Raw genomic sequence first — 56,059 nt, 5'->3', positions numbered from 1 at the left:
CCCGGGCCGGCCCGCCGGCCGGATCGGCTCCCGGGTCCACCAGGTCGACCCGCAGCCCGGTCGGCAGCGGCCCCCGCCCGGCGACCCGGACCTCGACACCGTCGCTGGAGCCGACCCAGAGCGGGGCGGTGGCGCCGCGTGGGTGCCGGCCGTTGGCCGGCTGGGCACCGCCCGGGTCGGCTCTGTCCTCGGGCTCGACGGCCAGCGGACGCCAGCCACTCCACCCACCGCGCCCGCCGTCCCCGTCCTCCGCCCGGTGGGTACGGACCTGGACCGTGCCGTCCCAGACCGCCGCCGGATCGTCCCAGCTCACCCCGAGCAGCGAGTACCGGGGCGTGCCGCGCGCCCGGAGCCCGAACGGCGCGAGCGCCGCGCCGCGCGCGGTCGGACCGAGCGGCGTCAGCGGCAGCGCGGTGGTCCGGGCGGCGGCCGCCCGCGGTATCCGCGGACCGGTCCCGACGGGCACCGCGGCGGCGGCGGTGGGCAGCAGGGCGACGCCGAGCAGGGAGGCGATGGAGGTGAAAGAGGCGAGAGAAATCCGCATAAATGGGAGCATGGATGTATATCACCTCGCTCGCCACCCGCCCTCGACGCCATTTCTGACGGACCATCGACAAGATCACCCGCGCCGCGGGGTACCTCCCCTCCGCTCGCCGGGAGGCCTTAGGCTGGGGTGCACCATGACTGCGCCTTTCGCTGCCGACGCCCGCACCCCTGCCGACCTGCTGCGAGCCGCCCTCGACGAGGACCCCGCACGCCCTCTGGTCACCTTCTACGACGACGCCTCCGGGGAGAGAGTCGAGCTCTCCGTCCGGACCTTCGACAACTGGGTCGCCAAGACCGCCAACCTGCTGCAGGACGAACTCAACGCCGGCCCCGAGGACCGCGCCGCGCTGCTGCTGCCGGCCCACTGGCAGACCGCCGTCTGGCTGCTGGCCTGCTGGTCGGTCGGCGTCACCGCGGTGCCGGGCGGCGTGCCGGCCGAGGCCGACCTGGTGGTCAGCGGCCCGGACGGACTGCAGGCCGCACAGGACTGCGAGGGCGAGCGGGTGGCGCTGGCGCTGCGCCCGCTCGGCGGCCGGTTCCCGCAGCGCCCGGACGGGTTCCTGGACTACGCCGCCGAGGTGCCCGGCCAGGGCGACCGCTTCGCGCCGTACTCCCCGGTGGTCCCGCAGACCGTGGCGCTGGAGACCTCGGTGGACGGGCTGCCGCTGAAGCTCTCCGGCGAGCAGACCGTGCAGCTGGCGCGCGAGGGGGCGGCCCGACTCGGGCTCTCGCGCGGCTCGCGGGTGCTCAGCACCCTCCCGTACGAGGACTGGTCCGGCCTGGAGGCCGGGCTGCTCGCGCCGCTGGCCGCGGGCGCCTCGGTGGTGCTGTGCCGCAACTCGGCCGACCTGACGGAGGATCAGTGGCAGAGCCGGATCGAGTCGGAGCGGGTGACCGTCCGGCTCGGCTGAGCCCCCGTCCCACGGGCGGCGTCCCCTCGGGGCGCCGCCCGTCGGCGTTTCCGCCCGGCGGGCCGTCAGGCGGCCGGCTCGACCGCGGAGGCCGCCGGCGCGGAGCTGCCGATCACCCGACGGGCCAGCGAGCGCGGTGAGGTGAGGAAGCCGAAGCCCCAGCTGAGGTGCATGGTGCCGAGCGCCACCGGCAGCTGCAACCGGGCCCGGACGGACAGGCCGCGCCCCTCCAGCAGCGAGCCGCCGAGGATCGCCGCCAGGTAGCCACCGGGCAGCACGAGGAACGCCGGGTGCACCGCGGCGCCCAGCACCAGCCCGAGCACGACGCCGAGCAGCGCGGCCGGCGGGGCCAGGTAGCGCAGGTTCACCGAGCCGCGGTGGTACCGGGTCACCACCCGGCGCCAGCGGCCGTAGTCCTTGTACTGCTTGGCCAGTGCCCGCACGCTCGGCCGGGGCCGGTAGGTGACCTTCAGCTGCGGGGTGAACCAGATCAGCCCGCCGTCCTGCCGGATCCGGTAGTTGAGCTCCCAGTCCTGGGCGCGGATGAACTCCTCGTTGTAGCCGCCCAGCCGGTCCAGCACCTCGCGCCGGAACACGCCGAGGTAGACGGTCTCGGCCGGCCCGGCCAGGCCGCCGGTGTGGAAGGCCGCGTTGCCGACCCCGATCTTGGAGGTCATCGCGGCGGCGACCGCCTTCTCCCACTCGGTCTCGCCCTCGGCGTGCATGATGCCGCCGACGTTGGCCGCGTCCATCTCGCCGAGCAGTCGGACCGCGGTGGCGATGTAGCCCGGGGTGAGCAGCCCGTGGCCGTCGACCCGGACCACTATCGGGTGATGGGAGGCACGGATCGCGGCGTTCAGCCCGGCAGGGGTGCGTCCGGTGGGGTTGGGCACCGTCCGGACCCGGGGGTCCTCAGCCGCCAGCTCGGCCGCGATCGCGTCGGTCCGGTCGGTGGACGGGCCGAGGGCGATCACCACCTCCATGGCCCCGGCGTAGTCCTGTTCCAGGATGCGCCGGACGGCGGTGCGCAGGTGTCGTTCCTCGTTGAGCACCGGCATGATCACGGAGACCGCCGGCAGCTCCTCAGCAGCCATGGTGTTCATCGGTGCCAACCGTACCGGTGCCCGATGGCCCGCGTCGCTGCCAGGTCCCGTCCCCGGCCGGACCTACCATCCGAAAAGTGCCCGCCCACCGCGCCGCCCCACCCGCCGCCGGCCCGACACCGCGCCGCCGCCGCTGGGCCGGCCGGCTGTCGGCAGTCCTGGCGGCCGCGGTGCTGGCCGTCTCGGGCGGTGGCTGGGGAGCACTGCACGGGGTGGGCCGGGCGCTCGGGCGGGTGGACGCGCTGGTCCCGGGACACCGGCCGGCCAGGCCGGGTCCGGTCACCTTCCTGCTGGTCGGCACCGACGACCGGGCCGGGGTTCCGGAGGAGCTGCTCAAGGAGACCCTGCACGCGGGCGGCGAGCCGTGCCACTGCACGGATGCCATGCTGCTGGTCCAGCTGCCCGCGCCGGGCGGGCGGCTGAGCGTGGTCAGCCTGCCCCGGGACTCCTACGTCGAGATCCCGGCCCACCAGGACCGGACCACCGGCCGGGCGCTCCCGGCCGGCCCGGGAAAGATCAACGCGGCGTTCGGGATGGGCGGCGCCGCGCTCACCGTGCGCACCGTCGAGCAGGCCACCGGCGTGCACGTCGACCACTACCTGCAGATGGACTTCCTCGGCTTCGTCGCCGCGGTGGACGCGGTCGGCGGGGTCACGGTGTGCAGCGACAAGCCGCTCCGGGACGAGTACAGCGGGCTCGACCTGCCGGCCGGGACCAGCCGGCTGGACGGGGTTGGCGCGCTGAAGTACGCCCGGGCCCGGCACCTGGACACCGACTCCGACCTGAGCCGGATGCGCCGTCAGCAGCGCCTGCTGGCCGAGCTGCTGCACCGGGCACTCGGCGACCGGTCGCTGGCCGACCCGGCCCGGCTGGTCGCCCTCGGGGAGTCCGTGCTGGCCTCGGTCACCGTGGACCGGCAGCTCTCCGACCCGGAGCTGCTGGCGCTGGCCACCCGGCTGCGCGGGCTCTCGGCGGGCGACGCCGACTTCGCGACCGTCCCGCTGGCCGAACTGGACCACCAGGTGCCGGGCTGGGGCTCCACCGTGCGGTGGGACCGGGCCGGGGCCGCCGCGCTCTTCGACGCGCTGCGCGCGGGACGGCCGATCGGCTCGGCGGCGGGCAGCCCGGCGCCGCCGACCGCCGGCCCCTCGAGCGGGGGCGTGTCGCCGGCGCTGGTCCGGGTGCAGGTGCTGAACGCCTCCGGGGTGGCCGGGCTGGGTGGCCGAGTGGACGCCAGGCTGCGCGGGGCGGGGTTCGCCACCAGCGGGCTGGCCGCCAACGCGGTGACGGCCCAGGAGCACACCGAGATCCACTACGACCCGCACTGGGACGAGTCGGCGAGGACACTGGCCGCCACGCTGCCGCAGGCCAGGCTGGTCAAGGTGCCGGGGCAGGGCCCGACCCTGCAGGTGCTGATCGGCACGGACTACCGCGGACCGGGGGCCGAGCCGTCCACGGCCCGGCCCGGCCACCCCGGACGACCGGGCCCGTCGCCGGCCCCGAGTCCCACCGCCTCGGCGCAGCCGACCGCCGGCGCCGCTTCCCCGGCCGGCAAGCCGGCGACGGTGAGCACCGGCGCGGAGCTCGACTGCCCGTGAGTACGGCAGCGGGCCGCCACCGCCGTGGGATTCGGCGGTGGCGGCCCGGGTGATCGGCCGTACGGTGGCTCAGCCGGTCGCGATGGCGGCCAGCACGTTCATCCGGCCGGCCCGGAAGGCCGGCAGCAGCGCGGCCAGCAGGCCGACCAGCGCCGCGCCGATCAGCACCGCCACGATCGTGCCGTACGGGATGGCCAGCACGTCCAGCCCCTGGGTCCGCAGCACCCGCTGCGAGGTGACGCCCCAGGCCAGCCCCAGCCCGGTGCCGAGGACCGCGCCGAAGACCGCGATCACCACCGACTCCAGCCGAACCATCCGGCGCAGCTGACGACGCGACAGGCCGATCGCCCGCAGCAGCCCGATCTCCCGGGTGCGCTCCACCACCGACAGCGCCAGGGTGTTCACCACACCGAGGATCGCCACCACGATGGCCAGTCCGAGCAGGCCGTAGACGATGTTGAGCAGGCCGTCCACGCTGCTCTCGATCAGCTTCTTGTAGCCGGCCTGGTCCTTGACCATCAGTTGCGGGTAGGCGGCCAGCGACTGCTGCAGCGAGTCCAGGCTCTTGGCGACGTCCGCGCCGGGCGCCGCCTTGCCGAGCAGGAGCTGCGGCAGCGGCTGGTCGGCGGCCGGGACGGCCTGGTTCACCGTGGCGAGGCTGGTGAAGAAGGAGTGGTCGGAGTACTGGTTGCCCTCGGTGGTGATCAGCTCCACCGGCAGGCTCTGGGTGTGGCCCTTGCCGTAGTCGATGGTCAGCTTGTCGCCGATCGCGATGTGGTGCTTCTCGGCGTAGGTCTGGTCCACCGAGATGCCGCCGGAGAAGGCGGCCGCGGGCGAGCCGGCGGTGACCGGGAGGTGGATGTCGTCCGCGAAGGTCGGGTCGGCCGCGGCCACCGAGGCCTCGGTGGTCTGGCCGTCCGGCGCGGTGATGTCCGCCGGGAGCGACTTCTGCTCGGTGATGTGGGCCAGGCCCGGGGCGCTGCGGGCGGCCTGGACCATGGCCGGCGAGAGCCCGCCCTGCTGCGAGCTGACCACGTAGTCCGCGCCGACCGAGGTGTCGAGCTGCGAGGTGAAGGAGCTGACCATCGAGGAGGTGACCACCGAGGCGCCGGTCACCAGAGCCAGTCCGATCATCAGCGCGGCGGCGGTGGCACCGGTGCGGCGCGGGTTGCGCATCGCGTTGCGCTGGGCGAGCTTGCCGGACGGGCCGAACAGCGCCGGCAGCCCCGCGCCGAGCACCCGGATCACGCCGGTGGCCAGCAGCGGGCCGAGCACCACGAAGCCGACCAGGGTGAGCACCACGCCGAGGCCCAGGTACTCGCCGCCGGTGGCGGCCCGCTTGGCGCTGGCGGCCAGCCCCAGCGTGCCACCGCCGAGCGCGGTCAGCCCCAGGCCGATCCCGGCCCGGACCAGGTTGGCCCGGGCCTCGCTCGGGGTGCCGTGGTCGCGCAGCGCGGCCATCGGCGAGATCTTCCCGGCCCGGCGGGCCGGGATCCAGGCGGCCAGCAGCGTCACGACGATGCCGATCGCATAGGCCGCCACCGGAACGTTCCAGCCGATCACCAGGGCGCCCTGGAGGTTCATCCCGACGGCCTTCATCAACGTGATCATCAGCTCGGCCAGGCCGAGGCCGGCCAGCAGGCCGAAGGTCGAGCCGAGCACGCCCAGGATCAGTGCCTCGGCCAGCACCGACTGGTTGACCTGCCGGCGGCTGCCGCCGATCGCCCGCAGCAGCCCGATCTCCCGGGTCCGCTGGGCGACCAGCATGGAGAAGGTGTTGATGATCAGGAAGCCGCCGACCAGCAGCGAGATCCCGGCGAAGCCGAGCATCGCGTACTTCATGAAGTCGAGGAAGCCGACGTTCTTGTCGCCGGCGGCCTGCTGCTCCGCGGCGGTCTGGACGTCGTAACCGCCACCGACCGCCGCGCCGATCTCGCTCTTGAGCTGGTCGTCGCTGCGGCTACCGTCACCGTAGGCGTTCACCGAGGTGAAGGCGGTGGCGCCGAGCAGGTCCTGCTGGGCGGTCGGGACGTCCATGAAGGCCATCGCGGCACCGGGGTTGGTGGTGGTGAAGGTGGCGATGCCGGTGACGGTGAAGGTGTAGTCGCCGGTGGTGGTGATCACGCGCAGCGGGCTGCCCAGGCCGAGCTTGGCCTTCTTGGCGGTGTCCGCGTCGAGCAGGATCTGGCCGGGACCGTGCGGCGCCTGACCCGAGGTGATCTTCAGCGGGCTGCGCGGGTCGTCGTCCCAGGCGCCGGTCATCGTGGGCGCGCCGGAGGTCGGGCCGACCGCCTTGTTGGTGGCCGGGTTGACCAGGGTGGCGTTCTGCACCAGCACCGAGCCCAGCGCGGTCCTCACCCCGGGCTGGGCGGCGACCGTGGCGACCACGGACGGGGCGAGCGTGGGCACCTTGCCGCCCTGGTCCACCGAGGCGTCGAGCTTGCCGGTCTTCGGTTGGACCGAGACGTCCGAGGCGGTCGAGGCGAAGAGCTTGTTGAAGGTGCTGGTGGCGGTGTTGGAGAAGACCAGGGTGCCGGAGACGAAGGCGACCGACAGCACGACGGCGATCAGCGAGAGCGCCATCCGGCCCTTGTGGGCGAAGAAGCTCCGCAGTGAGGTTTTGAGCAGCATGGTGTCCGGGCCCCGTCTCAGCTGGTGCGCTTGCCGTCGAAACGGCGCATGCGTTCGAGGACGGAGTCGGCGGTCGGGGCGTGCATCTCGTCCACGATCACGCCGTCGGCCAGGAAGAGCACGCGGTCCGCGTAGCTCGCCGCGACCGGGTCGTGGGTGACCATCACGATGGTCTGGGCCAGCTCGTCCACCGAGCGGCGCAGGAAGGTCAGCACCTCCGCGCCGGAGCGGGAGTCGAGGTTGCCGGTCGGCTCGTCCCCGAAGATGATCTCCGGTCGGGCGGCCAGCGCCCGGGCCACCGCGACGCGCTGCTGCTGACCGCCGGAGAGCTGGGTCGGCCGGTGCTTCAGCCGCTCGCCGAGGCCGACCGTCTCCACCACCTGGTCCAGCCAGGCCTGGTCCGGCTTGCGGCCGGCTATGTCCATCGGGAGGGTGATGTTCTCCAGCGCGTTCAGCGTGGGGAGCAGGTTGAAGGCCTGGAAGATGAAGCCGATCTTGTCCCGGCGCAGCCGGGTGAGCTGCTTGTCCTTGAGGCCGGTGATCTCGGTGTCGCCGATCCAGATCCGGCCCGCGCTGACCGTGTCCAGCCCGGCCAGGCAGTGCATCAGGGTCGACTTGCCGGAGCCCGACGGGCCCATGATCGCGGTGAACCGGCCACGGTGGATGTCGACGTCGACCGCGTCCAGCGCCGTGACCCGGGTCTCCCCGGTGCCGTATGCCTTGGTCAACTGGCGCGCGGAGGCGGCGGTGGCGGACGGACCGCCGGGGTTCTCGGATGTCTGCACGGCTGCAGCTGCCGTCGTCACTGGTCTCTCCTACTGGCTCTGAGGTCCCCCGCCCCAGACCTGCGGTGAGACAAGGCCGAGCGGATACCCCAACGCTAGGCGCGCCCTCCCGGCCGATCGTCATCCGCCGGGAGGAACCGGCATGACGACAGTTGTACGGGTCGGCGGAGCCCTCCCCCTAGGGGTCTCCTCCCGGGGTATCAGGGTCGACCGGTCCCCGGGTGTCGGCGGCGGCCGGCACGGGGCGGGGGCGCCGGTTCCCGAGGTCAGGGGCGGCCCGCCGGAACCGGCGCGGCGCGCTGTTCGAGCGCCCCCGCGAAGGCGTCCACCACCGGCCCGAGCAGCAGCTCGGTGGCCGGCTCGACCACCGGGCGGCCGTCCTCGCGCGGCGAGATGTCCCGGTCCAGCACGAACCAGCCCTGGGTGACGTGGGCCGCGCCCATCGAGGTGAGCACCGGGCGCAGCGCGTAGTCCACCGCCAGCACGTGTGCGGGCGAGCCGCCGGTGGCCAGCGGCAGCACGGCCTTGCCGGCCAGCGCATGCTGCGGCAGCACGTCCAGCAGGGCCTTCAGCAGGCCGGAGTAGGCCGCCTTGTAGACGGGGGTACCGATCACCACCCCGTCGGCCGCGGCGACCAGCTCCAGCGCGTGGGCTATCCCGGGGTGGCCGGTGTCGCCCGCCAGCAGCGGGCCGGCCGGCAGGGTGCGGGCCTCCAGGGCGAGCACCTGGTGGCCGTGCGCGGTGAGCCGGGCGCCGACGTGGCGCAGCAGCCGGGTGGTGCGGGAGGTAGGGGCCGGGGAGCCGGAGACGGCGAGCACGACGGGCATGGGGTCACCTCGGGGCAGGGCAGGACAGGGCGGCACGGGGCGCGCGGTGGCGCGGGTGGGAAGGGGTGTGCGGCGTGCGCGGCGGGTAGTCAGCCGAGACAGAGCGCGCCACAGACCCGCCGCAGGTCGACGTGGAGCCGACGGGTGAGGGTCTGCCACTGGTCCATGGCGCTCATGCAAGCACGCTTGCTTTCCGAGCCTGGCAAGGAATCGTGCCGGTCGGTGAAGATACGCCGGAACCTTCACGTCGCCGCACCAACTCTGCTACAAGGCGCCGGGCGGCCCGCCGGGGAGGCGTCCGGATTGCGCCGTTCGGGCATCCTCGACGACATGAACGCATGGCAGCAGGGAAGTAACGGCGGTCCGGACGGCGGCGGTGCCGAGCCGGCGCTCCCCCCGTCACTCGACCCGCGCGGCTCCCGGGCGCGGGGGCGGACCGGGTCGCGCCGGCCACGGCGGCGGAAGGTCGTGGTGGGCGTGCTGGTCCTGGTCGGCGCGGTGCTGGCCACCGCCGGCGGCACCTACGCCTGGGCGGACAGCAAGCTGAACCAGCAGAACGTGCTGGTCGACTACCCGGGCCGACCGGCCGCGGGCAAGGGCACCAACTGGCTGATCGTCGGCTCGGACAGCCGGGACGGCCTGACCGACGCCCAGAAGCAGGAGATGCACACCGGCACGGACAGCGGCAAGCGCAGCGACTCGATGATGATCCTGCACATCGGCGACCACGGAAACACGCTGATGAGCATCCCGCGCGACTCCTGGGTGCCGATCCCGACCCACCTGGACACCGCGGGCAGCGGCCGGACCATCCCGGCCACCACCTCCAAGATCAATGCGGCCTTCGACAACGGCGGCGGCCAGCTGCTGGTGCGGACCGTGGAGACCAACACCGGCATCCACATCGACCACTACGCCGAGGTCGGCTTCGCCGGGTTCGTGGGTATCGTCAACGCGGTCGGCGGGGTCCACATGTGCATCCCGCAGAACATCCAGGACCAGGACTCCGGGCTGAACCTCAAGGCCGGCTGCCAGACCCTGAACGGCACCCAGTCGCTCGCCTTCGTCCGGCAGCGCCACCAGATGGCCGACCAGGACCTCGGCCGGATGCGCAACCAGCAGAGGTTCCTCTCCGCGCTGGCCCACCAGGCCGCCACCCCGGCCACCCTGCTCAACCCGTTCACCCTCTACCCGCTGATCGGCTCCGGCCTGGACACCCTGATCGTGGACAGGAACACGGGCCTGACCGACCTCGCCTCGCTCTTCGAGGCGATGCGCACGGTCAGCGGTGACGGGGGAGGCAAGAGCATCACCATCCCGATCGGCAACGCCGACTACCGCACCCCGACCGGCGAGTCGGCGGTGAAGTGGGACCCGGTGAAGTCCAAGCAGGTCTTCCAGGAGATCGAGAACGACCAGCCGGTGACCGTGGGTTGAGCCACCGGCTGGACCGCGGTGGGCCGGTGGCACTGGTGACCTGGCGGTCGGCCGCGGACGGTACGGAGTCCGTCCGCGGCTGACCGGGCGTGGCCGAGGCCGGGCTTACTGGAAGACCACGCCCTCGTTGCTCGGCTGGAGGGAGCCGACCGTCAGGCCCGCGCTGGAGACGTCGAACTGGGTCACCGGCTGGCCGTCGGTGCCGAGGACGTTCGCGGTCAGCTGGGTGGTCTCGTTCGGCGGGGTGACCACGGCGCCGGCCAGGACGTGGCAGGTGGCGTCGGACTTGTCGCAGCCGGACCACTTCAGGCCGGAGAACGCGGTGGTGTTCGGCTTCAGGGTGATCAGGCTCGGCGCACCCGGGTAGGCGACCCGGTTGGTCGGCAGGTTGACCTGGCTGTTGTCGGCGAGCAGGCCGCCGTAGCCGAGGTAGCCGTCCACGGTGCAGGTGCGGGTGGAGGTGTTGGTGAGCATGACCATCGCCGAGCCCGCGCTCTGGATCTGGACGTCGGCCTTCAGGTCGCCGGTGTGGCAGCGGTTGGAGGCGGCGGCCGCGGTCGAGCCGGCGGCGGGGGTGCTCTTGCCGGCCGGAACGGTCTTGGTGGAGCCGGTGCCCGTGCTGCCCGCGCTGCCGGTGCCGGTCGCCGCGCCACCGGCCGTGCCGCTGCCGCCCGCCGCCGCGCTGGCGGCCGCGGTCGGCGCCGCCGACACGGCCGCGCCGGAGCCCGAGCCGTCGTCGTTGCAGGCGGCCACGCCGAGGGCGAGGGCCAGCGTGGTCAGGGTGACGGCGGCACCGCGGGTCAGCGTGGTCGGGTTCATGGCGTCTTCTCTCCGGTGGTGTTTACGGGGTCCTTACGGACTGACACCCCTCATCACGCCACCGCCGTCCCACCGAGTTGCGCTGTGCCCGTACCGACCCGGTAACCACTGTCACAACCGGGTCACCGGCCGGGGCCGGCCGACAGCGAACGGCCGCCCGCCCCCGAGGGGGACGGACGGCCGTGCCGCCGAAGTACCGCGACGGACGCGCCCTACGGCAGGTTGCGCGCCATCACGATGCGCTGCACCTGGTTGGTGCCCTCGTAGATCTGGGTGATCTTCGCGTCGCGCATCATGCGCTCCAGCGGGTAGTCCCGGGTGTAGCCGTAGCCGCCGAGCAGCTGCACCGCGTCGGTGGTGATCTCCATCGCCGCGTCCGAGGCGAAGCACTTGGCGGCGGCGCCGAAGAAGGTCAGGTCGCTGTCGGTGCGCTCGGACTTGGCGGCGGCGGCGTAGGTGAGCTGGCGGGCGGCCTCCAGCTTCATCGCCATGTCGGCGAGCATGAACTGGATGCCCTGGAAGTCACCGATCGGCTTGCCGAACTGCTTGCGCTCCCGGACGTAGCCCTTGGCGTAGTCCAGCGCGCCCTGGGCGATGCCGAGCGCCTGGGCGGCGATGGTGACCCGGGTGTGGTCCAGGGTCTTCATCGCGGTGGCGAAGCCGGTGCCCTCGGCGCCGATCATGCGGTCGGCCGGGATCCGGACGTTGTCCAGGTAGACCTCGCGGGTCGGCGAGCCCTTGATGCCGAGCTTCTTCTCCGGCGCGCCGAAGGAGACGCCCTCGTCGCCCTTCTCGACCACGAAGGCCGAGATGCCCTTGGAGCGCTGCTCGGGGTCGGTCACCGCCATCACGGTGTAGAACTCGGAGACGCCGGCGTTGGTGATCCACCGCTTGACGCCGTTGAGCACGTAGAAGTCACCGTCGCGCACCGCGCGGGTCTTCATCCCCGCGGCGTCCGAACCGGCGTCCGGCTCGGAGAGGCAGTACGAGAACATGCCCTCGCCGCGGGCCAGCGCACCCAGGTACTTCTGCTTCAGCTCCTCCGAACCGGAGAGCTGCACCGGCAGCGAGCCGAGCTTGTTGACCGCGGGGATCAGCGAGGAGGAGGCGCAGACCCGGGCGACCTCCTCGATCACCAGCACGGTGGCCAGCGCGTCGGCACCGGCGCCGCCGTACTCCTCGGGGATGTGCACGGCGTGCAGCTCGTTGGCCTCGAGGGCGTCCCGGGCCTCCTGCGGGAACCGGCCCTGCTCGTCGACCTCGGCCGCGAAGGGGGCGATCTTGGCCTCGGCGAGGTCCCGCACGGTCTGCCGGAGGAACTCGTGCTCCTCCGAGAGACGGAAGAGATCGAAGTCGGCACTGCTCGCCATGGTCTGCCCCTCTGGGTGACGTTAACTACCGTTAAGTAGATCCTAATTCTAGGCCCGTACCCTGCCTACCCCCCACGTGACCTCCGCGACATGGGTGAAACACCCGGTGAACAGCGGGGACGCCGACGACGTACTCCCTCGTTCGGACCAGCGGATACCATCGGTGGCTGCGAGCCCGACCCGCCGCCAACCGCAAAGCCAACCCGCAAAGGGGAGACCCGTGGCCCTCCGCATCTCGGTGATCGGTACCGGCTACCTCGGTGCCACGCACGCCGCCTGCCTGGCGGAGCTGGGCTTCGAGGTGCTGGGCCTGGACATCGACCGCGAGAAGCTGGCCGCGCTGGCCGCCGGCCGGGTTCCGATGTACGAGCCCGGCCTGTCCGAGCTGCTGCTCAAGCACGTCGCGGGGCACCCCGGCTCGACCGGCCGGCTGCGCTTCACGGACTCCCCGCGGGAGGTCGCGGACTTCGCCGACGTCCACTTCGTCTGCACCAACACGCCGCAGAAGAAGGGCGAGTTCGCCGCCGACATGTCCTATGTCGAGGCGGCCATGGACGCGCTGGCACCGCACCTGACCCGTCCGGTCCTGGTGGTCGGCAAGTCCACCGTCCCGGTCGGCAGCGCGGGCCGGCTGGCCGAGCGGCTGACCGCACTGGCCCCGGCCGGCGAGGGCGTCGAGCTGGCCTGGAACCCGGAGTTCCTGCGCGAGGGCTTCGCGGTCGGCGACACCCTGCACCCCGACCGGATCGTGGTCGGCGTGCGCGAGGGCGGCCGGGCCGAGGAACTGCTGCGCGAGGTCTACGCCACGCCGATCGCCGAGGGCGTGCCGTTCGTGGTCACCGACTACCCGACCGCCGAGCTGGTGAAGGCCGCCGCCAACTCCTTCCTGGCCACCAAGATCTCCTTCATCAACGCGATGGCCGAGGTCTGCGAGAGCGCCGGCGCGGACGTCGTGCAGCTCAGCGAGGCGCTCTCGTACGACGACCGGATCGGCGGCCGGTTCCTCAACGCCGGGCTCGGCTTCGGCGGCGGCTGCCTGCCCAAGGACATCCGGGCGTTCATGGCCCGGGCCGGCGAGCTGGGCGCCGACCAGGCGCTGACCTTCCTGCGCGAGGTGGACTCGATCAACATGCGGCGCCGCTCCCGGATGGTCGAGCTGGCCCGTGAGCAGTGCGGCGGCTTCCTCGGCCGCCAGGTCGCGGTGCTCGGCGCCGCCTTCAAGCCGGACTCGGACGACATCCGGGACTCGCCCGCGCTCAACGTGGCCGCGCAGATCCAGCTGCAGGGCGCCCAGGTCACCGTCTACGACCCCAAGGCCATGGACAACGCCCGGAAGATGTTCCCGAGCCTCTCCTACGCGGACTCCGCCGCCGAGGCCGCCCGGGGCGCGCACGTCGTGCTGCACCTGACCGAGTGGCAGGAGTTCCGCGAGCTGGACCCGGCGGCGCTGGGCTCGGTGGTGGCCGAGCGCCGGCTGCTGGACGGGCGCAACGTGCTGGACGGCGCCCGCTGGCGGGCGGCCGGCTGGACCTACCGGGCGATGGGCCGGCCCAGCTGAGCCGTCCGGAATGGGCGCCCGGCCGCGACCGTTGCACCAGCCATGACGACGCCTGAGGAGAACGGCCACCGGGACCGCGCCGCCGCCCGGGAGATCTTGACCGCGACCGGCGACACCTGGGCCGTGGTGGGCCTGTCCGGCAACACCCGCCGGGCCGCCTACGGGGTGGCCGAGGTGCTGCAGCGCTTCGGCAAACGGATCGTGCCGGTGCACCCGAAGGCGGAGACCGTGCTCGGCGAGCCGGGGTACGCCACCCTGGCCGACATCCCGTTCGACGTCGACGTGGTCGACGTCTTCGTCAACAGCACGCTGGCCGGGGCGGTGGCCGACCAGGCGGTGGCGGTGGGCGCCAAGGCGGTCTGGTTCCAGCTCGGCGTGCTCGACGAGGCGGCCTACCGGCGGACCACGGCCGCCGGACTGCGGATGGTGATGGACCGCTGCCCGGCGATCGAGATCCCGCTGCTCTGAACGTCAGCCGTCCAGCTGCTCCAGGGTGGCGATGGACGGCCGGCGGGTTCGCCGCAGCCGCGCCGCGACCTGCTCGGCGTCGTGCAGCACCCGGACGGCGTTGCCCCAGGTCAGCTTGGACAGGTCGGCCTCCGACCAGCCACGGCGCAACAGCTCGGCGATCAGGTTGGGGTAGCCGGAGACATCGGCCAGGTCCGCCGGGACGAACGCGGTGCCGTCGTAGTCCCCGCCGATGCCCAGGTGGTCGATGCCGGCCACCTCGCGCATGTGGTCCAGGTGGTCGGCGACGGTGGCCGCAGTGGCGATCGGCCGCGGGTGCTCCTCCTCGAAGGCGCGGTGCACCTTCATCGCCTCGGGCGTGTGCTCCAGCTCGTGCATCCCGTGCGCCCGCATGTTGGCGTCGGCCAGCGCCGTCCACTCCACCGCCGCGGGCAGGATGAACTTGGGCACGAAGGTGGCCATCGCGATCCCGCCGTTGTCCGGCAGCTGGGCCAGCACGTCGTCCGGGATGTTGCGCGGGTGGTCGCAGACGGCGCGGGCGGAGGAGTGCGAGAAGATCACCGGCGCCTCGCTCACCCGCAGCGCGTCCCGCATCGTGCTGGCGGCGACGTGCGAGAGGTCGACCAGCATGCCGAGCCGGTTCATCTCCCGGACGACCTCCTCGCCGAACCGGGTCAGCCCGCCGGCGGCCGGCTGGTCGGTGGCGGAGTCGGCCCAGGGCACGTTGTCGTTGTGGGTGAGCGTCATGTACCGCACGCCCAGCTGGTGGAGGGCGCGCAGGGTGGCCAGCGAGCAGTCGATGCTGTGCCCGCCCTCGGCACCCATCAGCGAGGCGATCCGGCCGGCTGCCCGGGCCTCGGCCATGTCCTCGGCGGTGAAAGCGAGTTGGAGCCGGTCGGGGAAGCGGTCGACCAACGCCCGGACGAAGTCGATCTGTTCGAGCGTGGCACTGACCGCGTGGTCGCCGGCGAGGCTGGAGCGGACGTAGACGGACCAGAACTGCGCACCGACCCCGCCGGCGGTCAGCCGGTCGAGGTCGGTGTGCAGCCGCTCGCGCTGGTCGGTGGCCAGGTCGACGGCGTCCAGGTCGTAGCCGACCTGCGAACGCATGGCCCAGGGCAGGTCGTTGTGGCCGTCCACGACGGGAGCGTCGGCGAGCACGGCACGGGCGCGGGAGAGCAGATCCTCGGTCATGCCCCCATCCTGCGCCACGGACCTACTGGTTGAAGCCGAACGCCGCCGAACCGGCCACCTTCGCCCGCAGCTTGCGGCCCTTCTCGGTGGCCTGGGTGTTCAGCTCGGCCTGGAACTCGGTCATCCGCTCGGTGAGCTCGGGGTCGAAGGCGGCCAGCATCCGGACCGCCAGCAGGCCCGCGTTGCGCGCGCCGGCCACCGAGACGGTGGCCACCGGCACCCCGGCCGGCATCTGCACGATCGACAGCAGGCTGTCCATGCCGTCCAGGTAGCGCAGCGGCACCGGGACGCCGATCACCGGCAGCGGCGTCACCGAGGCCAGCATGCCGGGCAGGTGGGCCGCACCGCCCGCGCCCGCGATGATCGCCCTGAGCCCGCGCCGGTGCGCGTTCTCGCCGTACGCGACCATCTCGCGCGGCATCCGGTGCGCGGAGACCACGTCGACCTCGTACGGCACCTCGAACTCGTCCAGAGCCTGGGCGGCGGCCTCCATCACCGGCCAGTCGGAGTCCGAGCCCATGACGATGCCGACGACGGGGGACGTCCCCAGGGTGCTGGTCATTCGGTGATGGTTCCTCTCAGGTAGGCCGCCGCGTGACGGGCCCGCTCGCGCACGTCGTCGAGGTCGTCCCCGAAGACGGTGACGTGGCCGACCTTGCGGCCGGGCTTCACGTCCTTGCCGTACATGTGGATCCGCAGGCCCGGGTCGCGGGCCATGCAGTGCAGGAAGGCGTGGTACATGTCCGGGTACTCGCCGCCGAGCACGTTGACCATCACGGTCCACGGCGCGCGCGGGCGCGGGTCGCCCAACGGCAGGTCGAGGACCGCCCGCAGGTGGTTCTCGAACTGCGAGGTGACCGCACCGTCGATCGACCAGTGGCCGGAGTTGTGCGGGCGCATGGCCAGCTCGTTGACCAGGATCCGGCCGTCCCGGGTCTGGAACAGCTCGACCGCCAGGTGGCCGGTGATGTCCAGCTCGCCGGCGATCCGCAGCGCGAGCGCCTGGGCCTCGCCGGCCAGCGCCGGGTCGAGGCCGGGAGCCGGGGCGATCACCTCGGCGCAGACGCCGTCCTCCTGGACGCTCTCCACCACCGGGTAGGCGACCGCCTGACCGCTGGGCGAGCGCACCACGTTCGCGGCCAGCTCGCGGACGAAGTCGACCTTCTCCTCGGCCAGCACGGGGACGCCCGCCAGGAACGGCGCGGCGGCCTCCTGCTCGTCGCGGACCACCCAGACGCCCTTGCCGTCGTAGCCGCCCCGGACGGTCTTCAGGACGACCGGGTACCCGGTGCCCTCCTCGGCGAAGGCGGTGACGTCGGCCGGGTCGGCGACGATCCGGTGCCGTGGCAGGGGCGCCCCGATGCTGTCCAGCCCGGCCCGCATCACGCCCTTGTCCTGGGCGTTGACCAGCGCCTCCGGGTTGGGCCGGACGGCGACGCCGTCGGCCTGCAACGCGTGCAGGTGCTCGGTGGGGACGTGCTCGTGGTCGAAGGTGACCACGTCACACCCGGTCGCGAAGCGGCGCAGGGTGTCCAGGTCGCGGTAGTCGCCGAGCACGGTGTCGGCCACCACCTGCGCGGCGGAGTCCTGCGGGGTGTCCGCCAGGAGTCGGAACCGCACCCCGAGCGGGATGCCCGCCTGGTGCGTCATACGGGCCAGCTGCCCGCCGCCGATCATGCCCAGCACTGGAAATTTTGCGCTGCCCGGGAGAGTCACGCTGCCAGGATATCCGGGCCGGTCGGGGCGGGTGCACGGGCCGTCGCGCGCGGTCCGCGAGCGGCCGCGGAAGCCCGTGACCGCCGGAAGCGGTTTCCGGAGCCGGTAGCCTGGTTGGCCGGACCTGCTACTGCGCCATTCGGACCAACGGCGGGGACGAGGGGGTGACGCGGGATCTCGACCGCGTCCGAACAGCCACGTCCTCGGTGACCACAGGAGACCTCCGCCCATGTCGACGTCCAACACGCACCGTCGCCCTTCCCTGCTCCAGCGGCTGCGCGGCGTCTCCGGCGAGGTCGCCAAGTTCGGGATAGTCGGCCTGCTCGGCATCGTGGTGAACTTCGGCGTCTCCAACGTGGTGCTGCACCTCACCCACTGGGCGCCGGTGCGCTGCTCGGTGATCGGCACCGTGGTCGCCATCGCGGTCAACTACCTGGGCTACCGCTACTGGGTCTACCGGGACAGCGACGCGGCCTCGCGCCGCCGCGAGATCACCCTGTTCCTGATCTTCAGCGGCATCGGCATGCTGATCGAGAACGGCACGGTCTGGTTCACCACCTACCCGCTGCACCTGACCGGCGGGCTGGCCTACAACGTCTCCAAGGCCGTCGGCACCGGCCTGGGCACGATCTTCCGGTTCTTCTCGTACCGCACCTGGGTGTTCAAGGCGCTGCCCGAGCTGACCGACGAGCAGCCGGCCGACGCGGTGGTCGCGCAGGCCGAGCGGATCCTGGCCGACGAGCGGCAGCCCCGCAGCTACGCCAAGTAGCCGCCTAGCGGGGGGTCTGCTCCGACTCCGGCTCGGCCTCGGCCCGGGCCAGGAAGAGCGCGAAGACCGGCGGACGCAGCGAGAGCAGTTCCAGCCGCCCGCCGTCCGCCTCGGCCAGGTCACGGGCCACCGCGAGCCCGATGCCGGTGGAGTTACGGCCGCTGACCGTCCGCTCGAAGACCCGGTTGCCCAGTTCGGGCGGCACCCCCGCGCCCTCGTCCTGCACCTCGGTCACCACCGAGCTGCCGGACGGGCGCACCCGGATGGTCACCGTGCCCGCGCCGTGCATCAGCGAGTTCTCGATCAGGGTGGCCAGCACCTGGGAGACCGTGCCCGGGGTGCCCATCGCGATGACCCCGGTCAGCCCCTCGATCACCAGCCGGCGCCCGGCCCCGCGCAGCGGCGCGCTCCACTCCTCGCGCTGCTGCCGGAGCACCTCGTCCAGCGCGAAGCCGGCCGCGGTCGGCCCGTGCGCGTCGCGCTGGTTGGTGAGCAGCCGCTGCACCACGTCGGTGAGCCGCTCGACCTGCTGGAGCGCGATGGTGGCCTCCTCCCGCACGGTGTCCGGCTGGTGCGCCAGCGCGGTGATCTCCTCCAGCCGCATGGAGAGCGCGGTGAGCGGGGTGCGCAGCTGGTGCGAGGCGTCGGCGGCGAGCCGGCGCTCGGCGGTGAGCATCCGGGCGATCCGCTCGGCGCTGGCGTCCAGCACCTCGGCCACCCGGTCCAGCTCGATCACCCCGTAACGGCGGTCGCGCGGGCGCGGGTCGCCGGAGCCGAGCCGCTCGGCGGTCTCGGCCAGGTCGGTGAGCGGGCGGACCAGCCGGCGGGCCTGCCAGACCGCCAGCGCCACCGCCGCCTGCACCGCGAGCAGCGCCACCAGTCCGAGCACCAGCAGCATCCGGCCGATCTCGCGGTCCACGTCCGCGCGGGACTGCTCGACCGTCACCGTCTCACCGCTGGCGCCGGTCTCACTGGCGGTCAGCGGCGAGCTGCCGGTCGGACGGTCACCAACCGTGATCAGCGGCTGGCCGGGGATCCGGATCACGGCGAAGGAGCCGTCGGTGACCTGGCTGCTCATCCGGTCGCCGGTGACCGGCTCGCCCGCCGCCAGCCGGTTCTCCACCAACCCGAGGATCCGCACCGCCGAGGCGTCCACCCGGTCCTGCGCGGAGTTGACGATGGTCTGCTTCTCGACCAGCGCCAACGGCACGCAGAACACCACCACGACCACCAGGACCACGCCGAGCAGCGAGTTGATCATCCGGCGCTTCACGGAACGTGCTCCAACGGGTCGGATCTTCGAGAGCGGTGATCGGGACTCAGTTCTTCTCGAACCGGAATCCGACACCGCGGACGGTGGCGATGTAGCGCGGGTTGGTCGCGTCGTCGCCGAGCTTCTTGCGCAGCCAGGAGATGTGCATGTCGAGGGTCTTGGTCGAGGTCCACCAGGTGGTGTCCCAGACCTGGCGCATGATGTCCTCCCGGGTGACCACCCGGCCGGCGTCCCGCACCAGCACCCGCAGCAGCTCGAACTCCTTGGCGGAGAGGGTGAGCTCCTCCTCGCCGACCCAGGCGCGGTGGGACTCGATGTCGATCCGCACGCCGTGCGCCCCGGTGGAGAGCGAGTCCACGTTGCCGCGCCGCAGCAGGGCCCGGACCCGGGCCAGCAGCTCGGCCAGCCGGAACGGCTTGGTCACGTAGTCGTCGGCGCCGGCGTCCAGGCCGACCACGGTGTCCACCTCGTCCGCCCGGGCGGTGAGCACCAGCACCGGGCAGCTCTTGCCGTCGGCGCGCAGCCGGCGGCACACCTCCAGGCCGTCCATCTGGGGCAGGCCGAGGTCGAGGACGACCAGGTCGACCTCCTCCTCCAGCCCGGCTTCCAGGGCGGACGGGCCGTCCTCGCGGACGAGCACCTCGTAGCCCTCGCGTCGCAGGGCGCGGGCCAGCGGTTCCGAGATTGCCGGGTCGTCCTCGGCGAGCAGCACACAGGTCATAGGGGCGATGGTAGTCGGCCCGGGGCCTGTCGATCAGTCCTCCACCACCACCCGACGGCGACGGCCCCGGAGCGGCCGCACTGCATCGGACGGCCCAATCGGACGGTCGGTCGGTTCTGTGAGGTAGTTCACAACGAGTAATCGCCGGTGAAGATCAGGTAACTCCCGATCATCCGGTCGGCTCCCCCACCGCGGCGAAGATTCTCCAGTTGGACCTTGACTTCGAAGGAGTTAACGCTGACTTACCATGGATTTACGATCGTTAGCCAGCCTACCTTTACGGTTCTGTTACTACTTTGGCGTTCTTTGTCCTCCGATGTCCCGGAAAACCCGGACGTACAGTAGTCACGTCCCCATGTCATGTACCTCGGGTCGTCTCTGCCCGAGCAGCGTGCAGGGCCAACCTCGGTTGTCCGGGCACCGTCGTCCCCCACCTCGTTGGCGGCGGTGTCCCGGCGCATTCAGGCAAGGAACCACTACAGATGGCGTCAACCACCACCCTGGATTCCGGCGTGCAGCCGGCTCCGCCTGGCGGCAAGACCTTCTTCGGGCACCCCCGAGGACTCGCCACACTCTTCATGACCGAGACGTGGGAGCGCTTCAGCTTCTACGGCATGCGGGCCCTGCTGGTGCTCTACCTGGTCGCCCCGGCGGCCAAGGGCGGACTGGCCTTCAACACGGCCACCGGTCTGGCCATCTACAGCGTGTACAACGCCATGGTCTACCTGCTGGCACTGCCCGGCGGCTGGATCAGCGACCGCCTCTGGGGCGCTCGCAAGACCGTCGGCGTCGGTGGCGGCATCATCATGGTCGGCCACTTCCTGCTGGCGGTGCCGAACAAGGGCGCCTTCTTCGCCGGCCTCGGCTGCATCGCCATCGGTTCCGGCCTGCTGAAGGCCAACATCTCGACGATGGTCGGCCACCTCTACCCGGACCGGAACGACCCCCGCCGCGACGGTGGCTTCACCATCTTCTACATGGGGATCAACCTCGGTGCCTTCCTCGCGCCGCTGGTGATCGGCACCGTCGGGCAGAGCGTCAACTGGCACCTGGGCTTCGCGCTGGCCGGCATCGGCATGGCGATCGGCCTGACCCAGTACCTGCTCGGCTCGCGCCACCTCAGCAAGGAGAGCGACGTCGTCCGCGCTCCGCTGACCACCGCCGACCGCACCTCGCTGCTGCGCAAGGTCGCGCTCTGGCTGGGCATCGCCGTGGTCTGCTACGGCGGCGTCGGCCTGGCCGGAGTCTTCACCATCAACTGGGTGCTCACCCCGCTGTCACTGGCCGGCATCGCGCTGCCGATCCTGGTCTTCGCCCGGATCAAGCGCGACCCCGAGCTGACCAAGGACGAGAACAACAAGGTCTCCGGCTACGTCTGGTTCTTCGTCGCGGCCGCCGCGTTCTGGATGATCTACGACCAGTCCGGCTCCACGCTGACCGTCTTCGCCAGCAACAACACCGCGAGCAAGTTGTTCGGCTTCAACTTCCCGTCCAGCTGGTTCCAGTCACTGAACCCGCTGTTCATCATGGCGCTGGCCCCGGTCGTGGCCTGGCTCTGGGTCCGACTGGCCAAGATCGGCAAGAACCCGCCCACCACCAGCAAGTTCGTCTACGGCCTGTACGGCATCGGCCTCTCCTTCGCCGTGATGATGCTGGCGATGCTGGCCGCCTCCGGTGGCGTCAAGGTCTCCCCGCTCTGGCTGACCATGGTCTACCTGGTCCAGACCATCGCCGAGCTGAGCCTGTCGCCGGTCGGCCTGTCCGTCACCACCAAGCTGGCGCCGAAGAAGTACGCCAGCCAGATGATGGGCATCTGGTTCCTCGCCGTCACCGCCGGTGACTGCGTGGCGAGCCTGCTCCAGCAGTTCCTGGGCAACGCGTTCCTCAGCACCCCGTCCTTCGCCATCCAGGGCATCGCCGTCGCCCTGGCCGGCTTCGCGATCTGGATGGGTCGCAAGCGGATCGGTGAGCTGCTGGGCGACGTGCACTGACGCACGGCGCACCACGCGGCGAAGGGCCGGTACCCCCGCGGGGGTACCGGCCCTTCGCCGCGTCGCTACACCTCGCGGACGCCGGCCCGCCAGACGGCGGCGGTCAGCGGGACGCCCGGGCGGTAGGCCAGGTGGACCGGCGAGGGGGCGTCGAGGAGGAGCAGGTCGGCGCGGGCGCCGGGGGCGATGTGGCCGACGTCGGTGCGGCGCAGCGCCCGGGCGCCGCCGGCGGTGGCGGCGTGCACGGCCTCGTCCGGGGTCATCCCCATCTCGCGGACCGCCACCGCGATGCAGAAGGCCATCGAGCTGGTGAAGCTGGAGCCCGGGTTGCAGTCGGTGGAGAGTGCGAGGGTGGCGCCCGCGGCGAGCAGCCGGCGCGCGTCCGGGTAGGGGGCGCGGGTGGAGAACTCCGCGCCGGGCAGCAGGGTGGCGACCGTCTCGCCCTCCGCCAGCGCCGAGACGTCCGCGTCGGTCAGGTGGGTGCAGTGGTCGGCCGAGGCGGCGCCCAGCTCGACCGCGAGCTGCACGCCCGGGCCGTACGAGAGCTGGTTGGCGTGCACCCGGGGGATCAGGCCGCGCTTGACGCCCGCGGTGAGCACGGCCCGCGCCTGGTCGCCGTCGAAGGCGCCGGTCTCGCAGAAGACGTCGACCCAGCGGGCGTGCGGGGCGCAGGCGTCCAGCATCTCGCCGGTCACCAGGTCGACGTAGCCGGCCGGGTCGTCGGCGTACTCGGGGGCCACCACGTGGGCGCCCAGGTAGGTGGTCTCCGCGGTGTGCGCGGCGGCGATCCGCAGCGCCCGGGCCTCGTCGGCGACGGTCAGGCCGTAGCCGGACTTGCACTCGATGGTGGTGGTGCCCTGGCGCAGCGCCTCACCGACGAACCGGGCCAGATTGGCGTCCAGCTCGGCGTCGCTGGCGGCCCGGGTCGCGGCGACCGTGGTCCGGATCCCGCCTGCGGTGTAGGCCTGGCCGGACATCCGGGCGTTGAACTCGGCGGTGCGGTCGCCGGCGAAGACCAGGTGGGCGTGCGAGTCGACGAAGCCCGGGAGCAGCGCCCGGCCCTCGGCGTCGATCCGCTGGTCGGCGGCCGGCGCGTCGGCCGCGTCACCGGTCCAGGTCACCACCGAGCCGTCGATCACGACGGCGGCCCGCTCGACCGTCCCGAGCAGGCCGGGGCGCGACGGGTCGTTGGTGACCAGGGTGCCGATGTTGGTGATCAGGGTGCTGCTCATGGGGCCCTCTCGGCGGCGTGGCGGTCAGGGGAACGGCGGTCGGCGAAGGGCGTCAGCGAAGCAGCACGCCGATCGAGTCGCGCAGCGCGGCCGGGACGTCGGCGACCAGCTGGTGCCGCCCGTCCCGCACGATCGGCCGGCCGCCGACCACCACGTGCCGCACGTCGGCCGCGCTCGCCGCGAAGACCGCGGTCTCCGCGCCCAGTCGCGGAGCCGGCCCGGCGGTGCGCACCGAGTCCAGCGCGATCACCGTGAAGTCGGCCAGCGCGCCGGCCTCGATCCGACCGGCCTCCGGCCAGCCCAGCGAGGCGTGGCCGTCCTCGGTGCCGGCCCGCAGCAGCGCGTTGGCCGTCCAGTGGCCGCGGGTGCGGGTGCGCAGCCGCTCGTCCAGCTCCAGCGCGCGGGCCTCCTCGAACGGGTCGATCACCGCGTGGCTGTCGCTGCCCAGGGTGATCGGGCAGCCGGCGCTGGCCAACCGGCGGGCCGGGCCGATGCCGTCGGCCAGGTCGCGCTCGGTGGTCGGGCACATGCAGATGACAGTCGAGGAGTCGGTGAGGAGCTTGACGTCCTCGTCGCTCAGGTGGGTGGCGTGCACCGCGGAGGTGCGCGGTCCGAGCACGCCGTGGTCGGCGAGCAGCCGGGTCGGGGTGACCCCGTGCGCGGTCAGGCAGGCGTCGTTCTCCGCGGTCTGCTCGGAGAGGTGGACGTGCAGCGGGGCCTGCCGCATCGCCGCCCAGTGCGCGACGGTGGAGAGCTGCTCGGCCGGGACGGCGCGCACCGAGTGGATCGCCGCGCCGATCCGGGCGTGCGGGCGCGGACGCAGCGCGCTCGCCCGTTCGGCCCAGGCGTGCGCGTCGCCGTCGCCGAACCGGAGCTGGGGCTTGGTCAGCTCGGCACCGAAGCCGGACGAGAGGTAGCAGGTGTCCAGCAGGGTGATCCGGATCCCGGCCCGGGCGGCGGCCTCGATCAGCACCTCGCCCATCGCGTTGGGATCGTCGTACCGGCCGCCGCCGGGGGCGTGGTGCAGGTAGTGGAACTCCCCCACCGCGGTGATCCCGGCCAGCGCCATCTCGGCGTAGACCGCGGTGGCCAGCGCCAGGTAGCTGTCCGGGTCCAGCGCGCCGGCGAACCGGTACATGGTGTCCCGCCAGGTCCAGAAGGTGCCCGAGCCGACCTGGGCGGTGCCGCGCAGCGCCCGGTGGAAGGCGTGCGAGTGCGCGTTCGCCTGGCCGGGGACGAGCAGGCCGTCCAGCCGGACGGCCTGCGGCGGGCAGGGGCCGCTGTCCGGGGTGACCTTGGCGATCGTCCCGTCCGCGGCCACCTCGACCAGCACCTCGGCCTCCACCACCGGGCCGTTGACGTGCGGCAGCCAGGCGAGTTCCGCCCAGTACACCGGGGTCACTGACATGCCAGGTCCTCCAGGACGTCCGCGAGTGCCGCCACTCCCGCGAGGCAGTCGGCCTCCTCGGCGTGTTCGGCCGGGGAGTGCGAGACGCCGCTCGGGTTTCGTACGAACAGCATGGCGGTCGGGACCGCCGATGCCAGGATCCCGGCGTCGTGTCCGGCGCCGGTCGGCAGCACCGGGACGCCGCCCAGGGTGCGGGCCAGCCGGTCCCGCAGCGGCCCGTCGAAGTCCACCACCGGGGTGTAGGACTCGCGGGTCAGCTCGACCTTGACGCCGTCGCGCTCGCCGCGCTCGTCGGCCGCCTGCCGGATCTGCTCGACCACCGCGTCCAGGGTGGCCTCGTCGGCCGCCCGGGAGTCCAGCCAGCCGCGCACCAGCGAGGCGATCGCGTTGGTGCCGTTGGGCTCGACGGCGACCCTGCCGAAGGTGGCCAGCGCGCCGGCCAGCCGGGCCTTCTTGCGGGCCGCCAGCACGGTGGTGGCGAAGGTGAGCATCGGGTCGCGGCGGTCGTCGATCCGGGTGGTGCCCGCGTGGTTGGCCTCGCCGTGGAAGTCGAAGCGCCAGCGGCCGTGCGGCCAGATGGCGCTGGCCACGCCGACCGGCTGGTCCTCGGTCAGCCAGCGGCCCTGCTCGACGTGCAGCTCCACGAAGGCGCCGATCCGGGCCAGCCGCTCGGGGTCGGCGCCGATCGCCGCCGGGTCGTGGCCGGCCCGTTCCATGGCGTCCGGCAGCCGGACGCCGTCGGCGTCGCGCAGCTCGTGGGCCTGGTCCGGGGTCAGCAGGCCGGTGGCGAGCCGGGATCCGACGCAGGCGACGCCGAACCGGGCGCCCTCCTCGTCGCCGAAGTTGACCACGGCGAGCGGCCGGTCGAGCCGCGCACCCCTGCGACGCAGCTCGTCCACCGCCGCGAAGGAGGAGACCACGCCGAGCGGACCGTCGTACGCGCCGCCGTCCGGCACCGAGTCCAGGTGCGAGCCGGTGACGATCGCGCCGTCGCCGGCGGGATCACCGAGCCAGGCCCACTGGTTGCCGTTGCGGTCCAGCTCGTAGGCCAGCCCGCGGGCCCGGGCCTGCTCCTCGAACCAGGCCCGGCACTCGGCGTCGGCGGCGTTCCAGGCGTGCCGGCGGTAGCCGCCGGACGCGGCGGAGCGGCCCACCGGGAGCAGCTCCGCCCACATCCGGCGGTACGAGGTGGGGTCCAGGGTCACAGCTCACCCATCGGGACGCGGACCCCGCGCTCGTCCGCGACCTCGACCGCGCGGTCGTAGCCGGCGTCCACGTGCCGGATCACGCCCATGCCCGGGTCGTTGGTGAGCACCCGGCGGATCTTCTCGCCGGCCAGCGGGGTGCCGTCGGCCACCGTGACCTGGCCGGCGTGGATCGAGCGGCCGATCCCGACGCCGCCGCCGTGGTGGATGGAGACCCAGGAGGCGCCGGAGGCGACGTTGACCATGGCGTTGAGCAGCGGCCAGTCGGCGATCGCGTCCGAGCCGTCCAGCATCGCCTCGGTCTCCCGGTAGGGCGAGGCGACCGATCCGCAGTCCAGGTGGTCGCGGCCGATCACGATCGGCGCGGAGAGCTCGCCGCTGGCGACCATGTCGTTGAAGCGCTCGCCGGCCTTGTCGCGCTCGCCGTAGCCGAGCCAGCAGATCCGCGCCGGCAGGCCCTGGAAGTGCACCTTCTCCTGGGCCATCTTGATCCAGCGGTGCAGCGACTCGTTCTCCGGGAAGAGGTCGAGCACGGCCTGGTCGGTCTTCTGGATGTCCCGGGCGTCGCCGGAGAGCGCGGCCCAGCGGAACGGGCCCTTGCCCTCGCAGAACAGCGGGCGGATGTACGCCGGGACGAACCCGGGGAACTCGAACGCCCGCTTGTAGCCGGCGAGTTGGGCCTCGCCGCGGATCGAGTTGCCGTAGTCGAAGACCTCGGCGCCCTTGTCCTGGAAGCCGACCATGGCCTCCACGTGCTTGGCCATCGACTCGCGCGAGCGCTGGGTGAACTCGGCCGGCTTGCTCGCCGCGTAGTCCGCCATGTCGTCGAAGTCGACGCCGATCGGCAGGTAGCTCAGCGGGTCGTGGGCGCTGGTCTGGTCGGTGACGATGTCGATCGGCGCGTCCGTCGCGAGCAGCTGCGGGAACAGCTCCGCGGCGTTGCCGAGCAGGCCGATGGAGAGCGGCTGCTTGCGGTCGCGGGCGGTGGTGGCCAGGTCGAGCGCGTGGGCCAGGTCGTTGGCCTCGACGTCCAGGTAGCGGTGTTCGATCCGCCGGGAGATCCGGGACGGGTCGCAGTCGATGCAGATCGCCACGCCGCCGTTCATGGTGACGGCCAGCGGCTGGGCGCCGCCCATCCCGCCGAGGCCGGCGGTGAGCGTGATGGTGCCGGCCAGGCTGCCGCCGAACTTCTTGGCGGCGACGGCGGCGAAGGTCTCGTAGGTGCCCTGGAGGATGCCCTGGGTGCCGATGTAGATCCACGAACCGGCGGTCATCTGGCCGTACATGGTGAGGCCGAGGCTCTCCAGCCGGCGGAACTCCTCCCAGTTGGCCCAGTCACCGACCAGGTTGGAGTTGGCGATCAGCACCCGCGGCGCCCACTCGTGGGTCTGCATCACGCCGACCGGGCGGCCGGACTGGACCAGCATGGTCTCGTCCTGCTTCAGGGTCCGCAGGGTGCGCACCATGGCGTCGTACGAGCGCCAGTCACGGGCGGCCTTGCCGGTGCCGCCGTAGACGACCAGCTTGGACGGGTGCTCGGCGACCTCGGGGTCGAGGTTGTTCATGAGCATCCGCAGGGCGGCCTCCTGCTGCCAGCCCTGGGCGCTGAGGTTGGTCCCACGGGCCGCGCGCACCTCGCGCGGGCCGCTCGTCTGCTGCACCATGCTTCCGGCCTCCTTGCGGATAGATTCATTCACAATCGGTCGGCCTGAATATATCCAAACAAACGGCCGCCGACCAGACCCCTCCTCCCACCATCTGAACAGTCCGGGCACCGGCCCGCCAGGGCGCGCGGGCACGCCTCAGGCCGCGCTGTCGCCGTCCCAGTCGATGCCGTTCTCGGCCAGCCACGCGCGGTCCCGCTCGGCCGTCTCGGCCGGATCCGCCGGGGTCATCGGCAGCGACGTCGGGCGCGGGATCTCCTGCACCGGGCCCAACCCGTAGCGCTCGGCCGGCCCCGCGGCCGGCCGGGGATCCACGATGCCGATGTGCACGGCGCTCTCGTCGCCCGGGTCCAGCACGGTGAGCCCGGGTTGCCCACCGCCCAGCGCGACCCGCCGGCCGCAGCTGGGACAGGCCCACTCCTCGGCCCCGGAGGAGAGTCTGCCGACCGGTCTCATTTCGTGGATCACGCGCATCGCGGACACCCCCGTTCACCTCTCCGAAGGATGCCCGCCACCGCGGGTCCGTACCCCTACTCCAGGAACAGTCCGCGGGCCGCGGCGGACTGTTCAATGGCCTCCAACCTGGCCTCCGCGTCAGGGAGTTCGTCACACATGCTCTGCAGCAGCACCCGACCCAGCACCATCGGCGCGCAGGCCGTGTCGAAGACCAGGCCGGTGCCCACCTCGGCCGGCAGCATCAGGTCGGAGAGCTTGGCGACCGGCGCGAAGGCGCTGTCGGCGACGGTGACCACGGTCAGCCCGCAGTCCCGGGCCACCGCCAGGGCGTCCATCAGCTCGCGCGGGTAGCGCGGCAGCGCGAAGCAGAGCAGCGCGCTCGCGCCGGCCGCCGCGGCCTGCTCGATCCGGTCGGCGAGCAGGCTGCCGCCCTCGTTCAGCAGCCGGATGTCCGGGTGCACCTTGGCGGCGAAGTAGGCGAAGCCGCCGGCCTGCGCCGAGGCGGCCCGCAGGCCGAGCACCGGCAGCGGTCGGGAGGCGGCCAGCAGCCGGGCCACCCGGACGATCGGCTCGGGGTCGGCCAGCAGCTCGGCCAGCCGCCGCAGGTGGGCGATCTCGGCCAGCACCGCCTGCTGGTGCTCGTTGCGCACCGCCTCGTCCGCGCTCTCCGGTGCGGCCGGCTCGCCGCCGCCCAGCTCGCGCAGCCGCCTGCGCAGCGCCGGGTAGCCGTCGTAGCCGAGCGCCACCGCGAACCGGGTGACGGACGGCTGACTGACCCCGGCCAGCTCGGCCACCTCGACACTGGACAGGAAGGGCGCCTCGGCGGCGTGCCGGACCAGTGCGTGGGCGATCCGACGCTGGGTCGGGGTCAGCCGCTGCTTGTCGAACAGGTCCAGCAGACGGGCGGACGGGCCCAGGGACGGCTCGGCGGTCTCGGACATCGGCGGTCCCTTCGAGGAGGTGCGGACCATGCTGGTCGGCTCGACTGTGCAGCAGCGGCCCCGAGCAGGCAATAACGTCTCGCCCGCCGGGACGCCGGAACCCGTCCGGGGGCTCCCTCCGGGTCCCTCCGGGGAGACCCTGATTTCCCCCTGAGAGGGCTGCCTCCGGCTGGACCGCGGGGCCCGCCGGGGCTCAGGCTGTCCACCATGGAAACCCGTTCCGGTGACAGCCCGTCAGAACTGAGGCGCGATCTCGAGGCCGCCCTGCACACCCGCAAGGAGCTCGGCGCCGAGTACGAGTCGGAGCTGGTCGACTCCTTCCTCGCCCGGATCGACGCCCGGCTGGACGCCCGGGTGGAGCAGCGGGTCGGCGAGCGGCTGGCCTCGTACGGCCCGGCGCCGTACGGTCCCGCGCCGTACGAGACCGACCGGCCCCGCCGCGAGCGCCGCCGCTGGGGCGGCAACACGATGGTGCCGATCTCGCTGGTGATGGCGGTCCCGCTGACCGGCATCGCCACCACCAGCGGTCTGGCCGGGACGCTGCTGTGCTGGGCGGGGATCGTCGGGGTTAACTTCGCCGCCGCGCTCGGCCAGCGCCGCGACCACCGGGAGGAGGAGCGGCGCTCGCGGATCGGGCGGAGCGAGTGGGCCTGAGGCCCGCTCACCCGCGCCCGAACGGCGACTAGGCCAGCGGGCCGGTGACCGCCTCGACGGCGCGCACCAGCGCGCCCGAGGCGACCAGCGCCTCGGCCGCCGCCAGGTCCGGGGCGAGGAACCGGTCCCGGCCGGCACCGCCGACCCCGGCCTCCCGGGCCACCGCGACCGCGGCGGCGGTGGCCGGCGCCAGCGGGCTGCCCTCGCCGCCGGTGTGCGCCTGCTCGCGGATCTCCAGCGCGCGGGCCGCGGCGGTCAGCTCGACGGCCAGGATCCGGCCCAGGTTGTCGATCGCCTGACGCAGCTTGCGGGCGGCTGACCAGCCCATCGAGACGTGGTCCTCCTGCATCGCCGAGGACGGGATCGAGTCCACCGAGGCCGGCACGGCGAGCCGCTTGTTCTCGCTGACCAGGGCCGCCTGGGTGTACTGGGCGATCATCAGACCGGAGTCCACGCCCGGGTCGTCGGCCAGGAAGGCCGGCAGGCCGTGCGAGCGGGCCTTGTCGAGCAGCCGGTCGGTGCGGCGCTCGGCGATCGAGCCGAGGTCGGCCGTGGCGACGGCGAGGAAGTCCAGCACGTAGGCGACCGGCGCGCCGTGGAAGTTGCCGTTGGACTCCACCCGGCCGTCCGGCAGCACCACCGGGTTGTCGACCGAGGCGGCCAGCTCGCGGTCGGCCACCAGCCGGGCGTGCGCCAGGGTGTCCCGGCCCGCACCGGCCACCTGGGGGGCGCAGCGGATCGAGTAGGCGTCCTGGACCCGCGGGGCGTCGTCCTGGTGGTGCCCGGTCAGGCCGGAACCGCCCAGCACGGCCAGCATGTTGGCGGCGCTCAGCGCCTGGCCCGGGTGCGGACGGATCGGGCCGTGCAGCTCGGGGGCGAGCACCTTGTCGGTGCCGAGCAGCGCCTCCAGCGACATCGCGGCGGTGATGTCGGCGGTGGTGAACAGCCGGGCCAGGTCGGCGCAGGCCATCACCAGCATGCCGAGCATGCCGTCGGTGCCGTTGATCAGGGCCAGGCCCTCCTTCTCCAGCAGCTCGACCGGGGTGATGCCGGCCTCGGCGAGCAGCTCGCCGGCCGGGCGCTCGACGCCGTCCGGGCCGTACGCGACTCCCTCGCCCATCAGCACCAGCGCGCAGTGCGAGAGCGGCGCGAGGTCGCCGGAGCAGCCGAGCGAGCCGTACTCGCGGACCACCGGGGTGATGCCGGCGTTGAGCAGCGCCGCCATGGTCTCGGCGACCAACGGGCGGACCCCGGTGCGGCCGGAGGCCAGGGTCTTCATGCGCAGGAACATCAGCGCGCGGGTGACCTCGCGCTCGACGGCCGGGCCCATGCCGGCCGCGTGCGAGCGGACCAGCGAGCGCTGCAGCTGGGCGCGCAGCTCGGGGCTGATGTGCCGGACGGCGAGCGCGCCGAACCCGGTGGAGACGCCGTAGACCGGCCGCGGCTCGGCGGCCAGGGCGTCGATCCGGGCGCGGGAGGCGGCCATTTCGGCCAGCGAGTCGGGGCCGATCTCGACCCGGGCGTTGCCCCGCGCGACGGCGAGCACGTCCTCGGCACTGACGTCGGCCTTGCCGACCTGGACGAGGGGCGCGTCGGGGGCCACAGCACTGTGCATATCCATATGCACTATCAGATCAGCTGAATGGAGATATGACAACCAGAGGATCGCACGATGCTCTGTGCCCCATCCTGGAGGGAGAACGGCAGCGGCGGAAGGCGGACGGCATGGCACGGGCGACGGCACGGCGACGGGTGGTACGGCTGCACGGGACCGAGCGGGGGCTGCGGCCGGACGCGCTGGCCGCCGAGGAGCCGCTGGAGATCCGGATCGGCGGCGAGCCACTGACCGTCACCATGCGCACCCCGGGTCAGGACTTCGACCTGGTGGCAGGCTTCCTGGTGGGCGAGGGCCTGCTGCACGACGTCGAGCAGCTGGCCGCCCTGCGCTACTGCGCCGGCACCAACCCGGACGGGGCGAACGGCTCCGGCGCGAACAGCTCCGGCGCGAACAGCTACAACATCGTGGACGCGACGCTGCGCGGCGACCGTCCGCTGCCGCTCTCCGCCCACCGCAACCTGCTCACCACCAGCGCCTGCGGGCTCTGCGGCCGGGACACCGTGGACGCGGTGCGCACCCACGTCCGCTGGAAGCCCGCCGACGACCCGCTGACCGTCCGTCCCGACCTGCTCTACGCGCTGCCGGACCGGCTGCGGGCCGCCCAGCGCACCTTCGAGAGCACCGGCGGCCTGCACGCGGCCGGCCTGTTCGGGCCGGACGGCGAGCTGCTCTGCGCCCGCGAGGACGTCGGCCGGCACAACGCGGTAGACAAGGTGGTCGGCTGGGCACTGCGCGAGGGCCGGCTGCCGCTCACCGGCCACCTGTTGCTGGTCAGCGGCCGGGCCTCGTTCGAGCTGACCCAGAAGGCCGCGCTGGCCGGGCTGCCGCTGCTCGCCGCGGTCTCCGCGCCCTCCTCGCTCGCGGTGGACCTGGCCGAGGAGCTGGGGCTCACCCTGGTCGGCTTCCTGCGCGGGGAGCGCGCCAACGTCTACACCCGGCCGGACCGGATCGGCTGAGACCGCCGTCAGCTCGGCGGCGGCGAGGCCGGACCGGACAGCGCCACCGCGACCAGGGTGCGCAGGGCCGGCGCGATCTGACCGAGCGGCAGCGTGGAGTCGTCCGCGAACAGCTCCAACAGCCAGCCGCCGGCCGGATTGGCACCACCCGCCGCGACCATCCCCCGGTAGCCGCCGACCACCAGGACCGCCTCCTCGGCCGGGTCGTTGCCCGGCGTGCCGGTGCGTAGCGCGAAGCTACCGCCGCGCACCGCGCGCCGGGTCAGCGGGTAGTGGCGCAGGTCGAAGACGGCGTCCGGGGCCTCGATCCGGGCCCGCTGGCCCTCCGCCCGGCGGGCCGCACCCGGTGACACCGCGTTCTCGCCGTAGGCGGACGGACCCTTGGTCATCCGGTAGACGGCGTGCTGCGTGGTGCGCATCAGCTGCGAGCCGGGCGGCACGTAGGAGACCCACCAGGCCACCGCGTCCAGCAGCCGGGCCGCGGTCTCCGCGACGGTGGTCAGCCGGCCCAGGGTGTCGGCGGGGTGGCTGAGCCGGAGGGTGCCCTCCTGCTGGTCCAGCGCGCCGAGCACGCCGGTCAGCAGTTGCCCCGGGTCGGCGCTGTGCGCGGCGCCGCGGATCCGCCGGCGGTCGCCGTGCGGGCCGCGACCGCCGCCCGGGCCGGGCCGGCCCCGGCCGTCCGCGCGGTGCCGTGGGTCGGCGGCGTCGGCGAGCAGCACGGTCGGATCGGGCTCCAGGCCCGGGCCGTGGCTGCGGCCGGCCACCACCGGGTGGGCCGACCGGGCCGCCTTGGCCCGGTACTGCGCCGCGTCGGCCAGCCGGAACAGCCGGGCGGGGGTGGAGACCGGGCCGATCGAGTCGCCGGTCGAGGCGATCCCGCAGGCCACCCCCTCCCCGTCGGCCAGCTGCAGCGCGCGGGCGCACAGCTCCTCGGCCACCGCGACCACCTGGTCGGCCTTCTGGCCCTCCGCCAGCAGGCAGAACTCGTCGCCACCGAGCCGCGCGGCCAGCGAGCCGGGCAGCCTGGCGCCGGCCATCGAGAGCTGGTTGGCGAACCGTTCCAGCAGCCGGTCGCCCATCTCGTGGCCGTGCTGGTCGTTGATTCGCTTGAGCCCGTTGACGTCGCAGACCACCAGGGTGACCACGGTGTTGTCGCGGTTGTGGGCGGCCAGCGCGGCCTCCAGCCGGGCGTCCACCGCGCGCCGGTTGGCCAGCCCGGTCAGCGGGTCGGTGTAGGCCAGCCGGCGCAGGTCGGCGAGCCGCTCGGTCTGCGCGAGCCCGGCCGAGATCTGCGCCGCCAGCAGGGTGGCGTACTGGGCGTCCGACTCGGTGAAGACCGGCAGCCCCTCGCCGCGGGCCAGGTAGAGCTCGCCCCAGGCCTGGCCGTGCAGCACGATCGGGGCGACCAGGCAGCAGGACCGCCCGCGCCGGCGCAGACCGGCGGCGCGCTGCTGACAGAACGCGCCCGCGCCCGGATGCGCGTGGACGGCGTGCGGCACCAGGTCATCGGCGGTCTGCACCCAGGCGCGCGGCAGCCGGCCGGTGCTCCAGTGCTCCTCCAGATAGGTGACGATCTCCGGGAAGTCGGCCACCGGGTAGGACTCGTCCTCCGGGATCTCCTCCTCCCCGGCGGCCAGCTCCCCGTGGTTGACCAGGACCCGCAGCCGGCCGGACTCCCGGTCCCAGACCGAGATCGCCGCCATGGTGGCCTCCAGCGCCTCGGTGGCCCGGCCGGCGGCGGACCGGACCGCCTCCAGGGCGCTCTGCGCGCCGGCCATGTCCTGGGCCAGCTCGACCACGGCCTGCAACCGGTGGTCCAGGCCGACGGCCGTCACCTGGTCCGGCCCGGCGGCACTGCCCTCACCCGGGGCCGCCGGGCCCGGGGCCGGTTCTGGGTGTCCGAGTTCCGCCATCACCTGCGCACCGCCCACGCTCGCCCCTACCGTCCTGCCGCAGCACCGTTCCGGCAACGGTCACCGTTCCGGCCCAGGCACCAGCGTAGGGGTGTTTGCTGAGGATATGCCCGGTTTATGGAGAACGGTGGGGCTTGGGCCGACCGGGTGAGCGGCGGGCGGCGATCCGGCGCTCAGCCGCGCGCCGGCCGCCGTCAGCCGTGCGGCCCCCTGGTCCGGCGGGCCAGCAGCCACGGCTCGACCAGCCCGAGCCCGCGCACCGGCCGGCGCCACATCGGGTGCAACTGGAAGCGCGGCCCGCCGGCCGCCTCGACCTCCCCGGCCCGCTGCCCCAGCGTGCCGAGCGGCGTGCCGGAGGCCGCCGCGAGCGCCTCGGCCAGCTGGGCCTGGGCCGTCCCGGAGCCGTCCGCGCCACCCCGGGAGGCCGCCCCGGCCTGCTCCAGCGCGGCGGCGAACTCACCGTCGATCAGCACCGCGTCCTTCTGCGCGATCGAGGTCAGCCGGCTGGCCAGGTTGACCGTGGTACCGAAGACGTCGCCCATCCGCGAGGTGACCGTGCCGAAGGCCATGCCGACCCGCAGGGCGGGGATGCTCTCCTCCTCGGTCAGCGTCTCGACCAGGCTGAGCGCGATCTCGGCTGCGGTCACCGGGTCCTCCGAGACGTAGAGGATCTCGTCGCCCAGGGTCTTGATCAGCCGGCCGCCCTGACCGGCGATCAGGTCGGCGCAGGTGGACTCGAAGGTCTCCACCAGCGAGCCCAGCTCCTCCTCCTCCAGCCGCCGGGAGAGCCGGGTGAAGCCGACCAGGTCCGCGAAGCCGACCGCCAGCCGACCACTGGTGATCTCGACGTCGTCGGCGGCCTGCACCACCCGGCCGGTGACCGCGGCCAGCTGCCGGCGCCAGACGTAGACCAGGAACTGCTCCAGCTCCGGCAGCAGCAGCTCGACCAGCGGGTACGCGACCTCGGCCCGGGTCATCCCCGGCTCGACCGGCTGGGTCAGGTTCTCCAGGAAGGTGTCCATCTGCCAGCCGGCCAGCCGAGCGGTGGTCTGCCCGGTCGACCGGGCCACCTGGATCGCCATCGACTCGCTGATCAGCCCGGACTCCACCAGGCCGGCCAGCCGGCGCAGCGCGATCACGTCACCGTCGTTGAGCGCCCGGGACTGGCCGATGTCCGGGAAGCCCATCGCCCGCCAGAACCGGGTGGCCAACTCCATCGGCACCTCGGCCGTGCGGGCCGCCTGGTAGGGGGTGTAGCGGCGCGGCGCCCCCAGGATCAGCCGCTCCAGATCCAGCGCGACGGTGTGGTCCGCCTCCTCGGGGCCCCCGTTGCCGTTCTGGCCGTTGCCGTTCTGGCCGCTCTGACCGTTGTCACCGTTCGGGCCGTCGCCGTTCGGGCTGTCCTCCGGCTGGTGCCTGCCGTCCTCGTCTGCCACCGGTCCGTCCCCGTGCGGTCGTCGCACTTGCCTCGATGTCCTGCTTCCGCGGTGAGGCCGGGCACCGTCGGTCCGACAGTGGCGCGCCTCACACCGTTGCCAGGTGGAATGGTCGCACGGAATCGCCCGATCCGGGGCATCCGGACCCGAGCACCCCTGCTTCAGCCCTGCTTGGGCCGCGGCCTGACGTGCAACACGTCGCCCGCGCCGACCGGTTGGCGGGTGCCGTCCGGGGTGCGCACCACCAGCCGGCCGTCGCCGTCCACCGCCACCGCCTCGCCGCGCAGTTCGCGCTCGCCGGGCAGCTGGACCAGCACCTCGCGGCCGAGCGTGCTGCACCGGGCGGCGTACGCCGGCAGCAGCCCGCTGGCGTGCGGGTCGCCCGCCGCGTCCTGCCACTCCCGGTACAGTTCGGCGAACTCGCGCAGCAGCGCGCGCAGCAGCGTGGTCCGGTCGGTGACCTCGGCGCCCGCCAGGGCCAGCGAGGTCGCGGTCGGCACCGGCAGCTCGTCGGCGCGCAGCGAGACGTTCAGGCCGAGGCCGGCCACCACCGCGTCACCGCTCAACTCGGTGAGGATGCCGCCCAGCTTGCGCTCCTCGCCGGCCACCTCGACCTGCAGGTCGTTCGGCCACTTCAGGCCGATCTCCACGCCGGCCACCCGAGCGATCGTGCTGGCGGCCGCCACCCCGACCAGGATCGGCAGCCAGCCCAGCCGCTCGCGCGGCACCCGCGGGCGCAGCAGCACGGAGAGGAAGAGGCCGGAACGGGCCGGGGCGGTCCACCGCCGGTCCAGCCGCCCGCGCCCGGCGGTCTGCCGCTCGGCGATCAGCACCGCGCCCTCGGCCTCGCCGGCCCTGGCCCGGGCGGTCAGGTCGGTGTTGGTGGAGCCGGTCTCGGTGACCACGTCCAGCGCCGTCCAGAGCGCGTCCGGGAGCAGCAGGTCGTGGCGGAGCGCGGCCGCGTCCAGCGGGGGACGGTCGAGGTCGGTCCAGGGGGACGGTCCGTCGTGGCCGAAACCACGAAGTCCGCTGCGGCGGGGGCGATCCGGCTCGGTCATGGCCCCTACCCTAGGGCTTGGCCACGGCGGGTAGCCGTAGGCCGACCCATCGTCCCGCAGAACGAGCGTTAACACACTGTGTCGCTGGCCATAACGACAACTGTCCGGCCGTGGCTACGCTACTGCGCGGTAGTCCCGGCACCGTCCTGCCCGGACTCCGTCGCCGCCCCTCTGTACCGCGACTCTTTCGAGTGAGGAACTCCACGGGATGTCCGAGGCCGCATCGCTCCCCACCACCAGTCCGGCCGATCCGGCCCTGGACCCGCACACCACCGCCGGCAAGCTCGCCGACCTGCGCCGCCGGCTGGACCAGGCGGTGCACTCCGGCTCCGCCGCCGCGGTCGAGAAGCAGCACGCCAAGGGCAAGCTGACGGCCCGTGAGCGGGTTCGGGAGCTGCTGGACGCGGGCTCCTTCGTGGAGTTCGACGAGTTCGCCCGGCACCGTTCGACCAACTTCGGCCAGGAGAAGAACCGGCCGTACGGCGACGGAGTGGTGACCGGCTACGGCACCGTGGACGGCCGTCAGGTCGCGGTCTTCGCCCAGGACTTCACGGTCTTCGGTGGCTCGCTCGGCGAGGTCTTCGGCGAGAAGATCGTCAAGGTGATGGACTTCGCGCTGAAGACCGGCTGCCCGGTGGTCGGGATCAACGACTCCGGCGGCGCCCGGATCCAGGAGGGCGTGGTCTCGCTCGGCCTGTACGGCGAGATCTTCCGCCGCAACGTGCACGCCTCGGGTGTGATCCCGCAGATCTCGCTGATCATGGGCCCCTGCGCGGGCGGCGCGGTCTACTCCCCGGCGATCACCGACTTCGTGGTGATGGCCGATCAGACCTCGCACATGTTCATCACCGGCCCGGACGTGATCAAGACGGTGACCGGCGAGGACGTCGGCATGGAGGAGCTGGGCGGCGCGCGGGCGCACAACACCAAGTCCGGCAACGCGCACTACCTGGCCGCCGACGAGAAGGAGGCCGTCGAGTACGTCAAGAACCTGCTCTCGTACCTGCCGTCGAACAACCTGACGGACCCGCCGGCCTACCCCGAGGAGGCCGACCTCACGGTCACCGAGCAGGACCTCGAACTCGACACGCTCATCCCGGACTCGGCCAACCAGCCGTACGACATGCACAAGGTCATCGAGCACGTGCTCGACGACGGTGAGTTCCTGGAGACCCAGCCGCTCTACGCCGGCAACATCATCACCGGCTTCGGCCGGGTCGAGGGGCACCCGGTCGGCATCGTCGGGAACCAGCCGATGGACCTGGCCGGCTGCCTGGACATCGCGGCCAGCGAGAAGGCCGCCCGCTTCGTGCGGACCTGCGACAGCTTCAACATCCCGGTGCTCACCTTCGTGGACGTGCCCGGCTTCCTACCCGGCACCGGCCAGGAGTGGGACGGCATCATCCGCCGCGGCGCCAAGCTGATCTACGCCTACGCCGAGGCCACCGTGCCGCTGATCACCGTGATCACCCGCAAGGCCTTCGGCGGCGCCTACGACGTGATGGGCTCCAAGCACCTGGGCGCCGACCTCAACCTGGCCTGGCCCACCGCGCAGATCGCCGTGATGGGCGCGCAGGGCGCGGTCAACATCGTCTACCGGCGCGAGCTGGCCGAGGCGGCGGCGGTGGACAACGCCGACGCCCGGCGGGCCGAGCTGCTCGCCGAGTACGAGGACACCCTGCTCAACCCGTACCTGGCGGCCGAGCGCGGCTACGTCGACGCGGTGATCGCGCCGTCCGACACCCGGCGGCAGATCGTCCGCGGCCTGCGGGCGCTGCGCGGCAAGCGCGAGGTGCTGCCGCCCCGGAAGCACGGGAACATTCCCCTGTAGACACCGGCTCGCCGAAGAGACCGGCCCGCCGACGAGACGGACGGAAGAGGACTCCCTGATGCCCCCCATCCAGGTGCTGCACGGGCAGCCGACCCCCGAGGAGCTGGCCACCGTCCTGGCGGTGGTCTCAGCCCGGGCCGCCGCCGCACAGGTCGCCGCCGAGGCGGCCCGTGGCGCGGCGGGCGGCCCGGCCTCCCCGTGGCGCGACTACGGCCGCCGCCTGCGCCCCACCCCCCGACCCGGCCCGAACGCCTGGCGCACCTCGGGCTGGGCGGGTTAGGACCCGGTAGGGGTGGCGGGGGCGGTAGGGGCAGGCCCTAGGCTGAGGGCCATGACCGACCGCCGCACGCTCGTCCTCGCCTCCGCCTCCCCCGCCCGGCTCGGCCTGCTCCGTCAGGCGGGGCTCGACCCGCGGGCGATCGTCAGTGGCGTGGACGAGGACGCCCTGACCGCCGCCACCCCCGCCGAGCTGGCCCTGGTGCTCGCCGAGGCCAAGGCGACCGCGGTGGCGGCGGAGCTGGCGGACGCCGAGCTGGTGATCGGCTGCGACTCGGTGCTGGAGCTGGACGGCCGCGCGCTCGGCAAGCCGGCCGACGCCGCCGAGGCGCTGGAGCGCTGGCGGTCGATGCGCGGACGGTCCGGCGTGCTGCGCACCGGGCACTGCGTGATCGACACCGCGAACGGGCGGCGGGCCTCGGCCACCGCCTCGACCACGGTTCACTTCGGCACCCCGGACGACGCGGAGGTGGCCAGCTACGTCGCCTCCGGCGAGCCGCTCCAGGTGGCCGGGGCGTTCACCCTGGACGGCCGCTCGGCGCCGTTCATCGACGGGATCGAGGGCGACCACGGGAACGTGATCGGCCTCTCGCTGCCGCTGCTGCGCCGGCTGCTGGGCGAGCTGGACGTCCGGATCACCGACCTCTGGGCGTGAGACCCCGGACCTGCGGTCTCACGGCTCGGAACCGCCCGGGCGGTGGCGGTCGATCACGGCTTCAGCGGAAGTCCAGCAAGATCGAAGCGCGCCGCGTACGGTTTCCCCCTGCGGTCCCCCGCGGTCCCCACCGCGGACCTGCCGCAAGCCAGGTCACCCTCCGTGTGGGCAAGCTCACCACCTGGGGCTACTCGCCGGTACTACCACGTCATCCCTAGACTCAACGAGGTTCAAGAAGGGAGCCACAGTGCGCAAGGTGCTCATCGCCAACCGCGGAGAAATCGCCGTCCGCGTCGCCAGGGCCTGCTCGGACGCCGGAATCGCCAGCGTCGCCGTCTACGCCGAGCCCGACCGGGACGCGCTGCACGTCCGCGCCGCCGACGAGGCCTACGCGCTCGGCGGCGACACCCCCGCGACCAGCTACCTGGACATCGCCAAGGTGCTGAAGGCCGCCGCCGACTCCGGCGCCGACGCGGTCCACCCCGGCTACGGCTTCCTCTCCGAGAACGCCGACTTCGCCCAGGCCGTCCTGGACGCCGGCCTGATCTGGATCGGCCCGCCCCCGCAGGCCATCCGCGACCTCGGCGACAAGGTCACCGCCCGTCACGTCGCCCAGCGCGCCGGCGCGCCGCTGGTCGCCGGCACCCCCGACCCGGTCACCGGGCCGGACGAGGTCGTCGCCTTCGCCACCGAGCACGGCCTGCCGGTCGCGATCAAGGCGGCCTTCGGCGGCGGCGGTCGCGGCCTCAAGGTCGCCCGCACCCTGGAGGAGATCCCCGAGCTCTACGAGTCGGCGGTCCGCGAGGCGGTCGCCGCCTTCGGTCGCGGCGAGTGCTTCGTCGAGCGCTACCTCGACAACCCGCGTCACGTCGAGACCCAGTGCCTGGCCGACCAGCACGGCAACGTCGTGGTGGTCTCCACCCGCGACTGCTCCCTCCAGCGCCGCCACCAGAAGCTCGTCGAGGAGGCCCCCGCACCGTTCCTGACGGAGGAGCAGAACGCCGAGCTGTACCGGGCGTCCAAGGCGATCCTGCGCGAGGCCGGCTACGTCGGCGCCGGGACCTGCGAGTTCCTGGTCGCCCTCGACGGCACGATCTCCTTCCTGGAGGTCAACACCCGCCTGCAGGTCGAGCACCCGGTCACCGAGGAGGTCACCGGCCTGGACCTGGTCCGCGAGATGTTCCGGATCGCCGACGGCGAGGAGCTCGGCTACGACGACCCGGCGATCCGCGCCCACTCCTTCGAGTTCCGGATCAACGGCGAGGACCCGGGCCGCAACTTCCTGCCCGCCCCCGGCACGGTGACGCTGTTCGCCCCGCCGTCCGGCCCGGGCGTGCGGCTGGACTCCGGTGTGGAGACCGGCTCGGTGATCGGCCCCGCCTGGGACTCGCTGCTCGCCAAGCTGATCGTCACCGGCCGTGACCGCAAGCAGGCCCTGGAGCGGGCCCGCCGCGCGCTGGCCGAGTTCAAGGTCGAGGGCATGGCCACCGCCATCCCCTTCCACCAGGCCGTGGTGAGCGACCCCGCCTTCGCGCCGGAGGTCCACGGGTCCGACGGCCCGTTCAGCGTCTACACCCGCTGGATCGAGACCGACTTCGACAACACCATCCCGCCGTTCAGCGGTGGCGCGGTCGAGGGCGAGGAGCCCGACGGCCGGGAGACCGTGGTCGTCGAGGTCGGCGGCAAGCGGATCGAGGTCTCGCTGCCGTCCTCGCTCGGTGTCTCGGCGGCGCCCGCGGCCGGTGCGGCGACGGGCAAGGCCAAGCGCCGGGTCGGTGCCAAGAAGGCCGGCTCCGCGGTCAGCGGTGACACCCTCGCCTCGCCGATGCAGGGCACCATCGTCAAGGTCGCCGTCGAGGAGGGTCAGACGGTCGCCGAGGGCGACCTGATCATCGTCCTGGAGGCCATGAAGATGGAGCAGCCGCTCAACGCGCACAAGGCCGGCACCATCACCGGCCTCACCGCCGAGGTCGGCGCCAGCGTCAGCAGTGGCGCGGCACTCTGCGAGATCAAGGACTGATCGAGCAGCACGCTCACTCGGTGGCCCGCTGGTTCCCGGACTTTCCCGGGCCGGCGGGCCACGTCCGTTTCAGCGCGCCCCGGCCAGCCGGGTCGGCAGGTGGCCGGGCGGCGGACCGCCGTGCGCGCCGGGTCGGCGCTGGCCGGGCAGCGGGGCGGCGGGCGCCGGCCCGGTGGCGCGGCGCGGGACGGCCGGACCGGGCGGATGCGGGGCCAGGCCGCCGTGCCCCGGCGGCTCGGCGGTCAGCCCCAGCGGGGCGACCGAGATCTGCACCCCGCAGTCGGCGAGCGCGTCCAACTCGCGGGCGGTCGGGTCCTGACCGGCCGCGTGCTCGTCGGTGACCAGGCGGGTGATCGCCTCCGTCGGCACGGTCTGGAACATGGTGTCCGCGCCGAGCTTGGTGTGGTCGGCGAGCACGATCACCTCCCCGGCCGCCTGGACCAGGGCCCGGTCCACGCTGGCGGAGAGCATGTTGGTGGTGGACAGGCCGCGTTCGGCGGTGAGCCCGCTGCCCGAGATGAAGGCCTTGGAGACCCGCAGCCCGTGCAGCGACTGCTCGGCACCGCTGCCGACCAGGGCGTAGTTGGAACCCCGCAGGGTACCGCCGGTCATCACCACCTCCACCCGGTTGGCGTGCGCGAGCGCCTGGGCGACCAGGAGGGAGTTGGTGACCACGGTGAGCCCTGGCACCCGGGCGAGCCGGCGGGCCAGCTCCTGGGTGGTGGTGCCCGCGCCGATGACGACCGCGTCGCCCTCCTCGACGAGCCCCGCCGCGAGATCGGCGATGGCGCTCTTCTCGGCGGCGGCGAGGTGGGTCTTCTGCGGGTAGCCGGGCTCCCGGCTGAAGCCTCCGGGGAGCACCGCGCCGCCGTGCCGGCGGTCGAGCAGCCCTTCGGCCTCCAGAGCCCGGACGTCTCGACGTACGGTCACTTCGGAGGTCTGGACGACGCGGGCCAGCTCGCGGAGCGACACGGCTCCGTTGGCGCGCACCATTTCGAGGATCAACTGGCGACGTTCTGCAGCAAACACAGAACCGACGGTAACCCCCCTGACCGTCCGCTTTCAGGCGTTTGCCGCTAGTAGCCGGATCTGCTCACACAACCGAGGCGTGCGACCGTACAATGTGCGCCGCCACGCGCGGGCGCGCCCCCGGCCGTCCGGAGGAACCGCCCGCGCGCGCGGGTGAAACGGTCAGGATTCGCTCTCGGCCCGCTTGCGAATGTGCAGCTGGCGGGCCGCTTCGGCGGTCGAACCGGACACCGACGGGTAGACGGTGAAGGCGCTCGCCACCTGCTCGACCGTCAAGTTGTTGTCCACCGCGAGCGAGATCGAGTGAATCAGCTCGCTGGCGCGCGGGGCGACCACGACGCCGCCCACCACGATGCCGGTGCCCGGGCGGCAGAAGAGCTTCACGAAGCCGTCCCGGATGCCCTGCATCTTGGCCCGCGGGTTGCCCCGGAGCGGCAGCTTGACCTCGACCGCGTCCATCTTTCCGCAGGAGACGTCCGCCGCGGTGTAACCGACGGTGGCGATCTCCGGGTCGGTGAAGACGTTGGAGGAGACGGTCTTCAGGTTGAGCGGCTGCACCGCGTCGCCGAGCGCGTGGTACATCGCGATCCGGCCCTGCATCGCGGCGACCGAGGCGAGCATGAAGACGCCGGTGCAGTCGCCGGCCGCGTAGACGCCGGGGGCGCTGGTGCGGGAGACCCGGTCGACCTGGACCTGGCCCCAGTCGTTGAGCTTGACCCCGGCCTCCTCCAGGCCCATGTCCGCGGTGTTGGGGATCGAACCGACCGCCATCAGGCAGTGCGTGCCGCTGATCACCGTGCCGTCGCCCAGAGTCACCTCGACCCGGTCGCCCACCCGCTTGGCGGACTCGGCCCGGGCGCGGCTCATCACGTTCATGCCGCGCCGGCGGAAGACGTCCTCCAGCACCTCGGCGGCGTCCGGGTCCTCGCCCGGCAGCACCCGGTCGCGGCTGGAGACCAGGGTGACCTTGGAGCCGAGGGCCTGGTAGGCGCCGGCGAACTCGGCGCCGGTGACGCCGGAGCCGACCACGATCAGCTCGCGCGGCAGCTCGTCCAGGTCGTAGACCTGGGTCCAGGTGAGGATCCGCTCGCCGTCCGGCCGGGCGTCCGGCAGCTCGCGCGGGTGCGCGCCGGTGGCGATCAGCACGGCGTCGGCGCGCAGCGAGCGGACGGTGCCGTCCGACTCCTCGACCAGCACCTCGCGCGAGCCGTCCACCGCCTGGCCGCCCGGGCCGAGCCGGCCCGTGCCGCGCAGGATGGTGACCCCGGACCGGGTGACCGACTGGGTGATGTCGTGCGACTGGGCGATCGCCAGCCGCTTCACCCGGCGGTTGACCTTGCCCAGGTCGACGCTGATCGCGCGTTCGGCGGCGCAGGCGAGAGTGATCCCGAGCTCCTGGTAGGAGCTGTCGAACCCGGTCATCACCTCGGCGGTGGCGATCAGCGTCTTGGACGGCACGCAGTCCGTCAGCACCGCCGATCCACCCAGACCGTCGCGGTCGACAACGGTCACCTCCGCGCCGAGCTGGGCCGCCACCAGGGCCGCCTCGTATCCGCCGGGTCCGCCACCGATGATCACGATCCGAGTCACATCGACCATTGTCCCGCACGCCGAGTTCGACGCGACCACGGGGCCTTTGATTTGTGCACTCCACCAGCCGTTTGTGAGCACCGTCACGGCGGCGCGCTGTGACCAGTGGCACACCCCGTCCCCGAGCGCCGGCCGCCGACTCCCGTAGGCTGACGCCCATGTCGCTCTACGCCGCGTACGCCACGAACCTCGATGCCCGGCAGATGAGCCGGCGCGCCCCGCACTCCCCACTGCGCGGTACCGGCTGGCTGGACGGCTGGCGGCTGACCTTCGGCGGCGAGCAGCTCGGCTGGGAGGGCTCGCTGGCCACCGTGGTGGAGGACGAGAAGGAGCAGGTCTTCGTCTCGCTCTACGACGTGGCACCGATGGACGAGGAGGGCCTGGACCGCTGGGAGGGCCTGCAGCTCGGCATCTACCGCAAGATCCGGTTGCGCGCGCACACACTGGACGGCGACATCCCGGTCTGGACCTACGTGCTGAACGACTACGAGGGCGGCCTGCCCGCCGCCCGGTACCTGGGCCTGATCGCGGACGCCGCGGAGAGCGCCGGCGCGCCCGACGACTACGTGCTGGACCTACGCCACCGGCCGTGCTGAAGCGTGTGCACGCACACGATGGCGCGAGCGCGTCGAAGCGTGTACACGCACAGGACCGTGTGAACGCATCGACGCGTGCACACGCACAGAGCGGCGCACTCGCACAGCCCCACCCGGACACGCCGGAGCGTGTACACGCACACAACCGCGTGAACGGCCCCTGACCACCCGCTGACCAGCCGGTTTCATCTCAGTCGCCGGATGGACAGACCAGGACAGAACCCCTGGTTCCGGGTGTTCCGGGTAACAATCCGGCAAGGCCTGGCCGTTATGTCTACGCGCGTAGGAATTTCTTGTCTATCCTCGCGGATGTGAACGCATCTCCTGAGACCGCCGTGTCCGCCGACCCCTATGCCGCCGCTCAGGCCGCCGCTGCCCGCCTGCGCGAGCTGACCGGTGCCGAGCGCCACGACGTCGCCCTGGTGATGGGCTCCGGCTGGGTGCCGGCGGCCGACGCCCTGGGCGAGACGCTGGCCGAATTCCCGGTCACCGATCTGCCGGGCTTCCCCGCCCCCGCCGTCGCCGGCCACGCCGGCAAGATCCGCTCGGTGCGGATCGGCGACAAGCTCGCGCTGATCTTCCTCGGCCGCAACCACTACTACGAGGGCCACGGCGTGGCCACCGTGGTGCACGGTGTGCGCACCGCCGCGGCCGCCGGCTGCCAGACCATCGTGCTGACCAACGGCTGCGGTGGCCTGCGCCAGGGCTGGGAGCCCGGTCAGCCGGTGCTGATCAGCGACCACATCAACCTGACCGCGGACTCCCCGATCGTCGGCGCCAACTTCGTCGACCTCACCGACCTCTACTCGAAGCGGCTGCGCGCGCTCTGCCGCGAGGTCGACCCGAGCCTGGACGAGGCCGTCTACGTCCAGTTCCGCGGCCCGCACTACGAGACCCCGGCCGAGGTCAACATGGCCCGGGTGCTCGGTGGCGAGCTGGTCGGCATGTCGACCACCCTGGAGGCGATCGCCGCCCGCGAGGCCGGCGCCGAGGTGCTGGGCATCTCCCTGGTGACCAACCTGGCCGCCGGTATCACCGGCGAGCCGCTCAACCACGAAGAGGTGCTGGAGGCCGGCAAGGCCTCCGCCGAGCGCATGGGCGCGCTGCTGGCGAAGGTCCTCGAGCGGATCTGACCCACGGGGCTTCCTGAAGCTCGGGGCTGCCCACAGTGCCGCGGCGCTGTGGGCAGCCCCGTTCTCGGTGTCCCCCACCGTTCTCCACCCCGACTCTCCACCCCGACCCTCAACCGGAGTAGGCAGCAGATGGCAAGCACCCCCGACTTCCTCACCCGGGCCCACCAGTGGCTGGCCGAGGACCCCGACCCGGAGACCCGCGAGGAGCTGGCCGCGCTGCTGGCCGCCGCCGAGGCCCCGGCGGGCGACGCGGCCCTGGCCGAGCTGGCCGAGCGGTTCGCCGACCGCCTCCAGTTCGGCACCGCGGGCCTGCGCGGTGAGCTCGGCGCCGGCCCGATGCGGATGAACCGCGCGGTGGTCATCCGCGCCGCCGCCGGCCTGGCCGGCTACCTGCGCGCGCAGAACGCCGGCGACCTGGTGGTGGTCGGCTACGACGCCCGGCACAAGTCGTACGACTTCGCCCGCGACACCGCCGCCGTGATGGTCGGCGCCGGCCTGCGCGCCGCGCTGCTGCCGCACCCGCTCCCCACCCCGGTGCTGGCCTTCGCCATCCGCCACCTGGGCGCCGCGGCCGGCGTGATGGTCACCGCCAGCCACAACCCGCCGCGGGACAACGGCTACAAGGTCTACCTGGGCGACGGCTCGCAGATCGTCCCGCCGGCCGACGCCGGGATCGCCGCCGAGATCGACGCGGTCGCCTCGCTGGCCGACGTCCCGCTGGCCGCCGAGGGCTGGCAGGTGCTCGGCCAGGACGTCATCGACGCCTACCTGGCCCGCGCCGTCACCGTGGTCGAGGAGGGCGGTCCGCGCGACCTCGACGTGGTCTACACCCCGCTGCACGGGGTCGGCCGGGACGTCCTGGTGGCCGCGTTCAAGCAGGCCGGCTTCGCCGCCCCGACCGTGGTCGCCGCGCAGGCCGAGCCGGACCCGGACTTCCCGACCGTGGCCTTCCCCAACCCGGAGGAGCCGGGCGCGATGGACCTGGCCTTCGCCACCGCGGCCGAGCACGGCCCGGACCTGGTGATCGCCAACGACCCGGACGCCGACCGCTGCGCGGTGGCCGTGCCGGACGCCACCGCCCCGGCCGGCTGGCGGATGCTGCGCGGTGACGAGGTGGGCGTGCTGTTGGGCGCCGCGCTGGTCGCCAAGCGGGCCGCCGGCACCTTCGCCACCACGATCGTCTCCTCCACCCTGCTCGGCCGGATCGCCGAGGCGGCCGGCCTGCCCTACGTCGAGACGCTGACCGGCTTCAAGTGGATCTCCCGCGCCGAGGGCCTGCGCTACGGCTACGAGGAGGCGCTCGGTTACTGCGTCGACCCGGCGGGCGTGCGCGACAAGGACGGCGTCACCGCCGCCCTGCTGGTCGCCGAGCTGGCGGCCGGGCTGAAGCGGGACGGCCGGAGCCTGACCGACCTGCTGGACGAGCTGGCGCTGGCCCACGGCCTGCACGCCACCGACCAGCTCTCGGCCCGGGTGCAGGACCTCTCGCTGATCTCCGCCGCGATGCGCCGGCTGCGCGAGCAGCCGCCGACCGAGCTGGCCGGCCTGACCGTGGACCGCGCGGACGACCTGGCGACCGGCTCGGCCGAGCTGCCGCCGACCGACGGTCTGCGCTACTACCTGAGCGGCCCGGCGGTGCGCGCGGCGCGGATCGTGGTCCGCCCGTCCGGCACCGAGCCGAAGATCAAGTGCTACCTGGAGGTCGTCCTCCCGGTCGCCTCGGCGGACGAGCTGCCCGGCGCCCGCGGGCGCGCCGCCGAGCTGCTGGCCGCGATCAAGCGCGACCTGGCGGTGGCCGCGGGGATCTGACCCCGGACGTCAGAGTGGCCCCGACCCCTGGAAACCGCCGGCAGGGTCGGGGCCACTCCTCGTTCCGTCGCCGGCTTCGTCAGCCGGCCAGCAGCGCGGCCAGCGCGACCGCGCCGGCCACCGTCGGGGCGATCACCCACCAGCACCAGGTCACCTCGATCTCGCCCTTGGCCTCCGGCAGCAGCGCGTTCTGCTCGGCGCTCTGCTGGAGCAGGCCGACCACCTGGTCGGACCAGGCCCGGGTGGGGTCCGGGGCGCCGGCCACCGCGTGCCGCGTGGCGGGCGGCTGCTGGTGGGCCCACTTGCCCGGCTCCGCGTTCTTCCGCACGGCGGCGGCCTTGGCGGCCTGCCGGTTGGCCTTGTTACGGGCGCGCAGGGAGACCGGGACGGCCCAGAGCTGGAAGGTCCGGCCCTCGGCGGTGAGCTCCGCCGAGTACCGCGCCCGCACGCTCTCCACCGAGGCCCACGGCACGGTGATGGTGCGCAGCGGGTTGCGGACCACGATCCGCCGCCTGCCGGCCCGCACCGACGGCCGCACGGTGAAGGCGGCCACCGGTCCGCCGCACAGCAGCGCGGCGGCCAGCGCGACCCAGGGGGTGCGGCCGGTGCCGTGGATCACCGCATCGATGACCAGCCACGCGCCGAGCGCGAGGAGCAGGGCACCGGTGCCGACGCCGGTGTTCGAGCGGAAGACGTGATCGGCGTACTTCGGCCCTTCGGCGGGGGCGGCCTTGCCGGGGTGGGGCGTGCCGTCGGATTCGGTCATGGGACCGATTCTGCCCCATCCACCACCGCTGACCAGGGGCCTCATCGGTCACACTTCGGCCGCAACCGCGACCGTCCGGACCGGCTCGGACCGTACCCGAACGACAGGGCCGGCCCGATCGAGGACGGCAAACACTTGCAGAAACTTTCGGCAACGGTTTCCGTCGGAACCTTGACGTCGCCGTGCCGGGGGCGGGAAGGTCTAGCCGCGCGACGATGCGACCCCCGGGCCCCAACCCCCGGGCCGTCCGTCGTGCGTCGGACGGCTCGACACCCGTGAGCCTCCGTCAGGAGCCGGCGACCGTACGGTCACGGCTCACGGCAGGCCGTGGCACCGGGCGGGACCCCGGGGCGGCGGCCACCGTACCGAACGGGGAAGAACCCACCCCGGGACGCAGCCGCGCCCCGCTTCCGCCACCGGTACCGGCCCGCCGAGCCCGTCGCACGGGACGCCGCAGCCCCACGGTTCCTGCGCGCGTCCGGGCGGTGCTCGGCCGTGGCCGGGCCCGCCCCCTGGGAGTCCGCCACGATGAGACCGTTCCGCAGCGCCCGGACCGGCACCCCCCGACGCCGCCCGGGCAGCCTCGCCGCCACCGCCGCCCTGCTCGCCGGCACCGTCCTGCCGCTCGGCCTGCCGGCCGCCACCGCCCACGCCGACGCGAGCGTCGGCACGCCCAACGGCGGCGACGTGATCGCCAACCTCTTCGAGTGGAACTGGCCCTCGGTCGCCAACGAGTGCACCACCGTGCTCGGCCCCAAGGGCTACGGCGCCGTCCAGGTCGCCCCGCCGGAGGACTCGGTCCGGCTCAGCCAGTCCACCCACCCGTGGTGGGAGGTGTACCAGCCGGTCGCGTACGACCTGGACAGCCGGATGGGCAACCGGGCCCAGTTCGCCGCCATGGTCACCGCCTGCCACCAGGCGGGCGTCAAGGTGATCGTCGACGCCGTGCTCAACCACACCGCCGGCACCAACCAGACCGGCACCGACTCGTACGGCGGCGCCACGTACAACGCGCAGACGTACTCGTACCCGACGGCCGGCTACACCTCCGCCGACTTCCACGCCTACCCGGCCAACTGCCCCAACTCCAACCTCGCCATCAACGACTGGAACAACGTCCAGCAGGTGCAGGAGTGCGACCTGGACCAGCTCTCCGACCTCATGACCGAGAGCGACCACGTCCGGACCATCGAGGCGAACTACCTCAACGACCTGATCTCGCTGGGCGTCGACGGCTTCCGGATGGACGCCGCCAAGCACATCGCGCAGGCCGACATGGCCGCCATCCTGTCGAAGGTCAACAACACCCTGTGGGGCGGCCGTCCGTACATCTCGCAGGAGGTGATCCCCGGCAGCAGCGGCCAACTGGCGCCCAGCGCCTTCGAGTCCAACGGCAGCGTGATCGAGTTCACCTTCGCCGACGACCTGAAGGCCCAGTTCACCGGCAACATCGCCAACCTGAAGACCTTCGGCCAGAGTTGGGGCCTGGAGCCGAGCAACCTGTCGACCACCATGGTGACCAACCACGACACCGAGCGGGACGGCTCGACGCTCAACTACAAGGACGGCTCGGCCTACAACCTGGCGAACATCTTCGAACTCGCCTGGGGCTACGGCACTCCGGAGGTCTACTCGGGCTTCGCCTTCACCAACTCCGACGACTCGCCGCCGGCCGACGCCAACGGCTACGTCACCGCGACCGACTGCTCCGACGGCTGGGTCTGCACCGACCGCGACCAGGGCATCTCCAACATGGTCGGCTGGCACAACGCCGCCCAGGGGCAGCCGGTGGCCAACTGGTACGACGACGGGTCCAACCTGATCGCCTTCAGCCGGGGCAACGCGGCCTGGGTCACCATCAACAACGAGACCGGCGCGCAGACCCGGACCTTCGCCACCGGCCTGCCGGCCGGCACCTACTGCGACGTCATCCACGGCAACTACAACGCGGCGGCCGGCAGCTGCACCGGCCCGACGGTCGTGGTGGACGCGAACGGCAACGCCACGGTGTCGGTGGCCGCCAAGGACGCCGTCGCGCTGTACGGGAAGGTCAGCACGGGCGCCGTGCCCGCGCCGGCCGGCCAGGTCGCGGAGACCTTCACGGTCAGCGGCACCCCGAACCCGGGCGGCTCGCTCTACCTCACCGGGTCGGACCCGGCGTTGGGCAACTGGGCTCCGTCGGCGGCGATCCCGATGACCGAGTCGGGGTCGACCTGGACGGCGACCGTCAACCTCCCGCAGGGCGAGGCGCTCCAGTACAAGTACCTCGGCGAGGACGCCAACGGGAACGTGAACTGGGAGAGCGGGAACAACCACTCGGCGACGACGGGGTCGGGGAGCACTGCCTCGCTGACCGACACCTTCAACGGCGCGACGCCCACGGTGGGCGCGGCGTTCAACGCCAACGTGACCACCTACTACGGGCAGAACGTGTACGTCAGCGGATCGATCCCGGCGCTGGGGAGCTGGAACACCGCCACGGCGGTACCGCTCTCGTCGACCGGGTACCCGGTGTGGAGCACCGCGGTGACGCTGCCGGCCGGCACCTCCTTCCAGTACAAGTACTTCAAGAAGGACCCGAACGGCACCATCGAGTGGGAGAACGGCTCCAACCGCTCGGCCACGACGGGGACTTCCGGTCCCCTGACGCTCAACGACTCCTGGCAGTCGTAGGCCTTCCCCGCACGTCGGCGGACCGGGTCACCACGCGGTCCGCCGACGCGGCGTTGCCGCCCCGAGCGCGAGCGCGAGCAACGCCGAAGCCGTGACCACCGCCAGGTCGGCCACGGTGGCGCCACGTCCGCCTTCTCCCCCCTGTGCCCGCACCGCCGCCGCCGACCACTCCCGCGGTCGTCAACCTCCGGCCCGGTCGGCCCTGCGGCCCCCCGGTCGCGCACGCAGCCCACGGCTCACGATCACCATGAAGCCCAGCCCGCCGACGGCGACGACCAGGTACCCACCGTGCCGCCAGCCCGCCCCCAGCCCGACGACCGCCGCCAGGCCCGCGACGGCGAGCCAGCCGACCACCATGGCCGCCAGGCCGGCACAGAACCCCACGAAGGCTTCGAGTTCCCGGTCACTCCGTGACATGTCTCTTCCCCCAAGCAAGTCCGACGGTTGCCCAGCCCTTCGCAGTTACCCCACCGCGCGCCGACCAGTCCCCCACCGGTGCGGCTGTCCGTCGGAAACGGCGTGCTCGTCCAGGCGACCACCACCCCTCACCCCCGGCCACTACGGCTCGACGAAGGGGCCCTCGGTGACGAAGCGGTGCAACTGGCGGGCGAACGAGCGGGCTTCGGCCGGGGGCCAGGCGCTCAGCGAGGCGTCGATGTGGGCGGCCAGGCGCCGTCTGGTCACGTCCACCACCCGCTCGCCCTCGCCGGTGAGGATCAGCAGGGACGCCCGGCGGTCGGCCGGGTCGGGTTCGCGGCGCACCAGGCCGGCCTCCTCCAGGCGGGAGGCGCGCCGGGTCACGCCCGAACGGTCCAGCCCCACCTCCGACGCCAGCTCGGCCGCGCTGCACGGCCCGTTCCGGGCCAGCCCGCTGAGCACCGGGTAGGTCAACTCGTCCACGCCGTCGCCGAGCCCCTCGGTCAGGCCCTGGTAGAGGCGTGCCCGGGTGCTGCGCTTGAGCAGGAATCCCAGCGCATCGGCGATCTCATGTCCCGCTTCGGTCTCCATGGCTCCAGGCTAGCGTGCGCAGCGCACGCGTTTGGGGTACAGTCAAGATGCGTGCGCAACGCACGCATCTTCCAAAAGCGCCCCCGGGAGGGACCACCATGAACCGCACCGACATCCGCAGCGCGCTCACCGACCTGCTCTTCACGCCCGGGCTGGACCTGGACGAGGCCGCCGACCGGCACTTCGCGCCCGACTACCGCCAGCGCACCGACGGCCGCTGGGACGACCGCGCGGAGTTCAGGACGCACATCGCCCACCTGCGCTCGGTGGTGGCACACGGCTCGATCGAGGTCCACGACGAGCTCACCCAGGGCGACCGGTACGCCGACCGGCACACCGTCAACGTCACCAAGACCGACGGCTCCGTCGTGCGCATGGAGGTCTACCTCTTCGGCGAGTACGCACCCGACGGCCGGTTCCGCCGGATCGAGGAGACCACCCTCATGCTCGAAGGCGCCGCGGCCGACCGGAACCTCGGCAGCGCCCGCTGACCGAGCGCGGCCGGCCGGACGACGAACGGGGCGGTGGGCCGCGGGATTCCGCGGTCCGCCACCCCGGGGGCGACCGCGGCGCCGGGCGAGGATCGAGGCGTCCGGGTGGATCACCGGGTCGCAGCCGTGGCGCACCGGCGGCACCTTCCACCGGCCGCCGGCCATGAGCCGACGGTGGGATCCCCGGGCCGCGGGTTGGCCCCGGCACCGGGGTCGGAGCCCGCCGCCGGGCCGCAGGGCCGAGGGCGGGAGCGACACCGCCGCCCGCCCGCCGCGAGGCACCGCTGGAACGTCGGCGCGAGCAGCACGAGGAGCTCCGGGGTCTCGGATCGGCATCGAAGCAGGGCCGCCCTAGCGGATGACTACGCGCGTAGATATGCTGCTCTGGTGACTATGTCCACTGTTGCAGCCAACGCCCCCGGCGCTGCGGGCGGCGGCCTGAGCGACGTCGCCGCCTCCGAGGCATCGCTCCGCCGATTCCTGCACGGCTTGCCCGGCGTCGACGCCGTCGGCCTGGAAGCCCGCGCCGCCTCCCTCGGTACCCGCTCGATCAAGACGTCCGCCAAGGCGTACGCGATCGACCTGGCCATCTCGATGATCGACCTGACCACGCTGGAGGGCGCGGACACGGTCGGCAAGGTGCGCGCCCTGTGCACCAAGGGGAAGCACCCCGACCCCAGCGACCCGAGCACCCCCCAGGTCGCCGCGATCTGCGTCTACCCCGACATGGTCGCCACCGCCAAGGCCGCGCTGGCCGGCACCGGCATCCAGGTCGCCTCGGTGGCCACCGCCTTCCCGGCCGGCCGGGCCGCACTGCCGGTCAAGCTGGCCGACACCGCCGACGCGGTGGCCGCCGGTGCCGACGAGATCGACATGGTGATCGACCGCGGCGCCTTCCTCTCCGGCCGCTACCTGGACGTCTTCCAGGAGATCACCGCCGTCAAGGAGGCCTGCAAGCGCCCCGACGGGAGCTCGGCCCACCTCAAGGTGATCTTCGAGACCGGCGAGCTGCAGACGTACGACAACGTCCGCCGCGCCTCCTGGCTGGCCATGCTGGCCGGCGCCGACTTCATCAAGACCTCGACCGGCAAGGTCACGGTCAACGCCACTCCCCCGGTGACCCTGCTGATGCTGGAGGCGGTCCGCGACTTCCGCGCGCAGACCGGCGTCCAGGTCGGCGTGAAGCCGGCCGGCGGCATCAAGACCACCAAGGACGCCATGAAGTACCTGGTGATGGTCAACGAGACCCTGGGCGACGACTGGCTGACCCCGCACTGGTTCCGCTTCGGCGCCTCCAGCCTGCTCAACGACCTGCTGATGCAGCGTCAGAAGCTGACCACCGGCCGGTACTCCGGTCCCGACTACGTGACGGTGGACTGACCCCCATGGCCAAGAACCCCAAGAAGACCGAGCGGAACGACGAGCGTCCGGCACAGCGGAGCGGCGGCCTCTTCGAGTACGCCCCCGCGCCCGAGTCCCCCGCGGCCGCCGGCGACATCGCCACCTCCTACGGCCACTTCATCGGCGGCGAGTTCGTCGACTCCAGCGGCAGCGAGGCGCTCAAGACGGTCAACCCGGCCACCGAGCAGGTGCTCGCCGAGTTCGCCCAGGGCACCGACGAGGACGTCGACCGCGCGGTCAAGGCCGCCCGGGCCGCCTTCGCCGGCTGGTCCGCGCTGCCCGGCAGCGAGCGCGCCAAGTACCTGTTCCGGATCGCCCGGATCGTCCAGGAGCGCTCCCGCGAGCTGGCCGTGCTGGAGTCGATCGACAACGGCAAGCCGATCAAGGAGACCCGCGACGTCGACCTCCCGCTGGTCGCCGCGCACTTCTTCTACTACGCCGGCTGGGCCGACAAGCTGGACTACGCCGGCTTCGGCCGCAACCCGCGCCCGCTGGGCGTGGCCGGCCAGGTCATCCCGTGGAACTTCCCGCTGCTGATGCTGGCCTGGAAGATCGCCCCGGCGCTGGCCACCGGCAACACGGTCGTGCTCAAGCCGGCCGAGACCACCCCGCTGACCGCGCTGCGCTTCGCCGAGATCTGCCGTCAGGCGGGCCTGCCCAAGGGCGTCGTCAACATCGTCACCGGTGACGGCCGGACCGGCGCCGCGCTGACCGCGCACCCGGACGTCAACAAGGTCGCGTTCACCGGCTCGACCAACGTCGGCCGTTCGATCGCCCGCCAGCTGGCCGGCAGCCGCAAGAAGCTGTCGCTGGAGCTGGGCGGCAAGGCGGCGAACATCGTCTTCGACGACGCGCCGATCGACCAGGCCGTCGAGGGCATCGTCAACGGCATCTTCTTCAACCAGGGCCACGTCTGCTGCGCGGGCTCCCGCCTGCTGGTGCAGGAGTCGATCCAGGACGAGCTGCTGGACGCGCTGAAGCGCCGGATGGCCACCCTGCGCCTCGGCGACCCGCTGGACAAGAACACCGACATCGGTGCCATCAACTCGGCCGCCCAGCTGGCCCGGATCACCGAGCTGGCCGCCACCGGCGAGGCCGAGGGCGCCGAGCGCTGGGCTCCCGAGTGCCAACTCCCCTCCGCCGGCTACTGGTTCGCGCCGACCATCTTCACCGGCGTGAGCCAGGCACACCGGATCGCCCGCGAGGAGGTGTTCGGCCCGGTGCTCTCCGTGCTGACCTTCCGCACCCCCACCGAGGCGGTGGAGAAGGCCAACAACACCCAGTACGGCCTCTCGGCCGGCATCTGGACGGAGAAGGGCTCGCGGATCCTCTGGATGGCGGACCGGCTGCGGGCCGGCGTCGTCTGGGCCAACACCTTCAACAAGTTCGACCCGACCTCGCCGTTCGGCGGCTACAAGGAGTCGGGCTACGGCCGCGAGGGTGGCCGGCACGGTCTGGAGGCCTACCTCGATGTCTGAGACTGCCATGCGACTTGATGCCCCTGCGCGCATCCAGGTCAGCAAGACCTACAAGCTGTTCGTCGGCGGGAAGTTCCCGCGCTCCGAGAGCGGGCGGGTGTACGAGGTGACCGACAGCAAGGGCCAGTGGCTGGCCAACGCCCCGCTCGGCACCCGCAAGGACACCCGCGACGCGGTCCAGGCCGCCCGTGCGGCGGTCAAGGGCTGGTCCGGCACCACCGCCTACAACCGCGGCCAGGTGCTCTACCGGGTGGCCGAGATGCTGCAGGGCCGGCGCGAGCAGTTCGCCGCCGAGGTGGCCGCCGCCGAGGGCATCGGCGGCAAGAAGGCCGCCGCGCTGGTGGACCAGGCGACCGACCGCTGGGTCTGGTACGCCGGCTGGACGGACAAGGTGGCGCAGATCGCCGGTGCCGCCAACCCGGTGGCCGGGCCGTTCTTCAACCTCTCGGTCCCCGAGCCGACCGGCGTGGTGGGCGTGGTGGCCCCGCAGACCGGCTACGGGCACTCCTTCCTCGGCCTGGTCTCGGTGATCGCCCCGGCGATCGCCGCCGGCAACACCGTGGTGGTCGCGGCCGCGGCCGACGCGCCGCTGCCCGCCCTCGCGCTGGGCGAGGTGCTGGCCACCTCGGACCTGCCGGGTGGCGTGGTCAACGTCATCTCCGGCCGCACCGCGGACCTGGCGCCGACGCTGGCCTCGCACCAGGACGTCAACGCGCTGGACCTGACGGGCGCGATCGCGGCCGACGGACCGGCCTCGGCGACCGCTCTGGAGGCCGCGGCGGCCGACACCCTCAAGCGGGTGCTGCGCCCGGCGCTCGACCCGGCGGCCCAGGACTGGACCGAACAGCCGGGCACCGAGCGGCTGCTCGCCTTCCTGGAGACCAAGACGGTCTGGCACCCGATGGGCCAGTAGCCCGTCACCGCCCCGGGGGGGGGGGGGGGGGGGGGGGGGGGGGTGTGACCGAGTGCTACACCCCGCGGGGTGTTCTTCCCCCCCCCAGAGGGGTAGGATCGGGGTTTGTTGGTGGGTTTCCCCTCCCCGTCC

At 73.0% G+C, this 56,059-nt stretch carries 48 protein-coding genes and 1 pseudogene (1 of these 49 cut by a window edge); 21 read left to right on the top strand and 28 right to left on the bottom strand.

The window, feature by feature from the left end:
- A protein-coding gene (locus ACZ38L_RS03345; protein WP_465688730.1) for a peptidoglycan recognition protein family protein crosses the window boundary here: on the bottom strand, positions 1–544 show its beginning. The gene continues 644 nt to the left of window position 1, outside the view; only the first 544 of its 1,188 coding nucleotides appear in the window; it begins with the start codon at positions 542–544; its stop codon lies beyond the left edge, outside the window.
- A 136-nt stretch (positions 545–680) separates the two neighbouring features.
- Here ACZ38L_RS03345 and ACZ38L_RS03340 point away from each other — a divergent pair, with 136 nt between their 5' ends.
- Entirely contained in the window at positions 681–1,457 is a 777-nt protein-coding gene (locus ACZ38L_RS03340; RefSeq protein ID WP_396555178.1) for a TIGR03089 family protein, read from the top strand.
- A gap of 65 nt (positions 1,458–1,522) precedes the next feature.
- On the opposite strand, the gene ACZ38L_RS03335 is transcribed toward ACZ38L_RS03340, so the two are convergent.
- Positions 1,523–2,551 carry a glycosyltransferase family 2 protein gene (locus ACZ38L_RS03335; protein ID WP_465688783.1) on the bottom strand — a complete coding sequence of 343 codons (1,029 nt, stop codon included), beginning with the start codon at positions 2,549–2,551 and terminating at the stop codon, positions 1,523–1,525.
- Between the two features lie 86 nt (positions 2,552–2,637).
- Here ACZ38L_RS03335 and ACZ38L_RS03330 point away from each other — a divergent pair, with 86 nt between their 5' ends.
- Positions 2,638–4,158, top strand: a complete 1,521-nt coding sequence (locus tag ACZ38L_RS03330) for an LCP family protein (protein WP_465688728.1) — start codon at positions 2,638–2,640, stop codon at positions 4,156–4,158.
- 69 nt (positions 4,159–4,227) lie between these two features.
- Here the strand turns inward: ACZ38L_RS03330 and ACZ38L_RS03325 are convergent, their stop codons facing one another.
- The 4 genes from ACZ38L_RS03325 to ACZ38L_RS03310 form a co-directional block, all read right to left on the bottom strand.
- Positions 4,228–6,789, bottom strand: a complete 2,562-nt coding sequence (locus tag ACZ38L_RS03325; protein WP_465688726.1) for an ABC transporter permease — start codon at positions 6,787–6,789, stop codon at positions 4,228–4,230.
- Between the two features lie 17 nt (positions 6,790–6,806).
- On the bottom strand, positions 6,807–7,595 hold the full coding sequence (locus ACZ38L_RS03320) for an ABC transporter ATP-binding protein (protein WP_465688724.1): 789 nt from the start codon (positions 7,593–7,595) through the stop codon (positions 6,807–6,809).
- Positions 7,596–7,840: 245 nt separating this feature from the next.
- Positions 7,841–8,401, bottom strand: a complete 561-nt coding sequence (gene ssuE / locus ACZ38L_RS03315; RefSeq protein ID WP_465688722.1) for an NADPH-dependent FMN reductase — start codon at positions 8,399–8,401, stop codon at positions 7,841–7,843.
- 89 nt (positions 8,402–8,490) lie between these two features.
- A complete protein-coding gene (locus ACZ38L_RS03310) occupies positions 8,491–8,568 on the bottom strand; it encodes a putative leader peptide (RefSeq protein WP_465688781.1) in 78 nt (25 codons plus the stop codon).
- Between the two features lie 163 nt (positions 8,569–8,731).
- Between ACZ38L_RS03310 and ACZ38L_RS03305 the strand changes: the two genes are divergently transcribed.
- Positions 8,732–9,838 carry an LCP family protein gene (locus ACZ38L_RS03305; RefSeq protein WP_465688721.1) on the top strand — a complete coding sequence of 369 codons (1,107 nt, stop codon included), beginning with the start codon at positions 8,732–8,734 and terminating at the stop codon, positions 9,836–9,838.
- A 105-nt stretch (positions 9,839–9,943) separates the two neighbouring features.
- On the opposite strand, the gene ACZ38L_RS03300 is transcribed toward ACZ38L_RS03305, so the two are convergent.
- Positions 9,944–10,657, bottom strand: coding sequence for a DUF4232 domain-containing protein (locus tag ACZ38L_RS03300; RefSeq protein ID WP_465688719.1), 714 nt, complete (start codon positions 10,655–10,657; stop codon positions 9,944–9,946).
- 212 nt (positions 10,658–10,869) lie between these two features.
- The gene (locus ACZ38L_RS03295) at positions 10,870–12,027 is read right to left on the bottom strand and encodes an acyl-CoA dehydrogenase family protein (protein WP_396555190.1); all 1,158 of its coding nucleotides are present in this window, start codon (positions 12,025–12,027) and stop codon (positions 10,870–10,872) included.
- A 220-nt stretch (positions 12,028–12,247) separates the two neighbouring features.
- Here ACZ38L_RS03295 and ACZ38L_RS03290 point away from each other — a divergent pair, with 220 nt between their 5' ends.
- Entirely contained in the window at positions 12,248–13,585 is a 1,338-nt protein-coding gene (locus tag ACZ38L_RS03290; protein WP_465688716.1) for a UDP-glucose dehydrogenase family protein, read from the top strand.
- Between the two features lie 42 nt (positions 13,586–13,627).
- Positions 13,628–14,053 (top strand): CoA-binding protein, encoded by a 426-nt coding sequence (locus ACZ38L_RS03285; RefSeq protein ID WP_465688714.1) that lies wholly within the window; start codon positions 13,628–13,630, stop codon positions 14,051–14,053.
- Between the two features lie 3 nt (positions 14,054–14,056).
- Here ACZ38L_RS03285 and ACZ38L_RS03280 read toward each other — a convergent pair whose 3' ends face one another.
- The 3 genes from ACZ38L_RS03280 to ACZ38L_RS03270 are packed head-to-tail and all read right to left on the bottom strand — an operon-like array spanning position 14,057 to position 16,963.
- Positions 14,057–15,247, bottom strand: coding sequence for a dipeptidase (locus ACZ38L_RS03280; RefSeq protein ID WP_465688712.1), 1,191 nt, complete (start codon positions 15,245–15,247; stop codon positions 14,057–14,059).
- A 22-nt stretch (positions 15,248–15,269) separates the two neighbouring features.
- Positions 15,270–15,809, bottom strand: a complete 540-nt coding sequence (gene purE / locus ACZ38L_RS03275; RefSeq protein WP_396555197.1) for a 5-(carboxyamino)imidazole ribonucleotide mutase — start codon at positions 15,807–15,809, stop codon at positions 15,270–15,272.
- Complete coding sequence (locus tag ACZ38L_RS03270) at positions 15,806–16,963, bottom strand: 5-(carboxyamino)imidazole ribonucleotide synthase (RefSeq protein WP_465688710.1); 1,158 nt, start codon at positions 16,961–16,963, stop codon at positions 15,806–15,808. The genes purE and ACZ38L_RS03270 overlap by 4 nt, the downstream gene beginning before the upstream one ends.
- A 229-nt stretch (positions 16,964–17,192) precedes the next feature.
- Here ACZ38L_RS03270 and ACZ38L_RS03265 point away from each other — a divergent pair, with 229 nt between their 5' ends.
- Positions 17,193–17,732, top strand: coding sequence for a GtrA family protein (locus ACZ38L_RS03265; protein WP_465688708.1), 540 nt, complete (start codon positions 17,193–17,195; stop codon positions 17,730–17,732).
- 4 nt (positions 17,733–17,736) lie between these two features.
- Here ACZ38L_RS03265 and ACZ38L_RS03260 read toward each other — a convergent pair whose 3' ends face one another.
- On the bottom strand, positions 17,737–19,005 hold the full coding sequence (locus ACZ38L_RS03260; RefSeq protein WP_465688706.1) for an ATP-binding protein: 1,269 nt from the start codon (positions 19,003–19,005) through the stop codon (positions 17,737–17,739).
- Positions 19,006–19,051: 46 nt separating this feature from the next.
- Complete coding sequence (locus ACZ38L_RS03255) at positions 19,052–19,726, bottom strand: response regulator transcription factor (RefSeq protein ID WP_035848478.1); 675 nt, start codon at positions 19,724–19,726, stop codon at positions 19,052–19,054.
- 482 nt (positions 19,727–20,208) lie between these two features.
- Here ACZ38L_RS03255 and ACZ38L_RS03250 point away from each other — a divergent pair, with 482 nt between their 5' ends.
- The gene (locus ACZ38L_RS03250) at positions 20,209–21,717 is read left to right on the top strand and encodes a peptide MFS transporter (protein ID WP_465688704.1); all 1,509 of its coding nucleotides are present in this window, start codon (positions 20,209–20,211) and stop codon (positions 21,715–21,717) included.
- A gap of 65 nt (positions 21,718–21,782) precedes the next feature.
- On the opposite strand, the gene hutI is transcribed toward ACZ38L_RS03250, so the two are convergent.
- The 6 genes from hutI to ACZ38L_RS03220 form a co-directional block, all read right to left on the bottom strand.
- The gene (hutI, locus tag ACZ38L_RS03245; RefSeq protein WP_465688702.1) at positions 21,783–22,949 is read right to left on the bottom strand and encodes an imidazolonepropionase; all 1,167 of its coding nucleotides are present in this window, start codon (positions 22,947–22,949) and stop codon (positions 21,783–21,785) included.
- A gap of 52 nt (positions 22,950–23,001) precedes the next feature.
- Positions 23,002–24,357 (bottom strand): formimidoylglutamate deiminase, encoded by a 1,356-nt coding sequence (locus ACZ38L_RS03240; protein ID WP_465688701.1) that lies wholly within the window; start codon positions 24,355–24,357, stop codon positions 23,002–23,004.
- The gene (locus ACZ38L_RS03235) at positions 24,348–25,532 is read right to left on the bottom strand and encodes an allantoate amidohydrolase (protein ID WP_465688779.1); all 1,185 of its coding nucleotides are present in this window, start codon (positions 25,530–25,532) and stop codon (positions 24,348–24,350) included. The genes ACZ38L_RS03240 and ACZ38L_RS03235 overlap by 10 nt, the downstream gene beginning before the upstream one ends.
- Positions 25,533–25,558: 26 nt before the next feature.
- Positions 25,559–27,226 (bottom strand): urocanate hydratase, encoded by a 1,668-nt coding sequence (gene hutU, locus ACZ38L_RS03230; protein ID WP_465688699.1) that lies wholly within the window; start codon positions 27,224–27,226, stop codon positions 25,559–25,561.
- 138 nt (positions 27,227–27,364) lie between these two features.
- Complete coding sequence (locus ACZ38L_RS03225) at positions 27,365–27,709, bottom strand: hypothetical protein (RefSeq protein ID WP_465688697.1); 345 nt, start codon at positions 27,707–27,709, stop codon at positions 27,365–27,367.
- A 47-nt stretch (positions 27,710–27,756) separates the two neighbouring features.
- On the bottom strand, positions 27,757–28,623 hold the full coding sequence (locus tag ACZ38L_RS03220; RefSeq protein ID WP_465688695.1) for a MurR/RpiR family transcriptional regulator: 867 nt from the start codon (positions 28,621–28,623) through the stop codon (positions 27,757–27,759).
- A 207-nt stretch (positions 28,624–28,830) separates the two neighbouring features.
- On the opposite strand from ACZ38L_RS03220, the gene ACZ38L_RS03215 reads away from it, so the two are divergent.
- The gene (locus tag ACZ38L_RS03215) at positions 28,831–29,277 is read left to right on the top strand and encodes a hypothetical protein (RefSeq protein WP_465688693.1); all 447 of its coding nucleotides are present in this window, start codon (positions 28,831–28,833) and stop codon (positions 29,275–29,277) included.
- Between the two features lie 28 nt (positions 29,278–29,305).
- On the opposite strand, the gene hutH is transcribed toward ACZ38L_RS03215, so the two are convergent.
- Positions 29,306–30,892, bottom strand: a complete 1,587-nt coding sequence (hutH, locus tag ACZ38L_RS03210) for a histidine ammonia-lyase (RefSeq protein WP_465688691.1) — start codon at positions 30,890–30,892, stop codon at positions 29,306–29,308.
- 110 nt (positions 30,893–31,002) lie between these two features.
- Between hutH and fdhD the strand changes: the two genes are divergently transcribed.
- Positions 31,003–31,851 (top strand): formate dehydrogenase accessory sulfurtransferase FdhD, encoded by an 849-nt coding sequence (gene fdhD / locus ACZ38L_RS03205; RefSeq protein ID WP_465688689.1) that lies wholly within the window; start codon positions 31,003–31,005, stop codon positions 31,849–31,851.
- Positions 31,852–32,483: 632 nt separating this feature from the next.
- Here the strand turns inward: fdhD and ACZ38L_RS03200 are convergent.
- From ACZ38L_RS03200 to ACZ38L_RS03190, 3 genes and pseudogenes are all read right to left on the bottom strand, one after another.
- Positions 32,484–33,629 (bottom strand): annotated as a pseudogene (locus tag ACZ38L_RS03200) (GGDEF domain-containing protein); the annotation flags it as partial.
- A 329-nt stretch (positions 33,630–33,958) separates the two neighbouring features.
- Positions 33,959–35,200 carry an adenylate/guanylate cyclase domain-containing protein gene (locus ACZ38L_RS03195; RefSeq protein ID WP_465688687.1) on the bottom strand — a complete coding sequence of 414 codons (1,242 nt, stop codon included), beginning with the start codon at positions 35,198–35,200 and terminating at the stop codon, positions 33,959–33,961.
- Positions 35,201–35,361: 161 nt separating this feature from the next.
- Complete coding sequence (locus tag ACZ38L_RS03190; protein ID WP_465688685.1) at positions 35,362–36,258, bottom strand: biotin--[acetyl-CoA-carboxylase] ligase; 897 nt, start codon at positions 36,256–36,258, stop codon at positions 35,362–35,364.
- Between the two features lie 208 nt (positions 36,259–36,466).
- On the opposite strand from ACZ38L_RS03190, the gene ACZ38L_RS03185 reads away from it, so the two are divergent.
- From ACZ38L_RS03185 to ACZ38L_RS03170, 4 genes are all read left to right on the top strand, one after another.
- Complete coding sequence (locus tag ACZ38L_RS03185; RefSeq protein WP_465688683.1) at positions 36,467–38,089, top strand: acyl-CoA carboxylase subunit beta; 1,623 nt, start codon at positions 36,467–36,469, stop codon at positions 38,087–38,089.
- Between the two features lie 58 nt (positions 38,090–38,147).
- Positions 38,148–38,369: an acyl-CoA carboxylase subunit epsilon gene (locus tag ACZ38L_RS03180; protein ID WP_465688681.1), complete on the top strand. Its 222-nt coding sequence runs from the start codon at positions 38,148–38,150 to the stop codon at positions 38,367–38,369.
- A gap of 51 nt (positions 38,370–38,420) precedes the next feature.
- Positions 38,421–39,020: a nucleoside triphosphate pyrophosphatase gene (locus ACZ38L_RS03175; RefSeq protein ID WP_465688679.1), complete on the top strand. Its 600-nt coding sequence runs from the start codon at positions 38,421–38,423 to the stop codon at positions 39,018–39,020.
- Between the two features lie 247 nt (positions 39,021–39,267).
- Complete coding sequence (locus ACZ38L_RS03170) at positions 39,268–41,040, top strand: acetyl/propionyl/methylcrotonyl-CoA carboxylase subunit alpha (RefSeq protein WP_465688677.1); 1,773 nt, start codon at positions 39,268–39,270, stop codon at positions 41,038–41,040.
- Between the two features lie 69 nt (positions 41,041–41,109).
- Here the strand turns inward: ACZ38L_RS03170 and ACZ38L_RS03165 are convergent, their stop codons facing one another.
- On the bottom strand, positions 41,110–42,033 hold the full coding sequence (locus ACZ38L_RS03165) for a DeoR/GlpR family DNA-binding transcription regulator (protein ID WP_465688777.1): 924 nt from the start codon (positions 42,031–42,033) through the stop codon (positions 41,110–41,112).
- Between the two features lie 198 nt (positions 42,034–42,231).
- Positions 42,232–43,668 carry an NAD(P)H-quinone dehydrogenase gene (locus ACZ38L_RS03160; protein ID WP_465688675.1) on the bottom strand — a complete coding sequence of 479 codons (1,437 nt, stop codon included), beginning with the start codon at positions 43,666–43,668 and terminating at the stop codon, positions 42,232–42,234.
- A 149-nt stretch (positions 43,669–43,817) separates the two neighbouring features.
- On the opposite strand from ACZ38L_RS03160, the gene ACZ38L_RS03155 reads away from it, so the two are divergent.
- The 3 genes from ACZ38L_RS03155 to ACZ38L_RS03145 all read left to right on the top strand — a co-directional run bounded on the left by ACZ38L_RS03155 (position 43,818) and on the right by ACZ38L_RS03145 (position 47,197).
- Complete coding sequence (locus ACZ38L_RS03155) at positions 43,818–44,255, top strand: gamma-glutamylcyclotransferase (protein WP_396555235.1); 438 nt, start codon at positions 43,818–43,820, stop codon at positions 44,253–44,255.
- A gap of 311 nt (positions 44,256–44,566) precedes the next feature.
- Positions 44,567–45,388, top strand: coding sequence for a purine-nucleoside phosphorylase (locus tag ACZ38L_RS03150; RefSeq protein WP_465688673.1), 822 nt, complete (start codon positions 44,567–44,569; stop codon positions 45,386–45,388).
- A gap of 129 nt (positions 45,389–45,517) precedes the next feature.
- Positions 45,518–47,197: a phospho-sugar mutase gene (locus ACZ38L_RS03145; protein ID WP_465688671.1), complete on the top strand. Its 1,680-nt coding sequence runs from the start codon at positions 45,518–45,520 to the stop codon at positions 47,195–47,197.
- A gap of 79 nt (positions 47,198–47,276) precedes the next feature.
- Here ACZ38L_RS03145 and ACZ38L_RS03140 read toward each other — a convergent pair whose 3' ends face one another.
- Positions 47,277–47,963, bottom strand: a complete 687-nt coding sequence (locus ACZ38L_RS03140) for a PH domain-containing protein (RefSeq protein WP_465688669.1) — start codon at positions 47,961–47,963, stop codon at positions 47,277–47,279.
- Between the two features lie 528 nt (positions 47,964–48,491).
- Between ACZ38L_RS03140 and ACZ38L_RS03135 the strand changes: the two genes are divergently transcribed.
- Positions 48,492–50,636 (top strand): carbohydrate-binding module family 20 domain-containing protein, encoded by a 2,145-nt coding sequence (locus ACZ38L_RS03135; RefSeq protein ID WP_465688667.1) that lies wholly within the window; start codon positions 48,492–48,494, stop codon positions 50,634–50,636.
- A gap of 180 nt (positions 50,637–50,816) precedes the next feature.
- Here ACZ38L_RS03135 and ACZ38L_RS03130 read toward each other — a convergent pair whose 3' ends face one another.
- Together ACZ38L_RS03130 and ACZ38L_RS03125 are read right to left on the bottom strand one after the other, a co-directional pair.
- A complete protein-coding gene (locus tag ACZ38L_RS03130; RefSeq protein ID WP_465688665.1) occupies positions 50,817–51,053 on the bottom strand; it encodes a hypothetical protein in 237 nt (78 codons plus the stop codon).
- A 141-nt stretch (positions 51,054–51,194) separates the two neighbouring features.
- Complete coding sequence (locus tag ACZ38L_RS03125; RefSeq protein ID WP_465688663.1) at positions 51,195–51,644, bottom strand: MarR family winged helix-turn-helix transcriptional regulator; 450 nt, start codon at positions 51,642–51,644, stop codon at positions 51,195–51,197.
- 98 nt (positions 51,645–51,742) lie between these two features.
- Here ACZ38L_RS03125 and ACZ38L_RS03120 point away from each other — a divergent pair, with 98 nt between their 5' ends.
- The 4 genes from ACZ38L_RS03120 to ACZ38L_RS03105 all read left to right on the top strand — a co-directional run bounded on the left by ACZ38L_RS03120 (position 51,743) and on the right by ACZ38L_RS03105 (position 55,927).
- Positions 51,743–52,135: a nuclear transport factor 2 family protein gene (locus ACZ38L_RS03120; RefSeq protein WP_465688661.1), complete on the top strand. Its 393-nt coding sequence runs from the start codon at positions 51,743–51,745 to the stop codon at positions 52,133–52,135.
- A gap of 393 nt (positions 52,136–52,528) precedes the next feature.
- Positions 52,529–53,515, top strand: a complete 987-nt coding sequence (gene deoC / locus ACZ38L_RS03115) for a deoxyribose-phosphate aldolase (RefSeq protein WP_465688659.1) — start codon at positions 52,529–52,531, stop codon at positions 53,513–53,515.
- A 5-nt stretch (positions 53,516–53,520) separates the two neighbouring features.
- Positions 53,521–55,014: an aldehyde dehydrogenase family protein gene (locus ACZ38L_RS03110; protein WP_465688658.1), complete on the top strand. Its 1,494-nt coding sequence runs from the start codon at positions 53,521–53,523 to the stop codon at positions 55,012–55,014.
- Positions 55,007–55,927: an aldehyde dehydrogenase family protein gene (locus ACZ38L_RS03105; RefSeq protein WP_465688656.1), complete on the top strand. Its 921-nt coding sequence runs from the start codon at positions 55,007–55,009 to the stop codon at positions 55,925–55,927. Before ACZ38L_RS03110 ends, ACZ38L_RS03105 begins: the two co-directional genes overlap by 8 nt.
- Positions 55,928–56,059 lie beyond the last annotated feature (132 nt).

The organism is Kitasatospora sp. NPDC024654 (assembly GCF_055559155.1).
The sequence above is the reverse complement of the archived record's forward strand: the minus strand, read 5'-3'. Positions and strand labels throughout refer to the sequence as shown.

Bases quoted from the DNA above. Each gene is read 5' to 3' on its own strand.
- ACZ38L_RS03340 (WP_396555178.1), top strand. From the start codon at position 681: ATGACTGCGCCTTTCGCTGCCGACGCCCGCACCCCTGCCGACCTGCTG.
- ACZ38L_RS03335 (WP_465688783.1), bottom strand. From the start codon at position 2,551: ATGGCTGCTGAGGAGCTGCCGGCGGTCTCCGTGATCATGCCGGTGCTC.
- ACZ38L_RS03325 (WP_465688726.1), bottom strand. From the start codon at position 6,789: ATGCTGCTCAAAACCTCACTGCGGAGCTTCTTCGCCCACAAGGGCCGG.
- ssuE (WP_465688722.1), bottom strand. From the start codon at position 8,401: ATGCCCGTCGTGCTCGCCGTCTCCGGCTCCCCGGCCCCTACCTCCCGC.
- ACZ38L_RS03310 (WP_465688781.1), bottom strand. From the start codon at position 8,568: ATGGACCAGTGGCAGACCCTCACCCGTCGGCTCCACGTCGACCTGCGG.
- ACZ38L_RS03305 (WP_465688721.1), top strand. From the start codon at position 8,732: ATGAACGCATGGCAGCAGGGAAGTAACGGCGGTCCGGACGGCGGCGGT.
- ACZ38L_RS03300 (WP_465688719.1), bottom strand. From the start codon at position 10,657: ATGAACCCGACCACGCTGACCCGCGGTGCCGCCGTCACCCTGACCACG.
- ACZ38L_RS03295 (WP_396555190.1), bottom strand. From the start codon at position 12,027: ATGGCGAGCAGTGCCGACTTCGATCTCTTCCGTCTCTCGGAGGAGCAC.
- ACZ38L_RS03285 (WP_465688714.1), top strand. From the start codon at position 13,628: ATGACGACGCCTGAGGAGAACGGCCACCGGGACCGCGCCGCCGCCCGG.
- ACZ38L_RS03280 (WP_465688712.1), bottom strand. From the start codon at position 15,247: ATGACCGAGGATCTGCTCTCCCGCGCCCGTGCCGTGCTCGCCGACGCT.
- purE (WP_396555197.1), bottom strand. From the start codon at position 15,809: ATGACCAGCACCCTGGGGACGTCCCCCGTCGTCGGCATCGTCATGGGC.
- ACZ38L_RS03265 (WP_465688708.1), top strand. From the start codon at position 17,193: ATGTCGACGTCCAACACGCACCGTCGCCCTTCCCTGCTCCAGCGGCTG.
- ACZ38L_RS03255 (WP_035848478.1), bottom strand. From the start codon at position 19,726: ATGACCTGTGTGCTGCTCGCCGAGGACGACCCGGCAATCTCGGAACCG.
- ACZ38L_RS03250 (WP_465688704.1), top strand. From the start codon at position 20,209: ATGGCGTCAACCACCACCCTGGATTCCGGCGTGCAGCCGGCTCCGCCT.
- hutI (WP_465688702.1), bottom strand. From the start codon at position 22,949: ATGAGCAGCACCCTGATCACCAACATCGGCACCCTGGTCACCAACGAC.
- ACZ38L_RS03240 (WP_465688701.1), bottom strand. From the start codon at position 24,357: ATGTCAGTGACCCCGGTGTACTGGGCGGAACTCGCCTGGCTGCCGCAC.
- ACZ38L_RS03235 (WP_465688779.1), bottom strand. From the start codon at position 25,532: ATGTGGGCGGAGCTGCTCCCGGTGGGCCGCTCCGCCGCGTCCGGCGGC.
- hutU (WP_465688699.1), bottom strand. From the start codon at position 27,226: ATGGTGCAGCAGACGAGCGGCCCGCGCGAGGTGCGCGCGGCCCGTGGG.
- ACZ38L_RS03220 (WP_465688695.1), bottom strand. From the start codon at position 28,623: ATGTCCGAGACCGCCGAGCCGTCCCTGGGCCCGTCCGCCCGTCTGCTG.
- ACZ38L_RS03215 (WP_465688693.1), top strand. From the start codon at position 28,831: ATGGAAACCCGTTCCGGTGACAGCCCGTCAGAACTGAGGCGCGATCTC.
- hutH (WP_465688691.1), bottom strand. From the start codon at position 30,892: ATGCACAGTGCTGTGGCCCCCGACGCGCCCCTCGTCCAGGTCGGCAAG.
- fdhD (WP_465688689.1), top strand. From the start codon at position 31,003: ATGGCACGGGCGACGGCACGGCGACGGGTGGTACGGCTGCACGGGACC.
- ACZ38L_RS03190 (WP_465688685.1), bottom strand. From the start codon at position 36,258: ATGACCGAGCCGGATCGCCCCCGCCGCAGCGGACTTCGTGGTTTCGGC.
- ACZ38L_RS03185 (WP_465688683.1), top strand. From the start codon at position 36,467: ATGTCCGAGGCCGCATCGCTCCCCACCACCAGTCCGGCCGATCCGGCC.
- ACZ38L_RS03180 (WP_465688681.1), top strand. From the start codon at position 38,148: ATGCCCCCCATCCAGGTGCTGCACGGGCAGCCGACCCCCGAGGAGCTG.
- ACZ38L_RS03175 (WP_465688679.1), top strand. From the start codon at position 38,421: ATGACCGACCGCCGCACGCTCGTCCTCGCCTCCGCCTCCCCCGCCCGG.
- ACZ38L_RS03165 (WP_465688777.1), bottom strand. From the start codon at position 42,033: ATGGTGCGCGCCAACGGAGCCGTGTCGCTCCGCGAGCTGGCCCGCGTC.
- ACZ38L_RS03160 (WP_465688675.1), bottom strand. From the start codon at position 43,668: ATGGTCGATGTGACTCGGATCGTGATCATCGGTGGCGGACCCGGCGGA.
- ACZ38L_RS03155 (WP_396555235.1), top strand. From the start codon at position 43,818: ATGTCGCTCTACGCCGCGTACGCCACGAACCTCGATGCCCGGCAGATG.
- ACZ38L_RS03145 (WP_465688671.1), top strand. From the start codon at position 45,518: ATGGCAAGCACCCCCGACTTCCTCACCCGGGCCCACCAGTGGCTGGCC.
- ACZ38L_RS03140 (WP_465688669.1), bottom strand. From the start codon at position 47,963: ATGACCGAATCCGACGGCACGCCCCACCCCGGCAAGGCCGCCCCCGCC.
- ACZ38L_RS03135 (WP_465688667.1), top strand. From the start codon at position 48,492: ATGAGACCGTTCCGCAGCGCCCGGACCGGCACCCCCCGACGCCGCCCG.
- ACZ38L_RS03130 (WP_465688665.1), bottom strand. From the start codon at position 51,053: ATGTCACGGAGTGACCGGGAACTCGAAGCCTTCGTGGGGTTCTGTGCC.
- ACZ38L_RS03125 (WP_465688663.1), bottom strand. From the start codon at position 51,644: ATGGAGACCGAAGCGGGACATGAGATCGCCGATGCGCTGGGATTCCTG.
- ACZ38L_RS03120 (WP_465688661.1), top strand. From the start codon at position 51,743: ATGAACCGCACCGACATCCGCAGCGCGCTCACCGACCTGCTCTTCACG.
- deoC (WP_465688659.1), top strand. From the start codon at position 52,529: ATGTCCACTGTTGCAGCCAACGCCCCCGGCGCTGCGGGCGGCGGCCTG.
- ACZ38L_RS03110 (WP_465688658.1), top strand. From the start codon at position 53,521: ATGGCCAAGAACCCCAAGAAGACCGAGCGGAACGACGAGCGTCCGGCA.
- ACZ38L_RS03105 (WP_465688656.1), top strand. From the start codon at position 55,007: ATGTCTGAGACTGCCATGCGACTTGATGCCCCTGCGCGCATCCAGGTC.